This is a genomic window from Rhodococcus sp. IC4_135 (assembly GCF_011602025.1).
Taxonomy (GTDB): Bacteria; Actinomycetota; Actinomycetes; order Mycobacteriales; family Mycobacteriaceae; genus Rhodococcus_F; species Rhodococcus_F baikonurensis.
The window spans coordinates 1-56,866 of sequence record NZ_JAAOLG010000024.1 but is presented as its reverse complement, the minus strand read 5'-3'; the positions used below and the strand labels follow the sequence as shown (position 1 = coordinate 56,866).

Sequence of the window (56,866 nt, the reverse complement as noted above, 5' to 3'; positions counted from 1 at the left end):
GCGGCAGATAGTCAGCCTCGCCCGGATCGAAATCGTCCTCCGGTGGTGGCTCGAACGGCGCGTTCACAGCGACACCGCCTCACGCGCAGCTCCCGCGTGGTCTGGCTTGAGCCATTCGGACAGGCCTTCTTCTGCTTCCGCCAACGTCGCCGGGGCTGCCGGGTCGTGGGCTTCGATTGACGCTCTGATCCGGTCGGCGTGCGGGCCGGCCATCCACGGCGCCGTCCGTACGATCACAGGCCGGTTACCGGAGGAACGTACGATCGCCCGGCCACGTGGCAGTGCTTCGAGTTCGGATTCGGTGAACGTACGAACTTTGGTGCGCTGCTTGGAAGTGGATCGGCCTTGCGAGGAGGCTGTGACCGACCCGGTGATCTCCCAATGGTCACCGATCGCGGTGGACATGTCCCGAAGGAACACCCCGTCATCGACGGCGACACCACCGCCGTAGACCTTGACGTTCGCCGCCGACCACAGTTTCTTCATCCCGCGTTCGCCCCACACCTCCACACCCTGTGACCAGGACTGCAAGATCGCCATGATGATGATTCCGCGTGAACCGTAGTGGCTGTAGAGGCTAGGCAGCTTGGACCAGCGCACGACGTTGGCCACCTCGTCGAGAGGAGCGACGAGAGGAACAGGCAGACGTCCCTTCGGCGAGGTGGTCGCGATTTCTTCGGCTGCGTCGATCACGGCGACGGTCAACGCCGTAACCAGTGGGCCGGCCGAACCGTTGCCCTCGCGGGAAAGGCTGTAGAGCGTGCCTCCGGAACGAACGAATTCACGAGGATCGAAATGCGGCCGCGGATCGGACAAACCGTCCGACGTCACCCAGGGATGAATCGTCCTGATCTTGAGCGAGCGGATCATCTTCTTGGCAGTACCGAACACACCGCCGCGTTGTTTGTCGGGTGCGTTGTACTGCCCGGCCAGGCCGTCCGCCTGCAATCCGTACCCATGTTGGCGAAGGATCTTCACCGCTTCCTGGTTCTGCACGTCCGTGACCCACGTATATGCCTGTGTGATCGGGCGGCGATCGAGTGCCGCAGCCAGGAAGAGTGCCGCCAACAGATCCTTTCCTTCCGGATCGAAGAATGCGTCCGTCTTCGCTTCGAGTCCGTCGTCACCGGAGGCGAAATGATCGGCCAGGTCGGCAGCCCTGACTTCGTCGGTCACCCACGTGAGCGGATTCCACCACCAGCTCGGTTCCTCATTGGCGACCCTCTGCGGATCGAACACCCAGACTTGCGAGCCCATTGCCGCTCGAACGTCGCGGGTCGCGTCGACGACATCGCGCTTGTTCGAGGTGGTCAGGACTGCGCCGGGAGCATCGAGAACTGCGGGGATGACGCGACTGGTCGACTTACCGGTGCGAGGACCCCAAATATCGACGTGCAGGTCCTCCCAGCTGCCGCGCAACATCGGGGCGGACCCGAACACCGGCTTGCTCGGCAGCAACAGGTACCCGAGCTGGATGCCGACAACGTCGTCGGGACGGAGCCGCACCTGCAAGGATTCGGCTTTTGCCCGGCATGCTTGTTCCGTCAACGAAGCGATGTCGCGACCGCGGCCCATGTACTTGGCCAGCTCGTCGACGCGGGTGCTGTCCCGCTTGCGCAGGATCAACAACCACATGCCCACTGCGACCAGCACGATCAACGCCAAGGCGAAGGCAATCGCCACTACGCTCGCGCCGGACTCCCACACGAGATCGCCCTTGATCAAGCCCGCGACCATCGCCATCGGATTGACCGGAACATCCTGCTCGGTGCCGAACTGCATCGCGACGGAGGCGCCGACGACGCCGGCAACCGCGATCCCGGCGCACACACCGAGCACCTCGAACGCCACGTCACCTTGACTGGGATCACGCACAGAACCCTTACTCATGACTGATCTCCGTTACTGTCGACGGCGGCACTGACGGGGGAAGTGAGTATTCGTCGAAACATGGTGGTTACTACCAACTTTCGGATTTACGTGTTGTCCGTCGGTATCTCGACGACGGTGGTCAATGTGACGGCGTAACCGGGCCGCGGCCTGCTTGTCAACGATGTTCCCGTTACTCGAGCGGGGATGACGGTGTGTGAATGGCCTTGTACTGCAACGAAACGGTGTTTCGTTTCGAGGTCGGCGACCAGGTCGTGCATCTTCTGTACCGCACTCTGCAATGCGGCCGACGGCTCACCGACTTCGGTGGCGGTGCTGTAAAGGAAGATATGCGTCATCTACAGGCCTCTGTTCGCGGCGATCAGTCCACGGTTCACTTCGCGTAGCGCTTCGAGTTCGACGCGGAGGGAATGTATTTCGGAATCCGGGGCGCACGGTTGCGGTTTCACGGCGTCCGCGCCTTCCCGCTGCCGCCACCATGCCCGCACGGTGGAGGTGTGGATCCCGGTATCGGCGGAGACACGCTCGATAGTCGCCCACAGAGACGGATACTGAGGGCGCAGCTTGTCGACCAAAATTACTGTGGCACCGCGCACCTCTGCTCCGTAGCGGTTGCCGCGGGTGCTGCGTTTGCCGCTCATGCCGCATTGTCCTTCGCTGTCTGTGCCGCGTATCCGGCATCGGTGGCGTCGACGAACCGACTGTCGGTGTCGTGCCACTGGTATTTCAGTTCCGTGGGGGTCAGGACGGTCTCGAAACGGTGCCCCGGAATGCGTTCGGTGCCCTGTTTGAGCAGGAAAAACCCTCGGCCAGGGGGTGGTCCAGGCTTTTCGAGTTGGGCGTCGTAGCCGGCTGGGGACGACAGCGCGGAGACCCATGCCTTGTCTGCGCGGGTGAACGGAATGATGGAGTCGAGTTTGTCCATCTCGTCCGAGGTCAGGGCTCCCACGATCAACGCTCCAGCGCGTTCGATGAAGCCCTTGGCCTTCATGATGTCGAAGTCCATTTCGAGCGATTCGAGGTCCTTGACGGTGTGGGTGATCATCACCAGCGCCGTTCCGACGGTGCGGGTCAGGCGGGTGAGGGCGTCGACGCGGCTGACCATTCCAGGGCCGGCGAGGACTCGCCAGAATTCGTCGAGCACCGCCAGGAAGAGCAACCGGTCGCGAAGTCCGCAATCGGCGAGGACGTGTGCGGCTTCGATGGCGCCGAATCCGTCCTCCCAGCATGCGGCCATCACCGCAGCTTCGAGCTTGGTGTCACCGTGGCTGAGCGCTGAAATGTCCACGCACACACCGGTCGGTCGATCCTCGCCGGTGAAGTCGATCGGGGTGGTCGTCTGCTGGGAGAACACCTCACCGAGATCGCCGTCGAGCAGCGCGGACAATGTCTCGAGGAGGGATTCGACCTTGGCGAGGTACTTGTCCTTGTCGCGGGTGTACGCCTTGCGCATCAACTCTTCCGGCGGGTTCTCGATCAACGTGAGCAGATCCGAGATCAGCGGCGGGTTGTCGTATCCGAAACGGGGGTCCTTTTCGAGTAGGCGCAGCGCCGCGGTGATGATGTTGCGTTCGGCCTGTGTCAGCGCTGTTCCGCGCTCGATTTCGCACAGCGACTGCATCACTCGCTTGCGGCGTTGGTGAACCTGTTTGATCACTTTCTTCTGCAAGTCGGGGAAGTCCGCGAGCAGCGGAATCACCGACCCGAGAGCTCCGATCGCGAGCGGGTTGAGGTACCCCTCGCCGTGTCCCAGGCGCACGATCTTGCCGCGATCGCCGCAGATGATTTCGATTTCCTTGGTGAAGTCGGGTTTGGTGTCGGCGAACACGAACGGGATGTGACCTTGGGCGATGCCGCCGCTGACGAGTTTGCGGCCCACCGTGGACTTGCCGTTACTTGGGAGGGCGAGCATGAACACGCTGGGGGTGTTCTGTCGGCGTGAACGGTAGGTGGCGGTGATCGGGTCGTAGTGGAACGAGATGCCGTCGGGATCTTTCCCGAGCGGGGTTCCGACCATTGGATAGGTGCTGCCTACCACCCACGGGGAGAGCCCACATGCCTGCACACTGGTGCCGCGGAACTCCGGCGGCTTGGGTACGACGCCCATCTTGCCGCCGCCGTGGCCGGCGAAACCACGGTCGGTGAGTTTGGGGGCGCGGCGCCATTTCGGTTCGGTTCGGGAAGGGTCGCGTGCGAGTTCGGCGGCTTTCGCTGCTGCCTTCTCGTCTGCGATGCGTTGTTTTTCCTCTGCCTGGCGGCGTTTGCGTGCCGCTGCCATCGGATCGCGTAGGGAAGCATTCTGCTTCTTGCGTCCGGGTTCGTACGTGCCGGTCAGGTCTGCGATCCGGCGGCGCAACATCAAACTCATCGTTTTCTCCTGTCGGTGGTGGTCGGCCGGTTCAGGCCTGCAAGGTTTTCGCCGTCGTTGCGTGGTCTTGGAGATAGACCCCGACTCCGACGCCCGAGAGAAATGCCGCTGCCTGGTATCGCCATGAGGGCCGTACTTTCGTCGAGCACCCGGCGACCAGGGATTCGATCGTGTCGGCCTGAATGTCGAGCTGGGCTTCGGTACTTGCCGACGCGGTGACGATCAGCGAGACCGCTGTCGCGCCGGCACCGTTGCCGACCTCGACGCGAGTACGGTCTGCTGCCTTGACCTTGAGGTCTGCGCGGACCGACCCGATACCGCGTTGGGCATTGCGTTCACCGACTGCGTAGACGTAGCCGCTCTCGACTGCGTTCACGGCGTCGGCCGGGGACATCGGCCGGTGAATCAGTGTCACGCGCTTGCGCGGGACGTCGCCGTGACCTTCGAGAAGTGCTTTGAGAATCCGTTCGTTGCGGGCACCGGACGGGGGTGCGTTCATCACCCAGGTCCGCGAGGCCGCGCCTTCGTGGAAGTAGGTGTTTTTGGTTTCCTCGGCCGTCATCGGGCCGGCATCGAGCCAGTCGACGTACATCTCTCCGCTGCGCAGTGACGATTCCACCTCGGCTTCGACAACCGGGCGGGGATCGTATGCGCGGCGCACGACTGCGGAGATTTCGTGATCGGACATCGGGACAGCGGTCACGCGGAATGTGCCGAGGTTCGCGCAGATCGACGGAAGACGTTCTGCTAGATCGGCAATCATCGCCATCGGATCCTTGCGTTTGGCTTCCGTGTTCGCGGTGAAGGTGAGCGCCATGTGGGTGTGCAACTGGATTCCGTGACGTACGCCGGTGCCCGATTCGCGGACCACCGCTTGTGCGAGTTCAGAGGTGCCGGGTTTGCACAGTCGCGTGATTTCCGCGTCTTGCCGCGCGCCTGTCTCTGGGAGGGTTTCGATGATGGTGGCGATCGCTTCGATGTCCGGCGTCTGTCCGCTGAGGTTGATGAACTCGCCCCAGTTGGCGACGTCGAGGTCGACCTGACCCTGTTCGACACCCTTGTATCCGGGCACAGAGCAGCGCAGCCTGATCGTGTACTGATGCAGTTTCGGTAGATGACTCATTCCGAATCGTCGGCCCAGTTTGTCGATTCCCCACCACATTTCGATCGGAGCGCCGATTCCCGGGACTCGGGTTCGGCCTCCGGGCGCGTTCGAGAGAGAACCAGCGCGCAGGATGTGCTGGCCGCGCCGACGCTGCTTGCTCCACCCGGTGAGTTCAGTGGCGAATTCGTACCCTGACTTGCCGCCGATGCGTGCAGCGAGCGGCGCCCAGGTCAGCACCACTACGCCGAGGATCACCGCTCCGGAGATGAAGAACCCGGCGAGCAGTGCAACGATGCCGGCCACGATGCCCGACGCGAAGACGTAGAACATTTTCTTCGACACACCGAACAGGTACGTCGAAGGGGCTTCGTGAAGACCGCCGTAGGTGTTGGGGCGGGCCGGTGCTTCGGTGCTCATAGCTGCTCCTTGAGGATGGAATCAATGAGGTCGAACGGTGCGGTGCGGTGCGCGCTCATCCGGACCGCCCACCTTGCGGCTCGTCCGGAACGTCCGCTCCCCCACTTGCTCCGGAGGCGCTGTCGCCGATCGTCGATGCGACGGCGCCCATAGCGCTGCCGATCCGGTCGGAGACTTCCTGCCCGACGGCGACGGCCGCGCCGACCGGACCAGCGGCCGCGGCCGCGCCGGAAGCTGCACCGCCGGATGCTGCTGCTCCAGATGCGCCACCGGATGCTGCTCCGGACGAACCGCTCGCGGTCGCTGCCCCGGAGGGACCGCTCGATGCAGCTTCCGTGCCGCCGCCCGAGGGCGCCGGTGAGCTCGACCCGGAGGAGGGCGTGCTGGAGCCGGTCGGTTCCGTACTCGGGCCGCCTTGAACGCTCGACGACGAGGAGGACCCGGAATCCTGTTCAGCCGAGGAGGACATCGACTGGATCATCGAAGCGCCCATACTCGCGCCGGTCGCGGCGAGCATGCCGCCCAGCACCGCGCCGCCGTTGCCGCCGGCCATCGAACCCATCGCCGGAACGATCAGTCTCGCCAACGCCGGCATCGTCAGGCACGAGAGTGTCAGCAGGATCATTCCGGCGAAGACACCTTGTGCGTCGGTAGCACCGGCGGCCGAGAGGAAAGCGATCCCGTACACGCTGGAAGCGACGAACGGGAACAGTGCGAACACCACCGCCCAATTCCGTAGCTTCGTCCAGGTCTGCATTCCGGCGCTGCCGATTCCTGATGCGGCGGCCGCGATCGGTGCCCATCCGAGGACGAGGCGCAGCATCGCGATCTGCATCATGATGAACACCGCTTGCACGGCGGTTCCGACGATGCCCAAGATTGCGAAGACGAAAATCAAGCCCGGACCCAGGAGAGGGCCGACTTCGGCGACGGCGAGGAGTTTGTTCGCTGCTTCGTCGATGTTCTCTCCGACCATGGCTTGAACCAGCCACACACCCGCTGCTCGGGAGAGTTCGTCACCGGCGAGGATGAGCGGAACCAGAGTCCAGGACGCGAACACTGTGCGGGTCAACATCATTGCCGTTTCTTCGGCATGTTGCTGTGCCAGACGCGATTTGGCCCAGGCGAGTTTGAGTGCGGAGATCCCGACCGAGATCATGAACGCCGCTATCTGGAATATTCGCAAGAATTGGTGCACTTGCCAGACTGTGTTCTCGGTGTCACTGTTTCCGACCGCGCCGGTGACCGAGTTGGTCATCCACCACGTCAGCATGAAGGTGATGCCCTTTTTCCAGCCGTCGAGGAACACTTCGGCGGCCTTGCCGACGCCCGATTTCCACATCCCGTCGGCGAACTCGCCGGCCGCGTCCTGTGGATTGGCAACAGCAGTGCCCAAGTCGCAGAACCGCTCGAGGAACCCACCGACGACCGGTACGGAATCACCGACGTCGCGGCAACCGGCATACATGTCGTCGTCAGCCGGCGGTTGTCCGGTTTCCGAAGTGCCCGGATCATCTGCCGGGGGCTGGGCATGCCCGAGCGCGACCGGCCCGAAGACCAGCACGGCCAGGAGCAGAGCCGCGATCGCAGACAGACGCTTCACCATTGGGTCCACCCCGTCAGCGAAGTGATCGTCTGCGGCGGAAGCTGGGTGGAAGGGCGACGGATCTTCCAATCACCGTCCTGCCAGACGACCTCGAAGCGAGTGGTGAACCAGGAGCCCGGAGTCTTGTCGCGGGCCGCGACCTCCACGACTGCGAACGAGTTGTCAGCGCTCCAACCGGAAATCTTGAATGCCGCTGGGATGTACTGAGGGGGAAGCTGGCTCCAGTCGATCCACTTCTTCGGCGCCCACGACGCCTTGTTCCCCCGTGTCGAGGGTTCGATCTGGTTGTCGAAGACCGCATCGAGTGATTCCTGGTCGATGACCGTCCGCATGCTGATCTGCCAGGCAGCGAGCGCAGCGCCCTGAGGGGTGCGAGCGAAACCCGTGGCCAATGGGCCATCTACTCGAGTGGGACCGTCGGAGGTCGAGAACGGCAGGATGAACGGACCGACTTGCTGCCACATCAACCCCTCCGGAGCGGGGACCGGGTCACCTTCCTTGAACGAGGGGCGATCTGCCGGCGACTGCGGCAACGCCTGACCACGCGGGTTGACGGGGTTGGCGATCACGCGGCCGAACAGATCCGCCGACGGAACGCCGAATGCAGTGCCGCTGTCGGGTTTTGCTGGTGCCGTCGCGGGCGGCTGGGTGGCAGTGGGGGCGCCGGCGCCGGCGGAATCGTCGTCGCGGGTGACGGCGATGAACACGGCGACGGCCACGACCACCGCGAGAAGCGCGCAGAACACGGCAGCGGCGATCCCGGTCGTGCGGCTGGTCGCCAACCACTCGCCGGTGCGGCGAAGGCGCGATCCTTCTGTGGTCTCGCGGGGTTCGGTGCGGTTACTCACGGGTGGCTCCTGAAAAGTCGGGGGAAGATCAGTCGGCGTAGGAGAAGGCGGTGTATCCGTCGAGCGAGGTCAACGGCACTGGATCGGTGGGCGCAGCTTCGGAGGTCTCGGGCTGCGGATCAGGGAGAGTGATCTTCCAATCGCCGTTTTGCCAGATCAGCGAGGTCGGCGACGCAGACAGTGCAGCGTCCGGCATCCGTGTGGCCAGCCACACCACGGCTTGGTCTGGGCTGTAGTCCTCGATGCGGAATCCGGCGAACTGGGCTGTCTGAGCAGGATCGGCTTCGGTGGTGATGGAGGTCATCACCCGCGCCACGGCGTACGCGTCACGGCCCCGGCCAGGGGCGGTCAGCAGTTGTGCGGTCTGCGCCCAGGTCTCGTCTGGTGCGAGTGCGAGACGGCTCTGGCCCTGAATGGCGGCCATCACCACCCCTTGGGGTGTTCGGCTGTATCCGAACGGGATCTTCGCCGAAACGCTCGTCGGTCCGTCGACTGCGGAGACAGGGACAGCGACACCGCGGTAGCTCTCCCACTGCACCTGCTGCGGCGCTGCGCTGGTGTCGACCGCCGCGGTGCCGGTTCCGGGGTCCTCCTGCGACGATCCGCACGCGGTGGCCACCGACAGCGCGAGAGCTGCGGCGACGAGGGCGCCGACGAGGCGGTAACGGTGAATTGCCATGATTTCCTTCTTTTTCGCAAAGTGAGTAGTGGAATCGAGACGGGCTAGATGAGGAGCCATCCCGCCCACGTGATTGCGGAGGCGGTGACGATGGCGCCGATGGCGATCGCGATCAACCGCCGGATTCCGGGGCCGGTGACTTCGCCGTCGTCGAAGCGGTGCGCGACTTCGACACCGGCGCGCATCGCGGCGACGATCAGACCGGCTGCGACGAACCAGAGGAACACGCCGAGCATCTGCCCGAGCGGGACCAGGACGTCTTCGCCGGGCATCTTGATGCCGCCGCCTGCGGCCAGTATCGAAGTACTCACTCCATGAACCAGGTGACGTACGAGGCGGCGGAGGACGTGATGATCGCGCCGACGGCGACACCGACCACCATCATCTTTTCGCCGCGTCCGGCGGTGCCGTCGGCGAACGACTGGGCGAACTTGACGCCGGCCATCATTCCCAGTCCGATCAGGAAAGCTGTCGCCGCCCACAGGCCGACGCCGAGCAGGACCTGAAACTTGTCGCCTGACGGCGGAGTGGTCATCTGAACGTCGATCACGTCCCCGCCCTGTCCAGGCGAGGGGAAGGGCGCGGGCTGCTGAGCGAGGATGTAGGTGTTGAGGGTGTGGAGTGCGTTCATGAGAAAGTGCCTTTCGAGTTATGTTGCGGAAGAACTGATTTCCTTCACCCGAGCTGCTGCTGCGACTCGGATCTGGTCGTGCAGAGCGATCACCGGGGCGACGGGGTATCTCGTCGGGTCACGCGCCGCTTTCTTGTCGGCCGGCAACGTCGAGGACGGAGACCACTCGGGAAGTTCGCGAGGAGGCATGACCCGCCAGGGCTCGAGCCACGGCACGTCCCAGCAGTGACCGGCCAGCGAGCGCGCCAGCGACTCGACGACGGCCAGACGGTTCCGGACCGGCTTGGACAGTGGGCGATCACTGTCGGCGACGGACACGACGCCGAGGATGTGTGTTCCTTCCGGCGTGCCACCGGCGGCGTGTTGCAGAAGCAGTGAATGAGCACGCTCTACGCCGTGCATCGTCGTGCGAAAAACGAGCACCACCAGCGGTGAGTCCGCGTCCGGTAGGTCACCGATGTATCCGGGCCAGCCGCGCTGGCAGTCCCCCGCGTACGCGAGGGAACGCGTCAGCGAGGAGACTCCGGCACCTCCGGTAGCTCCGAGAAGCCAGACAAGCGGCCGGGCGGGGGTCAGAGCCTCACGTTCGATTGGGCCTTCCCAGATCGGAGCGGATTCATCGGTCCCGGGCATCACAGCCCCCGCGATGCGTGGACCGCTCGGCATCGGAGCACCGCGGCGCGGAACATCGGCATATGCGCTGGTCATCGGACCATCACCGCGCTCACGCGCCACACACCGAGCTTGGTGGCGGTCATGTACGCAGCGAACGGAACCCGATCAATCTCCCGGCCGCCGGCATCGACGGCGGTCACCGTCACTGCCACGACTCGTGAGACCTTTGCGGGCTTGTCCTCGGGGTGATTGTCGGCGGTCACCGTCGCCGTGGCCGTGGCCACCGCGTTCTGCTCACGCCAGGACTCCCATTGGCGACCGGTGATCGGTGCCAAAGCAATGAAGGACGACGCGTTGTCGGTGTAGTACCGCTCGTCGAGCAACGGTGCTGCCCGGTTCGCGGCGTCGATCTGGTTGGTGTCCGCCCCGGGGGTGTACGAGAACAGAGCTTGCGCGGCCGCGACCATCACGGCTTCCGGATCGCTTTGATCGACCGAGGAAAACGGTTCCGGCAGAGTGGGATCGGCGGGAACAGTCAATGATTGGGTGGGGCCGCCCTCATCCATCGGGTGGTCGTGGTCATCGCTGCGCCCGCATCCGACAAGTGCGAGAACAGCGAAGGTCATGGCTGCGAATGCGGTCAACCTCATCGGTCTGCGGTCAGTCCGGTTTGTCATCGTGCCTCCTGCGGTTGCGGTTGTGATGCGCCGAAGCGGCGGACGTGCATTTGTTCTCCCGACATCCCTGACAGCGGAGCGATGGTGACGGTCTGGCCTTCGGTCGGAGCGTGAAGCAACATTTCTTCGCCGTTCTCGAGGCCGTAGTAGATGCCGACGTGGTGCGTGTTCGAGGCGGGGCCGAAGAAGATCAGGTCGCCGGGTTGTTTCTGGTCGATGGGGACTTCTGCGCCGCGTGAGTCGTAGAGCTGTCCGGGATCTGCGGTCGATCCGGTGAAGTGCGGCAGGCTGGTTCGTCCGCCGGATGCCTGGTAGACCGCGTACAGCGTCAGACCTGAGCAGTCGAATCCGCCGCCGGTGGGGCCGTTCGTGTCGCCACCGCCCCAGACGTACGGGGTACCGATCCAGCGCGAGGCAGCCAGGATGATGGCTCGTCCGAACTCGCTGGCCGGACCCTCGCCGCCGCCGCTACCGGGTGCGGGCTGCTGATCGTTGCAGGCAGCGCTGCCGCCGTCGGCGACGGCGATGGCTCCACCAGCTGCGATGGATGCGAGGTCGGCTTCGGACATGTTCGCCCCGGCGCCCTTGAACTTGGCCGCCAACGTGGTGGCGATCGGCTCGTCGTCGGCGTACGCGTCCGGGTACAGCGATCCCTGAACGTTCTGTGCTGCGACGGTAATCGGTAGCGATTCCCACCCGCTCTGCTTGGCCAACGCTTCGTAGAATTTGCGTGATGCAGTGGCAGAGTTCATCAGTTCTTCGAGCGTTCCCCACCACGGGTACTGCTGCTGAAACTGATTGACGGAGCCGTGATCTCGTCCGACAGCATCGTGTGGGAAGTCCAGGGATCGGCCCACGTCCTTCTGATCGGCTTCGAGGCGAGGATCGGTGCCGTCATTGGCGTACATGCGAAAGCCGGATTCCTGGCTTGCGGTTGCGAGCGCGACGACGACGCCGCGATCTGGAATGCCCATGACTTCACCGACCGCGACGATCTGCTTCGCGATCGCCAACTGTCGGCCGTCCAAACCTCCGAACCCGGAACCTTCATCACCCGCATCGCCCGAGCCCGGGGAAGTCGGTGCCGGCGCAGCGGGAGCCTCGCCGGGCTCGGCGGCCTTGTCGATCCATGGCTGCGGATCCACCGCGGTACCGGCGCCGTCGGGTAGACGACCCCCGTCCCACACCTCGAAATGAAGGTGCGGCCCAGTCGAGCCGCCGGCATTGCCGATCGCCCCGATCTGCTGACCGCCGCGGACCTGCTCTCCGGCGCGGACCATCACACCGTCGTCGAACATGTGCCCGTAAACCGAGCTGTATACGTGGCCCTCGATTTCGTGATCGACGATGATCCAGTTCCCGAAGCCGTCAGCGGGACCGGCTTCACGAACGCGGCCGTCGGTGAACGCGTAGATCGGGGTACCGACAGGACCCGCACGGTCGAGTCCCTTGTGTTCGGCGCCCCATCGCGGACCGAACGGAGAGGTGTCCGTTGTTTCGGACGACTTGGTGGGCTTGACCAGCGAACCAGCAGCGGCAACCTGCCCGCCCCCGTTTTCGACGGGAGCGCACTCTTCGTCCTCGGAAACGAGAACGACCACCACGGCCATGATCATCAGAAGGAACGCGACGGCTGCGGCACCGACAACGACGATGGCACCGCCGACGCCTCCGCTGCTGCTGTCATCTGACACGAGATGGTCCCTTCGGTTGGAGTGGGACGTCAGTGCGTCCCGGGGTTTGCTGGGCGGCGGCGCAGCAGAGGAGTTCCGTGCGCCGCCGACCGATCACTGCGCGGGCGGTGCGGCGGCAGGCGCCTGGGTGGGAGTCGGGATCTGGGCAGGCGCGAACGCGCCGCCCGGCCCGACGATTTCAGGAGAAACCGCCGAGGTCGTGGCGAACACCGAGCTGGTCAGCGGCGTCGACGACGAGGGGGCCGCAGAGGGCGTCCCGCTCGGACGAGTCGTCGGCGAGGCTGTTTTCGTGGTGCTCGCCCCGGCCGACGTGGATCCGGACGAGAGTTCTTTCGCGAGGGTGGAGAACCACTCGACGGTGAACTTCGCCGGGGTCTGCCCCTGTCCTCCCACGGGAATCGAGTCGTAGGTGCCGTGGTTGCGGGCCGTGTCCCAGTACTTGACCTGCGTTGCCATCTTCAGCAGGTCCTTGTTGTCGGAAATGCCGCGCTGGACTTCGTTGTAGATGTACTTCTGGATCTGAGTGCCGGTGGACGGTGGGAACAAACTCATTGCCGCGTCCCCGACTTTCGCTGCCAAGATGCCCAGTGCAGCAGGGGGATTGGCCATGCCGACGGTGGCGAGGGTGCCGATCGTGTCCAGTGTGAGGACTTTCTTCGCGACCGCGATGCCCGCTTGCAATCCCATGACACCGGTTTTGATGACTGCCCGGATGACATCGGCGTCCGCGTCCGGAGTGGCGGAGCGCGGATCGGAATTCGTGGACAGGCGCCCGAGGATGGTCTTTCCGGACGACTGCACGGTGAACCGGCCGTTGGAGAAGTTGATGTCGTCGTTGACGACGTCGGCGGCGGTACGAATTGTCGCCCCACCCAATGCGCCCGCGAGGTCGACCAGAGTTTTCTGCGGATCCTGCTGCTCGAGGTGCAGCTGCCCAGCGATATTGGTGACCGTGCGGGCCAGCGTCGCATCTTGTGGTGTCGCGCATGCGAGGTCGCCGTCGGTGCAGAACGAAGCGACACGGCCGGCAACAGAGCCGTACCCGGACGAGGCGGCGTAGTTCGGGGCTATGCCGCCGCCGTCAGCAGGGGTCGGGGTGGTCACCGTCAGATCCGACAAGGCAGAGGTGGCAACGCCCTTGGGTGGTGTCGGTGAACTCTGCCCGGACGAGCCGCCGGGGAAGGTACTGGCACCTTGCGGGCGATTCGGGGACGAGAACAATGCACCGGCGGCGAGCTTGTCCGCTGTGATCGGGCCTTTGCCGCTGCCGATATTGCGGATGACGGTGTCCGCTATCTGCGCGCCTTGCGAATATCCGGTCACGGCGATCATCGACGAGGGGCACCGATCGGCGTAGTCGGAGATCGCTTGGCTGGTCTTGTCGACCCCCTCGGTCATCGACTGTTCGTACGTCGCTCCCCGCCAACCGAAGTCGGCGGCGTACGGGACGAGCATCCGTGAGACCTCACCGGCAGCGGACTGGAGCAAGGGCACCATCACCGACATGCCGAGGAAGCCGCTGTCGGCGGTGGGGTCGGCATCCGGCGCGGACTGGTTGGTCCCCTGAACACCGAAGACTCCCAGAGCGGTGCAGGGCATCGGTGCGGAGTCGCCTGAGGTGGGTGCGGCGTTCGCCAGACTGGTTCCTGCCAGTGCGAGGACGACCGTGGCCGTCACCGCTGTGGTGATCCCTCTCGCATATCTCATGCGGATTTCCCTTCGGATGTGTTTGTTCACTGCGTCGGCGCGGCTGCACCGAGGTTTCGTACGTCGGCGGCGAGAGCGGTGAAGTCCTGCTCGACACCGCTGCCCATCGCCGAGGTCGCGATCGGTCCTCCTGCGGCCAACGACCGGTCGTGACCGATCAGGCGCACCGCTCCGATCCGGCCCGCCATATGGGCACTGAGGTGATCGGCCACCGGCGTCGAACCGGGACGGACCTCGACGACGGCCACGACGACCGATGCCAACGTGTGTGCGCCGAGGGTGCTCTCGATCCATTCCAGGACGGAGGGAAGACGGTTCACGGAGTCGCCGCGACTGGACACCACCAGGACGATCACGACCGACGCATCGGCCAGGAGCGGAGCGAGATGCTGTGCACGCAAAGGGTTTCCGGCGTCGTAGATCGGAAAATGACCGGACGCGGTCAGGAGTGAGTGAACGGAAGCGAGTGCCGCAGCGTCGCCGCTCAGTTCCCCGAGCGTGCGGCGACCCCACAGCACCCCGTGCTCGGAGACCCATTGGCCGGGGTTCAGCTCGCGCCCGCAGCCACGCTCGGACAGGTCACCGCCGGCGGGGGTCGTATCCACGGCGGCAGCAGTGACGAGTTCGGTGTGCAATGCACTCGCCAGGCCGACCGCTGTCGTGGTGGCTCCGACTCCACCGGCAACCCCGGCGATCAGCACAGCAGAAGGCGGTGCCAGCGGAATCAGTGCATCTTCTGGCTCGGGCACTTCATCGACCGGGGCTTCTGCCTCGGACCCGGGCACGAGCGGCGGTGCGGTGTCGTCGACCGGTGCCGACGGCTTCTCGTCGGATTCGTTGTCTTCTGTCGGCTCGCCCTCGAGCCAGCCCCCTGCCCACGTCACGGCGTGCCTACGCTCTCGTTGATGGCCGCGATCAGCGTCTTTCCGTCACGCACGGTCGTGCTGATGGTTTGCGCGTATCGCACGATCGCGCCGTCCGCGGCTTTTTGGACCATCTCTACGGCGAAGACACCCGGCTGACCGGACGGGCGGATCAGAACGCAATGCTCGGTGCCGACCGGGACGCCGTCGTCGATGCCGGCTTGCAAGGTCGCCAGTTGGGTGGCCGCAGCTTCCGGAGTGGCGAAGCCTCGCGCTTTGTCCGCATTGCGATCGACGTAGAAGGCGTGCTGAAATCCGAGGATCGCATCAGGGCCAGATCCGGTACCGCCAGGGCCATTCCCGCTGATGACGTCACCCTTGACGCTGCTCGGGCACCAGGACGAGGCGGCCTGCGCCCCGGCGACAGACGTCCCCGCCGCTGGCGGGGCCGTAGTGGTTCCAGGTACTTCGAGGGAGGCTGGAGCGTCCGGTTCGTCGGAACCGGAGGCCAGCGCGATTGCGGTACCGCCGACGAGGACAGCCAGCACGGCCGCAGCGGCTCCCCCGACAGCGGCTTTCGTGCGGCGGCTCCGGCCACGCGCCCGGTCGGATCCAGGGAGAGGTTCGGGGATACCGATCCGCTCCCCCGCATCCGGGGTGGTCGGTGTCTGTTCCGGATCGGTGGCCGGCAGCTCCCATTCCGATGCCCAATCCGGTTGTGTATTCAGATCACTGACAGCGAGAGTGACGACCGGGAGCGTGCGGACAACACCGACGGACCCGGCGATCGGATCGGTCGCCGGTCCGGTCTCGTCCTCATCTACGAGTTCGAATGTGGGAGTGAGGTGTTGGGTGGGTCGGCTCACCGCAGCGACAACGGTCTCCTCTGCCGAGGGAGCGTTGCCGGTGGAAACCGGTTCGCTCTCAACAGTTTCGGCATGGTCGAGTAGGGGGTCGGGTTCTGATTCCTCATCGGGGTTTTCGGACTCGGGCTCGGAATGTACGTCGGTGTCTGGGGTTTGCTCTCCCGTGTCCACTTCGTCGGCGAACTCGGTCGGGTCCAACGGTGGAAACCAGTTCTGACCTGACATGTCGATATTTCCTCTCGTGCAAAGAAAAAGAACTTCGACTAACACCGCCGGGGCCGAAGCCCCGACCCCGGCGGCGGTAGTGATTACGCGGGGGTCGCTCCAGCGGCAGCAGCGCCGAGGGCCTGGCCGATCAGATCGGCGGTAGGTCCGAAGGCGTAATTCGCTTCGACGGCCGCGTTGTCGAGTGCGGCGATGACCTGATCGCCACCGGGCTGAGCGAGGACACCTTCACGTGCGGCAGTGAGCTGCGCGTTGACGTTCTCGGTGATCTGCGGAACGGACGCCACAGCATCGGTGACGACCTGCGCGATCTGCGGGGCTTGCGCCGCCAGCGCGTCACTGGTCTGGGAGGTGATCGCAGGTGCGTCCGGCTCGGGGAGATTCGGCACGTCGATGTGGCGAGGCTCGGCATCGGTGTCACCGGCACCGATTGCTCCCGCCGTCAGACCGCCCACCACAGCGCCGCCCACGGCACTGGGAATCCCGAGAAGCAATCCACCTGCACCGGCACCGATCGCGGTGCCGACGACGCCTGTCGTCGCTTCCGGCAGTGGCGCCGGGAGCGGAACCAGACCGCCCATACCGGCCCCGATCAAACCGCCCACTGTGCCGCCACCCAATGCGCCCACTGTGAACCCTGCGGTTCCGGCAGCCAAGGCACCTGCTGCGGCTCCGCCGAAGGTTGCAGCCGAGACACGCTGTGAACGATCGACGTCGACGCCGACACTGGACCAGAATGTCGCGAACTGTGAAACACCGACAGATGCAGTGTTATTGGTGCGTTCGAGATACTCGTCGGACAACCAATTGGGCTTCGGCCCGACGTAATCACCCAGCTGCAACATTTCGGGCGGTGCTTCGATCGGAGCGATGATCTCGACTTCGGTCGGCAGATGGAGTGTCCCCACGTCGATCGGGTCACCGTAATACTCCGGCGCTACATAGTTCCCGCTGCTATCCCCTGCATTGTTCGGGGACGACTGCCGCGTCGACGGCGAGGGCTTCCACTGAATGTTGTCGTACTCAGCCGGAGGCGGAGTCCAGTACGAGCGATCGGACGTCGGCGCAGGAACCTCAGGGGCAGTAGTAATACCCGGCTGCTCCGACGCAGGCGGAGGCGTCGTAATGCCCGGCTGCGACGGAGCGGTAATGCCCGGCTGGGTCGGCGCTGCGATCGCAACTCCGGCATTGACGAAGGCGGCTCCGACCATCGCCGCCAACGTCACGGCTGCGACCGCACCCGTTGACGGTGACCGATGACGACCACCGGACCGTGGTTTCTTGAACTGCTTCATGACATCCCTTCAATCGTGTTGTTTTGCAAACACTTAGGTGGATTCGTGGACGGGCCGGCCGCGAGAGTTGTGATCTCGGGGCCATTAATCCCGGTAGGACGTACCGGGAAGCTGATGCGCGGCAGAGATCACGCCGCGGCCGCGAAGCGTTTGAAGAAGCTGGACGCGGTCGGGAGTTGGGTGTGTCCGAGTGGGCACCGGCGGAAGAAGCCGGGAATCGGAACGCTCATACAAACGCTGCCCGGACTGCGCCCCATGCAGTGGACGACGTTGGCGAATAGAGGAAGGCAGCGTGCACGAAAAGGTGCACCCACCCGCTTCCCGGGCAGGAGAAGCGGGGTGGGTGCGTTACGGTCCACGTCGCCGGACAGCGCATGGTGGGGCGCTGGGCGAATGGCCGAGTTTGGTTTCGTAGCAAGGCATTCGGAAGCTCTGCGGTCACCCAGAGCTAAACCAGGAGACTCGGGAGTCGCTGGGGTTAACCCAGGGCGGTAGCTGATTTGCGCAGGACTGATACCCACGGCGGCCTCCAGGCGCTGGTTGCGGTTTCAACCAGATCGCCTAGGCTTGGTGCCCTGCGGTCTGGACGCCCATGTGCGTGCTGCACCGTGGGCTGAAAGGGACCCCGGAGGCGGAGAGCGACGCCAATCACAAATCCGTCTCTGGGGCTTTTTGCATGACAAGGACCGGCCCGATTCGTATCTGGCCGGTATTCGTCGTTCAGTCGAGTGTCACGAGCAGGTCGAATGCCGCTCTGTGTGAGAAAAATAGTCAAGATGCCTGCCCCTGCCCGGGAGAAAGTGGGCACGCCTGAATAAGGCTGTGCCACTTGCGTGGTGCTGCATCTGGAACCGACCTCGACAAGATCCAGGAAACCCCCGGGTGGGAGCGCACTCGAAGCGTATTGCAAACCGGCTGGTTTGTGCAACTTATACACGCGCCTTCACCTCGATCCTCGCTACGCTCACTGACGCTCCGCGCTAGCATTGCTGTCAACAATAACACGCAACGATGACGCGGGCTAGTGGCGGGTACCACTCCAGGGAGGCGCAAGAATGAGCGAGCGAGCAGGCGATCTGACCCCAGGAGTTGATGAAGTGCCACGGAGTGGAGTGCGCGGCTTTCGGGCCGACAGGCTCCGTGAGTTGCGTGTCAAAGCGGGGCTGACGCCAGACGATTTGTCTGTGCGAATAGGGTCCAGCCGTCAGTCCGTTTCCCATTGGGAGACGGGGCGTTCCACGCCAGCTCCCCCGGTGCTCAAGCAGATTGCACAGGAGCTCGACGTGTCGATCAGTGTGTTGGTTCCGATTCCGGACAACAGATTGCGCATGGGTGACCTTCGGGTGCGTGCCGGCCTAACTCAAATCCAAGCTGCCGAACGTCTTGGAATCTCGCCCACCTCTCTTGCCGAGATCGAAAAGGGCATGAAACCGGTTAATGACCAGCGTGTCTCCGCGATTGCGGAGCTTTACAACGTCGAGACGGCGCAGGTGGTCGAAGTTTGGGAACGTGGCCGTGAGACACGCGAGACACGCGCAAGATCTAAGTAATAAATCACGCAACAAAATCACGCTCCCGCGGCATTATTTCGGTGATCTAACATTCAGTGCGGCGTGTCACGCGAACGAAACCGCCAACTTGGCGCAAGATGGCGGTGAACCTGGCGCACGTTCAGGCGCAGGATCGAAAGGAGAGGCATATGCCTAACCCAAGTAAAGGCAATCGCACTCGCGTGTCGACACGCCTTCCTGTGGACGTGGCCCAGGCGCTCGAAGAGCTTCGGGCCAAGACGGGTGTCAGTTCGGAGAGCCAACTCGTAGCCGATGTCTTGGCACTGGTAACTGGTCACTCTGAACTCGTGGTCGAGCTTGACCAGGGAATCCTGTTCGATCTTGGACTCGATCAGAAGCTGCACCGTGAGGAGGTTCTGCCGCTGACTGCGTAGCGAAACCCCTTCTCCGGCAGGAGAATACGTGACAATTTCACACGCTTTGCAGTAGCACGAACCCCCTAGAAATCGAAAATCCCCCGGCGGGCAGGCCGAGGGTTTCGAAGTGGGTGAGAGGTTGAGCTGGTAACTCGCGCTCTCGGTGGTACTGCGCTTCCCCGAAGGGACAGTCTTGGAGGACTGGTCTCAGGGTACATCGCGCCCTGTTGCAGATTCAATAACTGATTTTTCGCGTGTCTTGGTGATGAAGCACGCGCCCACATCCGAACAACGCCCGTACTGCGGGAGCAGCCCCACGCGTCGCCGGTACGGCACAGCCCGCGCACCCCGCACAGTCCGCGGGCACGTACGCGGGCATCAGTGCCAATCGCTCACACCGATGTTCATCAAGGCCCTTGGCGGGCCGAAAGAAGCGTGCCGGCGGTACTGCCAGATGCGGCTCGACCTCGGCGACGGCGCATACAACGGCATCCCCATCTGGCAGGGCGCTCAGCACTGGGTGGAAATCGCTGTCCGCGAGGCATATACGGCCGAATACAAAAACATTCGCCCCGCCCTGGTCAAAACGACAGGCGGCGGAATCAGCCTCAAGACTCTCCTAGCTGTCGCCACAGTCATGGCGTCAGTCGCTGAGTTCGACACTGGCCGTGAATCACGTTTGTCTCTCGATAAGACCATCGAACGCACGGGCAAGGGTGAGAGAACCGTGCAGCGTGCCCGTCATGCCCTGAAACTGCTTCGAGTGGCCACCGAGGTCTTCCGTGGACGGCTTCGTAGGAAGAAGGGTGAACGACAGGGTTCATACCGGGTGGGCGACAAGGGCCGAGGATGGGCCTCAGTCTGGGCACTTCACCCGCGCAAGCCTGTGGATAAAACCCGTGTCTACGTGGACGGATCTATAAAGATGGCACCCCATCCCCGTAGGGGTCATCTTTTATCTCTTCCCTCTCGTAGAGAGGTTCTTAATACAAAACGATCTGTGAATAAACGAGCCGCTCCGCGGCGCAAGGAGTCCAAAGCTGAGGTCGAGAAGGTCGAAGCCATCCGGAAGGGCCTGTTGCTTGCATCCAAGTGGCTCAGCAATTCGCGAACGCCGGTCTGGGCGCGGCGGCACACCCCCCGAGGGTGGGCATCGGCACTGACCGAACTAGCCGCGCACGGTTGGACGGCAGCGGATCTGAACGACACGATCGACGCCTGGGCGAACGCCCAGAACATGGTTCCGACCCCGAAACACCCCATCGCATTCATCCGTTGGCTCATGAAGCAGCAGGATCTGGCCTTCGCGCCGCATGTTCTCGCTCAGATCGCCGCTGACCAGGAGAAAGCTGAACGTGAACGCCAGTCTGCGGCGTTCGAGATGGAGCGAGAACGCTACGCATGGGCCGCGCCCGAGGACTCCCCCGGCCGCCAAGCAGCGCGTTTCGTTGCTCGCCGAGCAGCCGACACGGCTCGCCGCCGCAAAGTGGATACCTCAGCTCGTGAGAACGCCGCGCAGCCTGTGTGGATCACGCATTTGCGCGACCTCGGACCACAGTGAGCAGCCGCGATCAGCTTTCAGTGAGCGGAGAAATCTGCACGATCGCCAACCGCTCGGTCAAAGGTCCTGGGTACGGGCTGATCCGCAAAGTCGACGGACGCCAATCATCATTTTCAGTACGAAGACGTGCCACGACGTGGACCGGATCGGTCGAACCCAGATTGAACTTGTCCTGGGCCGAAGACAACAGATGTCGATCGTCAGCGTGGATGACCTGGTTCGCGCCAGGTATGTCGCGCCACTTCACCCACGGCGCTGGTTCGGGCAACCACAACGCCAACACGGCGGTCTGTGTGCAGAACACGGCCGTGTAGATGCCCGAATCCTTCACACTCTCCTGCAACCCCAACTCAGCGAGTGTCGGCCGGCGCGGCGGCGTCGTATCGGTCACGTCGTGCCAGAGCAACCGCAACCCGCGCTCGCCTTCCTCCACACACCCCCGCACCCACATATGCCAACGCATCACGCGGCCGTCGGCGTGCAGGACACTCATATCGGCGTCGAAGGTCTGATCGTCGACCGGATTGAGGCCGGCCGCGAGCATGGCCTCCGAATCGTCGAATTTGATCGCCTTCGCGTAATACTCCGCAGGCGTGCGCTCCGGAACGTGATCCTCGGGCTTAACTCCCGACATCAGCGCAGCTTCGAGGGTTTGCGCGATGACGAAGCGATCGAGCAGCCAGGAGAACCCGGAAACGATTCGCGGCGGTGTCGGCGTGACGTCGGGGTCGCCGATCCACAGCTGAACAGCGTGAACCTTGCCTGTCGGGCCGAGAACAGGCAGGCATTCGATCCGGTAGCTCCGCTTGTCTCGGGCGCTGTCGAGGGCCGGCAGGACGATCTTGGTTCCGCTGCTTCGAACCTGGTCGATGATCGGGTCGAGCCGAACGTCCACGCTCGGTGAGAGCCGTTTGGTGGTTGCCCAGTTCTTGACGTTGCCACCGACGCTGACGACGGTTGGACTCTTGCCAAGCGTTTCGATCAAATGCCACTCGTTCACAGACACCTCGCTTACCGCTGCCCCCCGCCCCCGCGGGAGCTGCCCCACCCGGGAAGACCCGGACAATTACGGCAACTCGGCAGACTACCGGCCAGTAGCGTACTCGGCGTTACAGACGTTGCAAGGAGAGCTCAAGCCCGACCGGCTTGAGCGTCAGCGCTTCTCGGACGTCCAACTTGTATTCCGGATCCGACTGAAAGCTGTAGCGCTGCAATATCGTTGCCAGCGACAGGACCGCTTCGTGCAAAGCGAACTGCCGACCGATGCAGGACCTTGGTCCTGTTCCGAAAGGTCGGTAGGCGTGAGCTGGGCGTTTCTTCACATTCTCAGGTTTGAAGCGGTCCGGATCGAAGGATTCTGGATCCTCACCCCACACCGGGTCGCGGTGCAGCTGCGGGAGGAGCACGAATACCCACGATCCCTTCGGCATCGCGTAGCGACCACCCAGAGTCGTGTCGGTTCGGACCTTGCGGAAGTATCCCGGAGCGCTCGGCCACAAGCGCAGCGTCTCGTCGACGACTCGGCGTAGGTACCGCATTTTGGCGACGTCTTCGAAGGCCGGTGTTTCACCACCAGTGATGTCTGCGACCTCCGCACGAGCAGCGTCAGCGATCTCGGGATGCCGAGCCAGGAAGTACAGCGCGAAGGCGATAGTGCCGGCGGTTGTCTCGTTGCCAGCGACCAAAAACGTCAGGACCTGGTTCCGAATGTTCACCGGGTCCAGCTTCTCCCCCGTCTCTTCGTCGGTGTTGTTGAGCATCAGGTCGAGCAAATCGTCCTGATGCTCCCCCGGCTTGGCCTGACGCTCGGCAATCACATCGTCGACGACCGTCCGAACAAACGCGATGTCCTTCTCGTATTGCAGGTCAGCGCCGTTTCCGCGCAATTTACGCAGGAACGGAATGTCGTTGGAGGTGCGGTTCACGTGCTCGAGAACCCTCGACATAGCACCGACGAACGGGTGCTCATCGCCATCGAACGACGCGAAGTCATAGCCGAAGCCAGCCAGTCCGATCACGTCCAAGGCGAGCTTGTTCGCATCAGTGGTGGCATCGATCTTTCCGCCGGCGGCCGCGGCCGCATCCCACGAGGACGTGAGTCCGTCCAATGCTCTCAGCATCGACGGGTGGTACTTGCGCAACGCTGCCTGGCTGAACCCGGCGTTGAGGATGTTGTGAGCTTTCTGCCAGTTGGGTTCGGAGTTGAAAGCGGTGAAAAGGCCGTCTTCCGCGACTGCACGCAGCTTGCGGATCGGCAGACCCACCGATTTCGCCCACAAAGCCTCGTTGTTGACCTCTGCGACCAGCTCCACACCCGAGACCACGGTCAGTCGGTGATTGATGATTTTGCGCTCGAAGATCGGCCCCAGCCTCGAAGCCATGACCATTTCCTTCTGGACCGGCTTCACCGAGTCGACGCTGAGCAAGTCCCCCAATCCAGGCAGCCTCCAGGCCGGCGAGGGGATCGACTCAAACTCGAGGGCAGGCTTCACCGCGACCTCATCGGTCGGTGTCTCACTGCTCGGGTACGGGCACTTGTCGGAAGACATGGTGGACAGTCTTGCATCAGTTTCCGAGCGGAGGCCGCCACGGCGCAAAATGCGCGATGAACGCAAAGGTCGACTGGAGACTGGTTTCTCGAACTTTGCACTCTCAAAGTTCGTCCCCAAGAGAAGCTGAATTGCCCTTGTCCTCTGCGCGAAGTCTGTAGCTTTCCTGACAATCCGCACTGCCCCGATCAATCTGAAAAACTCCTTTGAACAGGCATTTTGCAGACGTATATACGGAGTTCCGTATATACGGGTATGTGCTTGCCCGTGGCGATCGAAACTTGCTTCGACCCGCGTATTCGCCCCGGCAGTTGGGCCGCAAAGGGCCAGGCGCGATCTAGGGTTCCGAGATACCTTTCAATGATTTTGCGCGGACATACGCAAATACGGAAATCCGTAAATGCGATTATGCGGAAAGTCGTGTACGCTGAAATCCGCAGCTCCGCAGCTCCGCATCTACGGAATTGCGGATACACGCATCTCCGTATATCAGCGTTTCCGCAGCAATGTGTCGCACCGCCAGTCTTCGATTTCGACAACTTGAACGCAGCGCCCCGTGAAACGGTTCGGGGTTCTGCTGCAACCACTCGGAAGGAGTGCAAATGCTTGTATTTACGGTTACGAACCTCAAAGGAGGTTCAACCAAGACCACTACGGCGGCCTACCTGTTGCACGCATTGCACGAGGCCGGCCTGAACGTACTGGGCGTGGATGCGGACGGGGAGAACGAATCGCTGCTGAGCTGGCAAACGCTGGGGGATTGGCCCTTCCCCGTAATCGGTATGCCGGTGAACAATCTGCACAAGCAGCTACCCGGCATCGCCAACAACAAATACGACGCCGTCGTGATCGACACGCCACCCATGAAGGAACAGCGGGGAATCGTGCTCTCATCGATGCGGATTGCAACTCATGTCATCTGCCCGCTCGCGCCCACCACCATGGAATTCGCCAGACTGCCCGCGGTGCGCGAACTACTCGAAGAGGCAAATGATCTGCGAGGCGATGGGACAGCAGATCCGATCTTCGCGGTGCTCCTCACTCGCACCATCCCGAACGCCAGTTCCACTGATGTGTTCCGCGAAATGATCACGGAGGCCGGCGATCACGTACTCAGGGCGACAGTCGGCCGGCGCGAACAGTTCGCTCAGGCATTCGGCCTCCCGATCGACAACGCAGCAAACACCGCCTACGGCGATGCAGTAGAAGAGCTTTTGGAAATCGGAAACGAGGATGCGGCATGAGCAACGCCAAGGATCGGATACGCGCAAGCGCCGAGAGGGCACAAAGTGCAGCGAAGAGGGTTCCAGAACCAACGCCTGACGTGATCCCTGAACGGGAACAGTCCGTTGCGATGGAAAGCCCTCAGACTGCAACGAAGAAACGCGAGCAAAACGTCGTTCCACCCTTGCAGCGAAGTGTGCGCAAGAACGTGGACTTGTCACCGGACCAGAACGACAGGCTCGGAGATTGGCAACGCGCAGCAGCCAGAGACTTGGGAGTTGCTCGAGTGACTGCCCAGGAGATTCTTGTCGTCTTGGTTGAACGTCTGTTGGCCGACGAAACCCTCAGTAACCGGGTGAAACGTGACGTTCTCGCTCGACGTTGACTCTATTTCTTATTTACGTATATCCGTAGATGCGGATATACGTGAAAGCTGAAAGGAGCCCCACCGGGAGGCAACCCGGCGAGGCCCCAGACCGGGAACCCTTGGAAGGAAAAAACCCGATCATGAACGACTTTAGCCTCCGGGCTGCCCGCATCCAGCTAGGCGCATTGCTTGCCGCACTCGCACTCGCGATCGTCATCGCACTCGGCATCACTAGGGGGTCGGGGAGCAGATTGACGAAATCCGGCGCTAAGGGGCAATCGCCGAGCGACCTTGCGCTGTAGGTGATTTCATGTCGTCGTGACTGATGAGGGCGGCTATGGCCGGTTCGGTGCGTTGTCTCGGCAGGAGCTGGAGCGTTACTGCTACTTGGATGACGAGGACCGGCGGCTGATCGCTGCGCGGCGGCGCGACTACAACCGTCTGGGGTTCGCGGTGCAGGTGGTGACGGTGCGTCACCTGGGAATGTTCCTGGCTGATCCGCTGGATGTCCCGCCCGCGTTGATCGAGTATCTGGCCGAGCAGTTGGAGATCTCCGATCCGTCGATGGTGAAGCGGTACACCGATCGGGAGAAGACCAAGCTCGAACACGCCTGGGAAATCCAGCAGGTGTACGGACTCAAGCCGTTCGGCGAGATGGAGTCGGAGCTCACGTCGTGGATCGTCGACCAGGCGTGGATGACCGGCGACGGACCGAAGGCGATCTTCGGCGACGCAGTGACATGGCTGCGGAAGCGTCAGGCGCTGCTGCCGGGGATCACCACGTTGGAGCGGCTGATCGGCGACGGCCGCAACGCGGCGGACGCCCGGTTGTGGCGCCAGCTCGGCGAGCAGCTGACCTCGGAGTCCGCGTCTGCCTTGTTGCGGCTGCTGGAGGTTCCTGCGGAGGGCGGGCAGAAGGTCAGCGAGCTGGAGCGGCTGCGCAAGGGCGTGTTCAAGGCGTCGTCGAAGGGGATGCTCGCGGCGCTGCGCAGGGTTGTCGACCTGCAAGCGGTCGGGGTGGACAGCATCGACGTGAGGGCGATCCCGCCGCGTCGGTTGACGGGGTTGGCGACCTACGGGTTGGCGAGCAAGGCCGCCGCGCTGCGGCGGCTGCCCACGCGTGAGCAGCGCTTGGCGGTGCTGGCCGCGACGGTCGTTGTGTTGAGCGCGCGGGCGGTCGACGACGTGTTGGAGACCTTCGACATGTTGATGACGACGAAGCTTCTGTCCAAGGCCGAGCGGGAGTCTCGCGAGGAGAAGCTGCGTCGCTATCCGAGGGTGTCACGCAACGCAGGCAAGCTCGCGGCAGCGGTGAAGGTGCTGCTGGAGATGGTCGAGGTCAACCAGGACGTCGGGCTGGGCGTGGTGTTGGACATGATCGAGAAGACCGTCACCCGGGCCGAGTTGCGGCACGCGGTCCAGGCGGTCGACGAGCTGGTGCCCGCCGACGACGCGGAGCTGGATGGGCAGCGGTTGATCGAGTTGGCCGGCAAGTTCGCCACGGTCCGCCCGTTCCTGTCGATGCTGATGGACACGATCGAGTTCGGCGCGACCAGTGACGGCGCCGCCGTCCTGGCGGCAATGAAGACCCTCGCCGAGCTGCTGACATCCAGGTCGTCGGGCAAGATCCCGGCAAACCTGCTGGACGCCCGCAAGGTCGACCACGACTTGATCGTCGGCGCGTGGAAGCGCTTGATCTACACGCCGGGCCGACCGGAGGGCACCGTCGACCGGAACTCCTACACGATCTGCGTGTTGGAACAGTTCCACCGACACCTCAAGCACCGCAGCATCTTCGCGGTGCGTTCGTCGCGGTGGCGCGACCCGCGGGCGCACCTGCTGGCAGGCGAAGCCTGGGAGGCTGCGCGTGACGCCGGCATGAACGCGCTGGGCCTGCCCGCCGCGCCGACGCAGCTGCTGACCGATCACGCGACGGCGTTGGAGACCGCTTATCGGGAGTTGGCCGCACGGCTGGGCGAGGACACCCCAGCCAGCATCGACGCCGACGGCAAACTGCACGTCGCCGCGCTGGACGCCAAGGCCGAGCCCGCGTCGCTGGTCGACCTGCGCCGCCGGGTGGAGGCGATGATCCCGCGTGTGGACCTGCCGGAACTGGTCACGGAGGTGATGAGCTGGCATCCCGGTTTCACCGAGGCGTTCACCCACACCTCGGGCAACGAGGCCCGCGTCGCCGACCTCGGCTTGTCGGTGGCGGCCGTGCTCTGTTCCTATGCGATGAACGTCGGGTTCAAACCGGTGACAACGCCTGGTGTCGACGCCCTGACCAGGGATCGGCTGCTGCACGTCGACCAGTGCTACGTGCGGGCCGAGACCATCGAGGCGGCCAACGCCGTGCTGGTCGACGCCCAGGCCGACATCCCCCTGGCCCAAGCGTGGGGCGGCGGGCTGGTCGCCTCGGTGGACGGGATGCGGTTCGTGGTGCCCGTGCGCACCCATAACGCCCGCCCGAACCCGAAGTACTTCGGCCGGAAACTGGGCATCACCTGGTTGAACATGCTCAACGACCAGTCCGCCGGGCTGGCAGGCAAGGTGCTGCGCGGAACACCTCGCGATTCGCTGCACACCATCGACGTGATCGTGTCCCAGCACGGCGGGCGGATTCCGGAGGTCATCATCACCGACACCGGGTCGTATTCCGACATCGTGTTCGGACTGCTGCATCTGATCGGCCGCCAGTACCGGCCGCAGCTGGCGAACCTGCCCGATCAGCGGTTGTGGCGCATCGACGCCCGAGCCGACTACGGGCCGCTGGACAAGGCGGCGCGCGGGGTGATCGACACCGCCAAGATCGCCGCGCACTGGGAGGACATGTGCCGGATCGCGGTGTCGATCCACTCCGGTGAGGTGTCGGCGCACGAGGTCACCAGGATGATCTCCCGCGACGGGCAGCCGACCGCGTTGGGCCAGGCCATCGCCCATTTCGGGCGGATCTTCAAGACCCTGCACATCCTGCGCCTGGCCGACGACGAACCTTACCGGCGCGAGGGCAAGGCCCAGTCCAATCTCGTCGAGGGTCGTCACGACCTGGCGCGCACGATCTATCACGGCCGCAAGGGCGAGATGACCCGCGCCTACTACGAGGGCATGGAAGACCAGCTCTCGGCGCTGGGATTGGTGCTCAATTGCGTCGTCGTGTGGAACACCGTCTACGAGAACCGCGCCCTCGCCGCGCTGCGAGCCGGCGGATACCCGGTGCTCGACACCGATGTCGAGCGATTGTCGGCGTTCGTGCGCGCCCACATCGGCATCGACGGGCACTACAGCTTCCACCTGCCCGACCCCAACGGAGTTCACCGACCGCTGCGCGACCCGGACGCCGACGACGACGAGTAGCGCGAGTCGAAGGGTGGCGGATGACCGCTCAGGACCTGACGACGCATGTCGGCGGAAGTCTCTCCTGAGCCGCGAAACAGGCCACGGCCTGCACCTCTACCTCCGACCTGACCCAACAAACTACCGCTAGATTACGGTCACGGAGAGCGTCAGTTTGTCGCTGTGCGGCACGCCCGTCCGGTCGAGGAAGTCACACATGTCATCGATCATCGGCTGCATGAGCAGCTGCCCCAGCTGACGAACCATCAGCCCGATGACCTGTGAGGACTCGGATCGCCGTGTCGAGGTCTTGCCCGAATAGCGGAGTTTGGAGATCTCTCTGCGACTCAGGTCGGTCAGCCGCTCGAGTAACTCGCTCTTTCCCTGCGGATCGAGCACAGCGCGCCGGATGTAGTTCACCACCGTCGGATGCGTCGCGAGCATGTGCCGCACCGCCTCGTCTCGAGCGGCGGCGACCTGCGCTGGGGCGCCCTCGTCCGGCACAGAGGCGATCGCCAGAGCGTAATAGTCGACGACCAGTTGCTCGACGGCGACGCGTAGCCCGTCCTTGGTCTTGAAGTGGTGCTGCACCAATCCCACGGCGACCCCGGCGGCGGCGGCGACGGCGCGCATCGAGACGCGATCCTCGCCGCGCTCGGCGTAGAGGTCGAGCGCGGCGTTGCGAATGCGGGCCTTCGCGGTGAGGTCCTCGTCACTGGCGCGGGGGTCGGTCACAGAAATTGCCTCCTATCAGAGAAAAAAGCATACACCCTTGACATTAGACAGTACATGCGCATTAATGGCTATACATCAGTATAGTCAAAAAGGGGTTGATGATGTCGCAGTCGAGTTCGCTGCAGGGCGTGCAGGTGGTGTCGCTCGCGATCAATCTGCCGGGCCCGCTCGCCGCCGCGCGGCTACGGGCGCTGGGCGCCACCGTCACCAAGATCGAACCGCCGGCCGGCGACCCGCTGCGGGCCGTGGCGCCGACGTGGTACGACGAGCTCACTGTGGGCCAGCGGGTCGTGACCCTCGACCTCAAGGACCCCGCTGATCGGGCGGTGGCGGCGCGCGAGCTGTCGCGTGCCGACCTGATGCTCACCGCCATGCGCCCCTCGGCGCTGGTCAAGCTCGGCCTGGACGAGTTGACCGCGGCGAATCCGCACCTGTCGCATATCGAGATCGTCGGGCACGACGGGATCGCGGCGGAGCAGCCCGGCCATGACCTGACGTACCAGGCCCTGCACGGCACTCTCCAGCCGCCGACGATGCCGACCGTCCCGGTGGCCGACCTGCTCGGCGCCGAGCGCGCCGTGTCCGCGGCCCTGCTCGCCCTGCGCGTGGCCGCGGAGTCCGGCGTGGGACACCGCGAGCGGGTCGTCCTCGAACAGGCGGCCGCCGACGCCGGCGCCGCAGTTCGGCACGGTCTGATGGGAGCGGGCGCGCCGCTCGGCGGGGCGCATCCCGGTTACCGGATCTACTCCAGCTCCGACGGCCACGTCGCGCTGGCCGCGCTCGAGCCGCACTTCTGGGAGCGCGCCCGCGCCGGTCTCGGTGTCGAGGGCACCCAGGAGGAGCTCGAGCAGACGTTTCTTTCCAAGCCGACGCGCGAATGGGAGGAGGTCGCGAAGCGCCTCGACATTCCCCTGATCGGAATCCGCGATTCGGCACCCCGTAATTCAGCACAAGGAGCTTTGTCATGAGTGTTCGCGAGGCCGTTATCGTCGGCGCGGTCCGGACCCCGGTCGGCCGTCGCGGAGGGATCCTCAGCGCATGGCATCCGGTGGACCTGCTCGGGCAGACGCTGCGGGAGCTTGTGGCCCGCGCCGGCGTCGACCCCGCCGCGATCGAGGACGTCATCACCGGCTGCGTCATCCAGCACGATGTCCAGTCGGGCAATCTCGGCCGCCACGCGGTGCTCGCCGCCGGGCTGCCCGAGTCGGTCCCCGCGGTGACGATCGACCGCCAGTGCGGTTCAGGGCAGCAGGCGGTCAGCTTCGCCGCCCAGGCGGTGATGGCGGGTTCCCACGACCTGGTGATCGCCTGCGGCGTCGAGTCGATGTCACGGGTGCCGATGCCTCCGGCGTTCCTGCCCGGCGCGCCGCTCGGCCCGCAGTACAGCCCGCGCGAACTCGACCGCTACGACGGTGGGCTGATGGCGCAGGGCCCGTCGTCGGAGCTGATGAACGAGAGGTTCGACCTGAGCCGAGCGGCGTTGGACGCGTTCAGCGCTCGCAGCCACGAGCGGGCGCACGCCGCGACGCGGGCCGGGAAGTTCCGCGACCAGATGGTGCCGATCACCGCCGACCCCGACGACCCGACCGGTCCGGTCATCGACTCGGACGAGGGCATCCGCGAGCACATCGACCCCGCCAAGATGGCGAGCCTGAAAGCCGTGTTCGGCGCCGACGGGCGGACCACGGCGGCCAACTCCTCGCAGATCAGCGACGGCGCGGCCGCGCTGCTGATCGCCGACCGCGAGTACGCCGAGCGCAACGGCCTCATCCCACGCGCCCGGTTCCGCGCGCTGTCGGTCGCCGCCGCCGACCCGATCATCCAGTTCACCGCGATCCTCGACGCCGCCCACAAGGCGCTCGGCCGAAGCGGGTTGGCCGTCGAGGAGATCGACCTGTTCGAGGTCAACGAGGCCTTCGCCGGTGTGCCGCTGATCTTCCAACGGGAATTCGGCGTCCCGGACGACAAGCTGAACGTCAACGGCGGCTCCGTCGCCCTCGGCCACCCGCTGGGCTCGACCGGAGCCCGGATGCTCACCGACCTGCTCTGCGAACTCGAACGCTCCGGCAAGAGGTTCGGCTTGCAGACCGTCTGCGAGGCCACCGGCACCGCGAACGCCACCATCATCGAACGCATCTGAGGACGTCATGAGCCACGAGATCGTGAGGGGCCTGCCCTCCACCCACGGCGACCACTATCAACTCAACACCACCACCATCATCCGGCACGCCGCGCGCACCTATCCCGAGCAGGAGATCGTGTACCGCACCGCGGACGGCGGCTGGGACCGGTACACCTACGCCGATGCCTACGCGCGAATCCAACGAAGTGCCAATGCACTTCGCTCGATCGGCGTCGGGCCGGGCGATGTGGTCGGGATCCTCGACTGGAACAGCAAGCGGCACTACGAGCTGTACTGGGCGATTCCCGGCCTCGCTGCCGTGATGTTGCAGATGAACCTGCGTTTGGCGCCAGAGGATCTCGCTTACGTCACCGGACACAGTGATGCATCGGTGGTCCTCATCGACGAGTCGCTGCTTCCGGTTGCCGAGGCGCTGGCACCGCATACGCCGAACGTGAAGACGTGGGTGGTGATGACCGATAAGCCGCTGGCCGACATCACCACCACGCTCCCGCACGCGGTGCACTGGGAGGACCTGCTCGCGGACGCCGGCCCGGAGATCGACTGGCCGGTCATCGACGAAACCTCCTCCTACAGCGCGTGTTACACCACCGGCACCACCGGCAGGCCCAAGGGCATCTACTACTCGCATCGCGGCATCTACCTGCACACCCTCGCCGAGGTCGCCGGACTCGGGATGAGCAGCGACGATGCCGTCATGCTCATCACGCCGATGTTCCACGGCCAGGGCTGGGGCCTACCCCAGGCGGCCGCCTACAGTGCCGCAAAAATCGTGCTGCCCGGTCGCTACATCGCCGAGGACACATCCGTCCTCGTGGACGCGATGATCGCGGAGCAAGTCACCGTCGCAAACGGTGCGCCGGCGATCTTCCAGCCCATGATGAACTACATCAAGACGCTTGCGGTCGCACCGGACTTCTCCCGCGCGCGGCTGCTGTCCGGTGCCACCGAGCCGCCGCTGTCGCTGATGCGCGACTTCCACGACATCACTGGAGCCGACGTCATCCACGCCTACGGCGCCACCGAGACCACCCCTCTGGTCGCGGTGAACCGGGGACTGAAGCCCTCGCTGCGCGGTGTGATCTCGGACGAGGAGAAGTGGGATCTCAAGCGTAAGCAGGGTTTGCCGGTCAACGGCATCGACATCCGGATCGTCGACGCGGAAGGCAACGATCTCCCGCACGACGGCACGAGTCAGGGTGAAGTGCTGCTGCGCGGACCGTGGATCATCGAGCGCTATCACAAGCTCGACGACGACGCCGACAAGTTCCTCGACGGGTATTGGCGTAGCGGCGATGTCGGGACCATCGACCCGAATGGTTACTTGAAGATCACCGACCGGATCAAGGACGTGGTCAAGTCGGGTGGCGAATGGATTTCCTCCATCGACATGGAGAACGCACTCGTTGCCCATCCGAAGATCGCCGAGGCGGCCGTCATCGGCGTCCCGCACCCGAAGTGGCAGGAGCGTCCAGTAGCACTCGTCGTGACGACCGACGGGCAGGAACTTCCACTGTCGGAGATCCACGAATTGCTCGCCGATGCATTCGCCAAATGGCAATTGCCCGAGACCGTCCTGTATCTGGACCAGCTGCCCCGCACCAGCGTCGGCAAGCTCGACAAGAAGGCCATGCGCGCCGCGCACACCAACGTCTACGAGGACGTCCGATGAACCCCGACAACGCCCCGCTACGCACGGCCCGCGACAGCCACCTCCTGATCCTGGAGATCAACCGGCCCAAGGCTCGCAACAGTCTGAACGAGGCGGTGCTCACCGCCTTGAACACCGAGCTCGTCGCGGCTCGGCACGACGACGAGATCCGTGCCATCGTGCTCACCGGCGCCGGCGGGATCTTCTGCGCCGGAGCCGACATCACCAATTTCGACGCCATTCGCGACCAGTCGCTGCTCGGCGATCGAGCCGCGCTGGGCGGCACCATCTGGGCCGACCTGGGCCGATTCCCGAAGCCGGTCCTCGCTGCGGTCGAGGGCCTCGCACTCGGCGGCGGCTGCGAGTTGGCGCTTGCCTGCGACATCGTCATCGCCGGCGAATCCGCCAAGTTCGGTGTCCCGGAGGTGAAGCTCGGCGTGATCCCGGGCGGCGGCGGAACCCAGCGCCTGATTCAGGCCGTCGGCAAGTCCAAGGCGATGGCCCTACTGCTCACCGGCGACTTCCTGTCCGCACAGCGGGCGTGCGCGGCCGGCATCGTCGCCGAGACCGTCCCGGACGGCACCGCCCTCGAAGCGGCGGTCGCCATGGCGCAGCGGATCGCCGCCAACTCACCGCTCGCGGTGGCGCTGGCCAAGGATGCCGCCCTCCAGGCCCTGGAAACCTCTCTGGCGCAAGGACTCGAGCACGAGAAGCGCAACTTTCACGTTGCCATCCATTCCGCCGACAGCCGCGAGGGCCAGGCCGCGTTCCTCGCCAAGCGCGCCCCCGAATTCACCGGAAAGTAGGACCGATCATGAGCGAGCTGTTCCCCGATTACCGCTCCCCGTGGGAGACCGACGATCAGGCGCTGCTGCGTAAGCACGCCGCCGAGTTCTTCCGCAAGGAAGCCACCCCGAACCAGGACCGTTGGGCCGCGCAGCACCAGGTCGACCGCGAGTTCTGGACCAAGGCCGGCGCCGCGGGACTGCTGTGCCTCGACATCGCCGAAGAATACGGCGGCGGGGGCGGCAACTTCGGCCACGAGGCGATCGTGCAGCAGGAGATCGCCTACGCCCACGACACCGCGTTCGGCTTCGCCGTGCACTCGACGATCGTCGCGCACTACATCGCCGCCTATGCCACCGAGGACCAGAAGAAGCGCTGGCTATCGAAATGTGCGAGCGGTGAGAGCGTCCTCGCCATTGCGATGACCGAACCCGGCACCGGCTCGGACCTGCAGGCCGTACGGACCACCGCGGTTCGCGACGGCGGCCACTACGTGATCAACGGCTCGAAGACGTTCATCTCGAACGCGTCGCACTGCGACCTGCTCGTCATCGTCGCCAAAACGGACCCGAGCCAAGGTTCCAAGGGTATCTCGCTGCTCGTCGCGGAGACGGAGAATCTTCCGGGGTTCGAGCGTGGGCGGGTGCTGGACAAGATCGGCCAGCACGGCCAGGACACCCGCGAGTTGTCGTTCACCGACATGCGGGTGCCGGCAGCGAATCTGCTCGGCGGCGTCGAGGGGCAGGGCTTCTACCAGCTGATGGGTCAGCTGCAGCGTGAGCGGCTGATCCTCGGTGTCGGCGGTGTCGCGGTGGCCGAGGCCGCGGTGGCGGAGAGCATCAGGTACGCCAAGGAACGTCACGCCTTCGGCAAGCCGATCCTGAACTTCCAGAACACGAAGTTCGTACTCGCCGAGTGCAAGACCGACGTGCTGGCCGGCAAGACCCTGATGGACCACTGCATCCAGCGTCACCTCGACGGCACCCTCGACGCGGCGACCGCGTCGATGGCCAAGCTGTGGGGCAGCGACAAGCAGTGCGAGATCGTCGACCGCTGCCTGCAGGTCTTCGGTGGCTACGGCTACATGATGGAGTACCCGATCGCGCAGATGTACGCCGCTTCCCGCGTGCAGAAGATCTACGGCGGCACCAACGAGATCATGAAGGAACTCATCGGCCGCGCCTTATGAGGTTGACCTTCGCGCAGTGACACCACTGCGTCAGTCACACCTCACTTTGTCAAAAACCCGATGTTCTCAACCTATTTCGTCAGGAGTATTCATGCATATCACCGGAACCAACGCACTCGTCACCGGCGGAGCCTCGGGCCTCGGACTGGCCACCGTCACCGCCCTCGCCAAGTCGGGCGCCCGGGTAATCGCCGTCGACCTGCCCACCGCGAACACGGATGCGCTGGCTGCTCTCGGCGACACCGTGGAATTCGCTCCGGCGGATGTCACCGACGAGGCCGCGGTCACCGAGGCGGTCGAGCGCGCCAACGCGGAGTCCTCACTGCGAATCACCGTGAACTGCGCCGGCATCGGCAACGCCGTCAAGACCGTCGGTAAGAACGGACCGTTCCCGCTGGCCGAATTCGAGAAGATCGTCAAGGTCAACCTGACCGGAACCTTCAACGTCATCCGCCTCGCCGCGCACGCGATGTCGCAGAACGAGCCCGTCGACGGCGAGCGCGGCGTGATCGTCAACACCGCCTCGGTCGCGGCCTTCGACGGGCAGATCGGACAGGCCGCGTACTCGGCATCGAAGGGCGGGATCGTCGGCGCCACCCTGCCGATCGCCCGCGACCTGGCGTCGCTGCTGATCCGGGTGAACACCATCGCGCCCGGCCTGTTCAAGACCCCGCTGCTGGGCACGCTGCCCGAGGCGGCTCAGATTTCGCTGGGACAGCAGGTGCCGCACCCGAACCGGCTCGGCGACCCCGCCGAGTACGCGCAGCTGGTCGAGGCGATCGTGACCAACCCGATGCTCAACGGCGAAACCATCCGCCTCGACGGCGCGATCCGCATGGCGCCGCGGTGAAACCCGTCGGCGTGCAGGTGGGATCGCACCATGAGCACACACGCCTTGTATACGCCGAGGACCTGGGCATCGGCCAGCGTTTCGACTTGGGCTCACACACGGTGACCGAGGCCGAACTCGTCGACTTCGCCACCCACTGGGATCCCCAGTGGTTTCACATCGACCGGGCGGCGGCGCAGGACGGCCAGTTCGGTGGCCTGATCGCCAGTGGAATCCACACGTTGGCGATCCTGCAACGGCTGACATTCGACGCAGTGGGGCACAGCTGGGCGGCCATTGCCGGGCGCGGCATCCGAGATCTGCGGTTCCGCCGTCCCGTGCGTCCAGGAGACGTGCTGACCGGCACCGTCGTCATCGACGACATCCAGTTCGACGACCGGGCACGCGCCCTCGTCACCACCGAGAGCACCGTGGTCGACAGCGAAGGCCGCGTCGTGCTGACCGTCCTGCTCGACGCCTACCTGCACTCGCGCACACGTCAACCATCGACCACCTGAGACGACGATTCGGAGACATCAATGCCAGAGGCATACATCATCGACGCGGCACGCACCCCGGTAGGCCGCCGCCGCGGCGCACTGGCCGCCGCACACCCGGTCGACCTCGCGGCCCATGTGATCGGCGCACTCGTCGAACGCAACGGTGTCGACCCCGCGTCGGTCGACGACGTGATCCTCGGCTGCCTGGACAACATCGGTCCGCAGGCGGGCGATATCGCCCGCACCGCGGCCCTCGCTGCGGGCCTGCCCGAGACAGTGCCCGGCGTGACCATCGACCGCCAGTGCGGATCCTCGCAACAGGCTGTACATTTCGCCGCGCAGGCCGTGATGAGCGGCACCGCCGACCTCATCGTCGCGGGCGGGGTGCAGAACATGAGCCAGATCCCACTGATGTCGTCGGTCACCGCGGGCGAGGCGTTCGGCGTGCGCGACCCCTACTCGGGCTCGACGAGGTGGCGGGCCCGCTACGGGGACGAGACGATCTCGCAGTTCCGCGGCGCCGAGATGATCGCCGAAAAGTGGGGAATCGACCGGGAGGCGATGGAGCAGTACGCCCTGGAAAGCCACCGCCGGGCGCTGCAGGCGATCGCCGGCGGACGCTTCGCCGCCGAGATCCTCCCCTACCAGCAGATGACGACCGACGAAGGACCGCGCGCCGACACCACACCGGAGAAGATGGCCGCCCTGCCGAGCCTCACGCCGGGGGGGCGCTTGAGCGCCGCGGTCGCCAGCCAGATCTCCGACGGCGCCTCGGGCATGCTCATCGCCTCCGCCGAGGCGGTACGCCGCCACGACCTGGCTCCGCGGGCCCGGATCCATCACCTGACCGTGCTCGGCGCCGATCCGGTCATGATGCTCGCCGCACCGATCCCCGCCACCGAACGGGCACTCGAGCGGACCGGCATGCGCATCGACGACTTCGACGTGTTCGAGGTCAACGAGGCGTTCGCCCCGGTCGTGATGGCGTGGTTGCAGGAGACCGGCGCCGACCCGGAGCGGGTGAACCCCAACGGCGGCGCCATCGCTCTCGGCCACCCGATCGGCGCCACCGGCACCCGGCTGATGACCACCATGCTGCACGAACTCGAACGCTCCGGCGGACGCTACGGGTTGCAGACCATGTGCGAGGGCGGCGGACAAGCCAACGTCACCATCATCGAGCGGCTCGGCTGATCCGATGACCCCGACCGCTATCCGGACCGTCCGCACCGGCCGCCTGCTTCACATCACGATCGACCGGCCCGGCCGCATGAACGCCCTCGGCGTCGACGACCTGGTCGCACTCGACACCGCGATCAGCGGGGCGGAAGCGACCGGTGCCCGCGCGATCGTGCTCACCGGCGCGGGAAGAGCCTTCTGCACGGGAGCGGATCTGACCGCGGTGACGGGCGAGGAACCCGAGGTGGTGATGGACGCCGCGAACCGGGTGATCCGCGGCATCGTCTCCGCGCCGGTCCCCGTCATCGCCGCCGTCAACGGCCCCGCGGTCGGGTACGGAGTGGCGCTCGCCTGCGCCGCAGACCTCACCTACGCCGCCGAAAGCGCGTATTTCCTGTTGTCGTTCACCAGCATCGGGCTGATGCCCGACGGCGGCGCGACCGCGCTCGTCGCCGCGGCGATCGGCCGGGCGCGGGCTACAGAATTAGCGCTGCTCGGGCAGCGGCTTTCCGCCACCGACGCCGCCCAGACCGGCTTGGTGGCCCGGATCCTGCCGGATGACCAGCTCGCGGCCCATGTCGAGGCCGTCGCCGGCACGCTGGGAGCCGGGCCGCGGCGCGCCCTCGAACTGACCAGACGGGCGCTCGCCGCGTCCACCCTGGGCCACCTCGACCACGCCCTCGAGCGTGAACGAGCCGGACAGATCGAACTCATCGGCACACCGGATTTCGCCGAGGGCGCCGACGCCGTCCTCACCAAACGTCCCCCCACATTTGCTTAGCAGACCACCCGCCGATCATAGGAGAATCATGGCAACCCTTGGTGGACAACTGACATTGAACGCACGCCGCCACCCGGACCGGCCCGCGCTGATCTTCGAGGGCGTCGAGCGCAGCTACGGGCAGCTCGACCGGGAAATCAACCAGTACGCCAACGCGCTGCTGTCCCTCGGCGTGCAGAAGGGCGACCGCGTGGCGGTGCTGTCGCCGAACTCCGACCGCTTCCTCCTCGCGCTGTACGGCGCGTTCAAGGTCGGCGCGATCGTCTCCCCGTTCAACCCGCGGTCCACGGCCCGGGAGCTGGCGTATCTGCTCGAGGACTCCGGCGCGTCGGTGCTGCTGTTCGGTGGGGACACCGTCGCGGCGGTGCGGGACCTGGCCAAGCTGGAGCAGGCGCCCGCTGCCCCGGCGCTTTCGCTGGACGGCGCGGACGGCTTCGACGATTTCGTCCAGCTGGCGTCCTCCATGCCGGACAGCGACCCACAGGTCGAGGTGCGCGAGGACGACGACTGCATGATCATCTACACCTCCGGCACCACCGGGAAACCGAAGGGTGCGCTGTTCGATCACCACCGGCTGCTGTGGGTCGGCCACGCGGTGTCCTCGCTCGGCGTCAACTCCTTCGACCGGAACCTGCACGTGGCACCGATGTACCACTGCGCCGAACTGGTGCTGTTCGTGCTCAGCGGCTTCTCGATGGGCACCACCCACGTCGTGTTGCCGGCATTCGAGCCCGCCGCCGTCCTCGACGCCCTCGAGCGATACCGGATCACCGTCTTCCTCGGTGTTCCCACCATGTATCAGATGATGTTGACGGTCCCCGACCTCGAGCGGCGCGACCTCTCGCACTGGCGGCTCGGCTTCTTCGGGGCGGCACCGATGCCGCCGACTGCGGTCGCGAAACTCGTGACGACCTTCCCGGACGTCGGCTTCTTCCAGCTGTGCGGGCCGACCGAGGGTGGCCCCACCGGCATCTACTCCACGCCTGACGAGGTCGCCGTCCGTCCCGATGCGACGGGACGCTGGCCGATCACGAATGCCGAGTTCCGGCTGGTCGATCCGGATGGCAACGATGTCCCGACGGGGATGACCGGCGAGATCATCCTGCGCGGCGAGACCATCATGAAGGGCTACTGGAACAAGCCCGAGGCCACCGCCGAGACCATCCGAGACGGGTGGCTGCACACCGGGGACCTCGCCGTCCGCGACGCCGACGGTTTCATCACGATCGTCGACCGGCTCAAGGACATGATCATCACCGGCGGCCGCAACGTCTACTCGATCGAGGTCGAGAACGCCCTCGCGGGGCACCCCGACGTCCAGGACGTTGCCGTCGTCGGCCTGGACCACGCCACATTCGGGGAGACCATCGTCGCGATCGTGACCCCGGTTCCCGGTCGCGAGGTGACCCTCGAGGAGCTGCGGACGTACGCCGCCGAATACGTCGCGGACTACAAACTGCCGCGCGATCTGATCGTCCGTGACATCCCGCGCAACCCTTCCGGCAAGATCCTCAAACACGTTCTCCGCAGTGAGATTCGGGACGACTCCGCGCAACGCACGTAGACCGACGGACGACTCCGGCACATTCGAGTTCCCGGGAACCACGACGCCGTCCATATCCGATACGGCCTGACCGAAGCCGCGCTCCCGCGCGCTCATCTCCCACGGCTGTTCCAACCCCGGCGAGGTCTCGCGCGACCTCACGGCCCTACTCTCGGCCGTGCCCCCGCCGGATCCGACAAACACCACGACCACGCACGCCCGGCAGCGGCTATGAGTTCCCGGACGCGGAAGACCACACCCATCGACGGTGCCGCACTTGATTGGTCTCTTTCGGCCCCCCTCGAGCAGATGCGCTCGGGCCGAACAGTCAAGGTGCTGAACAAGATACGCAGACACGCGCCGGAACTCGTCACCGTCAGCTACTGAGAGATTCAGCGGGAGCGCCGCCGCGCAGCGGGATCGGTCTCGGCCTGCCAGCGCCCCAGCGCCTCGGCGGAGACCTTCGCGTATTTGACCAGGCTGCGCACCGAGGTGTGTCCGCTCAACGCCATCAGCATCGGCGTGGAAGCGCCCTTCTCTGCGGCGTGGGTCAGTCGCGAGTGCCGCAGCTGGTGCAGCGTGAACGGTCCGCGTCGCATCCCTTCGGTGTGCTCCTCGAGGAGCGTCGCGGCGCGGCGGTAGGAAAGTCGGGCGCGGCCGGTCGAGTTGTCGGTGTCGGTCTTGGCGACCGACGGCTTGGCTTTGCGGTCGGTCAGGAACAGCGGCCCGGACTTCCGTCCGGCGATCAGCCGGGGCAGCGGCCGTGCGGTGCCGGTCTGCCAATAGATCACCTCGCGGGCGCCGCCCTTGCGGGTGACCGTGGCGCATCGGTTCACGGTGTCCAGGTCCTCGATGTCGAGATTCAGGATCTCCTCCGCCCGCGCGGCGGACTCATACAGCATCGACCAGAACACCCGCTCGCGCAGGGCCGCGTCCATGCCCAGCAGCTCCGCAACCTCGGCGGCGGTCATCGCCTTGCTGTTGTCCGGCGCACTCGGCCGCGCCCGCAGGCGCGACACCGGATCGCCGGTCAGCCACTGTTGATCGCGTCAGTAGGCGCACGCCGCCGACACCGCGGTCAGCCGGAGGTTGTAGGTCTTGGGGGCCTTGTCGCCCCACACGTAGTCGAACCACCCCGACACCCGATCCGGGTTCAACAACCCGACATCGCCGTCCGCGCCGAAGTCGCGCACCATCCGATCCAACGCCGAGGCGTAGGCGCGGCGGGTGTTCACCGCCGCGATCGTGCCCAGAAAGGTCCGCGTCGCGTCCGCCAGCCGGATCCCGGCGGCCCGCGCCGGTAGCGAGCTCACCGATCCCACCCCGACCGCCCTTCAGCACTACGGCAGATAGTTTCCGGAGTCGCCCATCTCCGGAACGACCATCGCGGCAGGACGACTCACGAGTTACGGCAGATAGTACGCTACTATCTGCCGTAAATCCTTAGCGCCGGATTTCGAGAATCTGCTCCCCGACCCCCAAGGCCCGCGGCTGGGCTTCCGTGTGGGCATTGCACCCGAGCAAGCCTGTGGACAAAACCCGTGTCATGGTCTCCGGATCCATACAAATGGCACCCCACCCGCTCTGCGGTCACTTTAAGAGCTTTACCTCTCGTAGAGAGGTTCTTAATACAAAACGATCTGTGGATAAACGAGCCGCTTCGCGGCGCAAGGAGTCCAAGGTTGAGGTCGAGAAGACCGAAGCGACCAGGAAAGGCCTGTTGCTCGCATCCAGATGGCTCAGCAATCCACGAACTCCGGTCTGGGCGCGGCGGCACACCCCCCGCGGTTGGGCACCCGCACTGACCGACCCAGCTACACACGGTTGGACGGCCGCGGATCTCAACGACGCCATCGACGCCTGGAGCAAGGCCACGCGGATGGCACCGGCCCCGAAGCACCCCATCGCGTTCATCCGCTGGCTCATGAAGCAGCAGGACTTGGCCTTCGCGCCACACGTTCTCGTTCAGATAGCCGCTGACCAGGAAAAAGCCGAGCGCGATCGCCAGGCAGCAGCGTTCGAGGCGGAACGGGGCCGGTACGCAGCGGCCGCGGCCGAGGACTCCCCCGGCCGCCAAGCAGCACGTTTCGTCGCCCGCCGAGCGGCCGACAGCGCCCGCATCCGAAAGACCCAGGCATCCGCGCGCGAGAATGAAACCTCGCCCGTGTGGATCACCCATCTGTCCGATCGAGGTAAGCGATGAACGGAAAACGCCCGTCCGCAAAGCCGCCCGTCAGACGCCGGCCGCTCTCCCCTTGCCAGACCGTCCCCCAGATCCACGAACGGTTGCGCACCGGCGCAAAGACGATCGTCATCGACCACCGCAACGACGAACCCCTAGAACTCACCGACGCCGAGCTGCCCGACGGCATCACGATCCGCATCGTCGGCGTCTCACGGGTCATCATCACCCGACTGACACCCGAAACGAAGCGCAGTGCCCAGATCGTGGCCACCGACGCCGCACGATCCCAAATCTTCGGGCACGCAACTCTCTTCGCCTACGGGAACGCCCATACCGACGCATTCGACACCACACGCGTCCGCGCCACCAACCGCGCCACAAGCAACCTCGTCGACGACTCCTTCGGCGACGTCGGAGAAGACACCACCACCTATGCCTACGACAACGCGACCGTGCACTCCCACGACCAAGCCGCAGTGCACGCAACAGACCGGGTTTCTCTCGTTCACCAAAGCTCGACGCCGGCCGAGGTCGAACACGGAGTGACAGTCTTTGGCCCAGCACGAAACAACATCCGACTCCGGGCGAAGGAAACGTGAGCCGAAGGATTGGTCATTTTGCATCTGGCGCCGTACGTCCGGAGCAATGAGATGGCTCTGCGGAAGGACGCAAAGCCTGGCTGGCGTGGCTGGTGGCGCATGCAAAACTGGCAAACGCGATCCGAAGGTGAGGACCCAAGCCCGGCGAGCAACCGCAACAGCCCTCCCCTCCCCTATCTACTTTGAAGGTAGAGCGGGACATGCACCCACCGTGCGGCGCCTCGGCTCGGCCGCACAACCTGCAATTTTGCGCGATGACGGCGGCCCGAAACGGAAGTTGCGCCACCCCTAGCGCAAAATGCCAGCATTACTGTCAATAGCAGCAACTCGTGTTTGAGTGGGGGTTGAGCCCCGTGAGGCCTGTAATGGCAGGAATGACAGCAATACCAGCACTCCCCGCGTTCGATGGCCCGCCTGGGTGAGTTTAGCCGGCGACGAGGACCCTCTCGGCTCCAATGCTGTTAATGCTGCTATTAGCAACATGCATGTCAGTGGGGTTTTCGTGACATTTTGCGGACGTGTCAGTAATGCCAGTATTGCTGACATTAGGTCCGTCCCACCGCGGCCGTATATGAGATTTCCAATGGTTCGCAATAATGCTGGCATTACTGCTATTGCTTGCATTACTGGCTATCGCGTGGAATGCTGTCAATACCGTCAAACGCGCCAATGCTGTCGAAGGAGAGCAATGCAGACCGACTTTCGCGAAACACGTAAAAGGGTGATCGCCGTCATCAACGGCAAGGGCGGCGTCTTGAAGACGACCCTGACAGCCAACGTCGGCGGAGAATTGGCAGCCTCCGGTCAGAAGGTCCTCCTCGTCGACCTCGACCCTCAGGGAAACCTCGCCGAAGACCTCGGGTACACCAGTGAAACCGGGGATGATCAGGGGAGATCGCTTGCCAGCGCAATCGCATTCGGCGGCGACGCAAAACCCATCGAAAATGTCCGTGCAAATCTCGACGTCCTTCCCGGGGGAGTGCACCTCGAACAAGCGACAGCCGCTCTAACCGCTATGGCGTCCAAAGATCCAGATGGAGCAAAGCTCGCCCTTGCAAGGGTCCTTGCTCCAATGGCGGCCACCTACGACATGGTCCTCATCGATTGCCCGCCCGGCGACGAAACCTTGCAGACAGCAGCGTTAGCGGCCGCCAAATGGGCATTCGTGCCCGTCAAATCCGATGCATCCAGTCGAAAAGGAATGGCAGCCGTGGCGCACCGTATCGACGCCGTCGCTGCTATCAACCCCGACCTGGATCTACTGGGCGTCGTTCTCGTAGCCGTGGGTACATCAGCGAAAACCGTGCTCAAACAAGCAAGGTCTGCGATTGCAGAGGCGTTCGGCAACGACGACGTCGTTTTCACGGCCACCGTTCGTCACTCCGAGGCCACCGCCCAGGCAACACGAGAGCGGGGCATGCTCGCAGCCGAACTCGATGCAGTCGTCCGAAGCGGTCCGAAATGGTACGACGTCATCAAAGGCAACGCCGAGCCTCAGGCTCTCGCGCCGAAATCGTCCAAATCCGTTGCAGACGACCTCTTTGCAGTTGCGCAAGAAGTTGTCACCCGCGTTGCAACAGCGGAAAGAGAGGAAGCACGGGTATGAATGACCGGCCCGACCGAAAGCTCACGGCGCTACCTCCGCGGAACGTGACTGGTGACCTGTCTCGAATGCAGAGATCCAACCGCACTCCCACGCAAGTCCCCCCGCTTCCACAGCCCACGCCGTCAGTGGTGGAAAAGCCTAAGCCCAAACGTATTACGGTTTACGTCGACCAAGAGGTATTCAGTCGCGCCCGAGGTGCTTACCGAAACACAAGCCACCTCGAGGACGACAAATCCTGGTCGCAATTCGTGGAGAAAGCGCTGGCGGCAGAGGCGGAACGCCGGGAGACAGTGCACAACAGTGGCAACCAATACGAAGCAGAGACCGGCGCACTTCCCAGCGGCCGCCCCATCTCAGACGACTGACCTACACAACGAAGGAGCCCCGCCGGATGCAACCGGCGAGGCTCCAGACCGGGAAACCACTTGAAGGAAGAAACCCGATCATGACCGACTTTAGCCTCCGGGCTGCCCGTATTCAGCTAGGCGCATTGCTCGCCGCACTCGCACTCGCGATCGTCATCGCACTCGGCATCACCACCGGCGCATTCGTACTCTCCTTCGCCGTGCAACGAGACCTCGCCAGGCAAGCACTCATCCCGGAAAACCTGACCTGGATTTTCCCCGCGATCGTCGACAGCGCAATCCTCGGCTCCACCATCGCCATCGTCATCATCAGCAAGCTCAAGATGAACCGACGCGACCGTGGCTTCTACATCGCCCTTGCAGTCAGCGTCGTCGTAATCAGCATCCTGGGCAACGCCTTCCACGCCTACAACGCGGCCGTTGACGCCAGAGAGTTCACCGCAAGTGGGGGAGACCTCGGATTCATCCCTCTCGCACCTGCCATTGCAGCTGCCCTCGCAATCATCCCGCCGGCCCTGGTCCTGGCGTTCACCCACGGCATCACGGTCCTGGTGAAGGCTGTCGGAATCGCTTACGCCGCCTACCGGGAACTCGTCGATTCTCATACCGTGGGGACCCAGCCTGTAGCCCTCTCCGACGACACTGCACCCCCAGCTTCCGTTACAGGAAAACCCGAGAACAACGGTGCAAAGTCGCAGTTCGAACGCCGCAACTCCTTGTCTGTCCTCACATCCCCAGCAAGCCGAAATGCGATCGGCGGCGTAGGCGCACTTGCAACCCTCGCGCTCTTGACGTTCCAAGGACCCATTCAGGCCGCCGGTGCAGGCGCAGCCGGACTCACGGCATGGTTGCTCCTGCGACGTATTGCACGACCGGCAACGGCTGTTGCACCGATTGCGGCGACGCACGTGACCGTCGAAAACCCCGGCCACGGCTTTGCACCCACAACTGACACAGTCAGTCTCGAACCAGTCCCGCTGCCCGATATGAGCGCTACACCGGAAACCAGCGAGTTCGACGCGCTCAAGGAATTCCTCGCAAACTCGGAGCTGCCGGAATCAGTCAAGGAAACTGCACTACTCAGGCTCGAACGCCCGAACCTCACATGGGAAGCGATCGCCGAACAGTCGAACCCGCCTGTCGTGACATCGACCGCATGGCGGCGCTACCAGCAGTTCGATAAAGCTGCCCGCGAAGCAGGATTCGAGAGCCCGCCGCTACTGGACCTGCGAGCTGCGGAGAATCCGATGAGGAGCGAACTCACGGCCGTGTAAAGCCCACCCCGAAAGGTGGCCCCGACAGTGCTACGAACACCGTCAGGGCCGACGACCACAGAATGGAGTCTGTGACCATGCACGATCATAACGAGCCCGATGCGGAGATCGACCACGGCAAAACCGGTCGACCACCGATGCAACCGCGAGCGAAAGCCACCCGCGAGGGGATCCTCGAGGTGTCCGCGACCCTGTTCAGTAAAACGGGCTACGCGGGAACCAGCATCAACGACATTCTGGCGATCTCCCAGAGCACCAAAGGCGCGATGTACTTCCACTTCTCGAAGAAGGAATCCATCGCACGAGAGATGCTCCGTCGCTGGTCAGACGCAGTCACCGAGACAGTCGGGAAAGCGACCGCCACCGGTCAACCCGCCGACCGGCAAGTACTGATGATTTACCGCGAGCTCGCTCGCCGCACCGCAAACGAAGCGATCATCCGCGCCGGCCTCGTCCTGAGCGTCGACCAGTCACTCAACGACGCACACGCCACTTACGAAGCGTGGACAGAAGCCCTGACACCGATCGTCGTCGACGCGATCCGTTCCGGAACCCTCGACTGCGCCGAAAGTATGTCCAGGCTCGCAGACACCCTCTGCGCCGGATTCGTCGGCGCGGTAAAAGTTTCGGCGAGTCTAGGTGAGAACGACACCATCACCCGTCGCGTCGATGATCTGCTGATGATGTGGCGCGGAACCGACCCAGCCGCCGTCCGCATGATCGAAGGAGCGACCTTGTGAACACAACCGCATCGAACCCGGCGCCGCGACCATCCTCGTACACCGAACAAATCCATCGGAACTTGTTCTCCGACTTTCAGGAACCACCGATTGCCCTGACAGAATCGCGCCCGCGGCGCTGACCCTGCGATCCGTGCGGCACTCCGGCTCACTGGTAGCCGCTGAACCACAGGAACTTCCATGCATTGGAGAGGCCCCGCGCCTCAGCCGAACACCCGATCCATACACAGAGGTCCTGGCAGTGCTCGCAACACCACCAGGACCGAGCCACAGACAGGACCTGTAGCCATGACTGATCATATTCGCCCCCACATCGGCCGAACCCACGGCAGCAAGAACTCCGCAATGCAGGATCGCGCTATCCGAACGCGAGAAGCGGTCATCGCCGTCGCTGCCCAACAGTTCGACATCGAGGGGTACGGCAACGCCACCATCAACACAATCCTCGCCGCAGGAAAATTCGCGAGAGGCGCTGTCTACTACCACTTCCCATCCAAGGAAGCGATTGCACAACAGCTCATCGCGGACTGGAATCTCGCGATCGACGAGTCCACCCGCGACGCGTCAGAACATGCCGCTGGAGGTGCCGCGTTCGATCGTCTGACTGCGATTTTCTCCTCCTTGGCACACAAGATCGCTGATGACACTAATCTGCGCGCCGGGATGAAACTCACCCTCGAACCCACCATCGACAATGGCTCAGCCTTCGCGCACTGGGTCGATACTGTCAGCGCTATCGTCGACACCGCCATCACCGATGGCGAAATCACCGACACCCCGACCGCACACCGGCTCGCATGGAACCTGTGCGCCGGAACCATCGGCGCCACCCACGCCTCCGCCCTCCTACGCGAAGACATCGACCTCGCCACCCGCATCGGTGACACCGTCGCAGCCCACATCACGTCCGTGGGCGCGTGAGATGATCCACGACATCAGGGCTTCCGTCCGCAATATCGGTGATGGGTTTGGCAATCAACGGAATCCAGGCACGAAATATCATCGCGATCTTCGCCGCTGTCGTGATCCTTGGCGCAATCGCCGCCCGTGTTCGTGATTCCGAACACGAGCGAACGATCCTGATTTTGCGGGTGAGGTGCCCGACCTGGACCAGGTCGGGCACCCGTCATGGGAAACCGCTCACTGTCTGCGGCTAAGCGTCAAAAAGTGGGATCTGATCTTTATGGGGAATATACAGTGAGTAGTCGTAGTCATCCGGTGCGCCGACAGGTCTGAACGTAACCTCGCTGATCGACTGGCCATCTGGGTCGAACAGCACTGTAAAGCGTGCAATTATTTCGGCACCATCTTCAATGCTCTGCACCGACCCGATCGATGGCTTTGTTCGCCAACTACTGGTCAAGACTGCGCTAGGCCAAAGTTCGGCGTGATAGGAAACGATCAGACCTACGTCGAACGTAGAAATTGTCGTTCCAGCCGGTCCATTTTCCGAGCTTGTCTGCTCAAAAAAACCATTCCATTCGACGCCGTCTATTCCGACATTCGAGGCACCTGTCGGAACACCGAGAATCTCCAGAGGCGGGGTAAGGTCCTCTAAAATATCCGACGCCTGTAGATAGGAAAAGAACATATTTCGGTTAGCTTCGGCAACCGCCTCCGACACGTTCGTGGCCTTCCATGGAAGTTCGCTGACGAGCCAAGCGCTCAAATCTCTTACAAGCACTACATCACCTGGCAAACCTTCAATCTCAGTAGCGAGCGATGGAACTAACTGGCCGTCATCACCAGCGAATACCTTGTCCTTCGACGTGAATGCCACCCGATGTCCCTCAGCGGCCAATTTCTTCACGTTTTCCCACAACAGCGAATCTCGGTAACCACTGCCCTTCGCATCGAAGGGAGGTATTCGGTTTACTGCACGGTGAATTAACTCATCGTGGCAGACAGTCGGAACTGGCAGCTTCTCAAATCCGATGACCTTCTCTTCAAGTAACTCTTCAATGAATGCGAGATAGTCAAATGGCGCGACTGGCATCAGCGCGTCGGACAAACCCAACCGGCGTCGCTCATTAAGTAGCGACCGAGTGCGAATCTCAGCGTCATTGCAGAAGCGCCCATGTGTCGCCGCGGCCTCTGTCAGCGCCACCTGAGGAATTGCCACCTTCCACCAGTGCTCCTCTGTCATACGCCGCAACAGCACCGAGGATAGACTCGTAAGTTGCCAATCGCTCACCAGATAGTTGGCGTCTAAGACAATGTATCGAGACGTCACAGTTCCTGCTACAGCCATGAATGAACGCTACCTGACGACGCAGATTCTAGTTATCAGGCTCCGTCCAACAGAAACTTTTCACCTCACCCCTAGAACCGGCTGAGAGCCTTCCTGCGGGTTTGGGTGTGCGTTTTGACCATCGTCATACCGGACGATCGCAAACGGGCTTCTGCGTGGAGTTGACGTGGCGAAATTCTCGCGATTTCGTCCGATTTAGATGTCCGTTGAATTTGTCCGGTATGGCATAGTTCCTAACGGACAATTCGTCTGCAGGACGGCTGAACGGCGACAATCGGGAGCGGAATGAAGATCGGCTACGCACGCGTGAGTACGGCAGCTCAGGATTCGTCGATTCAAGTCGACCTTCTCGTCAAGGAAGGCATCGCCCGCAACCGTGTCTACGTCGATCACGGAATCAGCGGCCGGCAAACCCGCCGGCCCGGACTCGACAATGCAATCAACGCTGCCCGCGAAGGCGACATCTTCTGCGTCACCAAACTCGATCGACTCTCTCGCTCCGCGGGCGACCTCCACGAAACAGTGGGGAGGCTGGCAGACAAGGGCGTCGCGTTGTCGATCGACGGCAAAATCTACGACCCCACGGACCCGATGGGCAAAATGTTTATCGGTGTCCTCGGCTTGATGGCCGAATTCGAGTCCGACCTGATTCGGAGTCGGACCAGGGATGCTGTTGCGGCGGCCGCGGCGGCCGGCAAGATGAAAGGCCGCCAGCACAAGCTCACCCCGGAAGAGCGCGCATACCTGTTGCAAACGTATGAGACCGGGCAATTCAAAATTGAAACATTGTGCAGGAACACAGGTTTGAAGCGATCGGCGCTGTACGCCAATATCGAGTTGGCACGCACAGAACGGGCCGCAGAGACGCTCCCGGCCAGCTGAACCGCACCAACAGAGCGCGGCCTCTGGGAGTTACGCCCGCCAGAATCGCGGAGGTCTCAGGTCCAGGGGCTTCTCTGGTTTACCGAAAGCGGATCGGCGATGCAGCGCCCAGGCGAGACTGCTCGAGCTGAAGCTATTACGCGGGATAATCCTGCACGTCGCGCAAATCGCCGCATCTATGCGCGCGAACGACTCGTGCTCCGGGTGCCGCGGGGGCTCCCAGCCGTAACCGAACTGCTCGACCCCCTCTGGCAACCCGATTTCCTCCATGGTCACAGGTGACCGTGTTCCGTCGACCGAGATCCGTTCGACCCGAAAGGTGCCGCGATGATCCCAGTCCTCCGGGCGATCGCCACGATCGCTGAGCTTGGCGCCTTTGATCGAATCCAGGGAATAGACGATGATCTTCTCACCGGTGCGATGATTCACGAATTGTGCACCACTTGCATTGAGGTGAGCGGTGAAGGGGTGGGGTATGTGATGCAGGTGAACGATGCTCGCGCTTCCGGTCACATCAAGGTCATACTCGCGTGACCACTCCGAGGTGTAGACCGTAGCCGGCGTCCAGATGAGGTGGATCGCTTCGTCTATTTCCCTGCCACGGTCCAACCTACGCTTTTCCGCCGGATCGTTGCGGTCAACGGTCAACGGCCCGAACTTTTGACGCGTGAATCGCCTTTTGATTCGCCCGACGGCCCGTACCCTGTTGCGTTGCAACGATTCCTGAAGTGATTCACTCCATGTCACACCGGCTTTTCGGCGTGCTGACGTGAGGGTTTCGCCGTGACTGACCAAGGTCGCCACAGCCATATCCCTGATAGCGCGTTCGACCGCCACCGCCTGTTCGCTCTTCGCGCGAGCTTCGGCAACGACCTCGCGCATCGTGGTGACGAGAATGCGCGAATCGGTGTTCTCAGGGTGCACTGTTTCTCACGCTCTTTTCGTGCGGCAACTATCGGAGTGGGGCGGCGGGTACTGATTCAGCGGGACGTTGGGAGCGAAGTCAGTTTCGAGGCCAACTGCGAAGGTCGCGGCCAGGTGAATTCGCGGAATCCTGCTGTCTTGGCGAGCTTGTCCGGAGTCAGCCGCTGATACTCCTCGATCGTATGGGTACCTACGACATCGCTCAGCTTGTCACTCCGAACGGGCGGATTGGCATTGAGCCACGCATAGACAACAGGCTTGTTGTCCTGGTCGTAATTTCTTTCCCAGCCGATGATTTCGATCCAGGTGGGTCGTGCGTCGCTAGCATTCGTATTTGATCTCAGCTTTGCGTACCAGTGCTCTACGGGTTCGATACTGGGAATAGAGGTCATCGTCATCCTTCTCTGTGCGGTACGTCGACCGAGTGTCACCCGGACGCCCCAATGGTACTGAGTATCAGCGGTATTCGCCGCACTCGACAACCAATTCCGAGTCTGGCACGCGCTGACCCGCGCACCGGCCGTAGAGGATTCGTCTATTCGGAGGTGAGGTAGCCGATCGGGCCACCACTGGAAACCTCGATGCGACTCTTCATGATCTGTGCGACACCAGCTCGAAGATGCCCCGGTGTACTCTCTCGAACTTTGACCTCGCCCAGACCGGGATGCATGCGGGCCAGGAGCTTTCCGCCGTAGCGGTGGCGATTAAGGTCGCCGGCAGAGGGGTCCGTCTGGTCGAGATGATCGGTGATCTGGAATACGGCCACCGGAATCGTCGAGACCGTCACCGCCCACAGTTCGTTGTCGAGGATGCGGGCGGGCGAGGACCGCCACCACCGCAGGCATGCTTCCTCGATCTCAGCGTCGGTCTGTTCAGTGTGGAAACCGAGGAACTCCCTATCATCGTCCGGGTCCAGGGAAACTGTGCGGGCATCGGTGCGCAGGACAGTCAATTCCCCTTCGATGACGCGCAACTGCGGGCGCCGGCTCAATTCGTCGATGACGGCAGCCGAGATCGGGAGAGAGAGGATGTTGGCGCGGACCAGCTTGCTGACGCTGGTGATCGACATGTTCAATGCCGACGCCGCTGCGGCGCGGGTGAGGAACTCCCGGTCCGGGGTGGCTGCCGAGTCGACGACGAAAACTGGTGTGGGCATTGATGTTCCTTCGTTCAGGATGTAGCCGGGTGCCGCTACCTCAATAAAACGACGCTACAGGAGCTATTGCATATGCACAAGAACCAACGCACGTTCACGAGTCGTCGCTCTCGCCGCGCACTATCTACACAGGGGAGCGTGACCCGGCTCGCGCTTGCTCCCTAACCCTGATGGCGTCTAGCCGACTCATCGAACTTCAGAAGCGCACAGCGGGGATCTGGGTGAAAAATGTCAGAACCCCGACCTATCATCAACACCGCGACGAGCATCAGGTCGCCACACTGACCAGACCGAAGCGAAAGCCGAAGTCCTGACCTGCAACGACCCTTGCAGATCGGTCACACGTGGCGACCTGATCCTCATTCACGACCACAAACCAGAGCTACCGCGACACCACCCGTGGTCCAGTTCCGTCGCTCTCGCACAATCACCTCGCCAGCGCGCCGAGCGGGAGGTGCCCACCACCGCACACACCTACCGTCGGACGCACACCAAGAACCGAACGACACCTCCGGCGCCGTTGCCGCTACGCAGCCCCGAGTGGTCAAGAAAGTCGTCGTATAAGTCGCCCCAGAACACCATGCCGGGGACCCGACCCGTCAACCCACGCTTCGCTCTACGGGGTTGACAGCCCACCCTGGACATGGTGACAGGGGAGCGACTCTACCGACTCTCAGAAAGGCATCAACATGACCGAAACAGCCGCTCCCACACGCTTTGTCGCGATACCCCGCACCGAAGAACACGGCGGACACGAGAACAAGTGCTTCACCCACTACGTCCAAGACAACAGCGGCCGCTACTGCCTACGCGGACCGATGGTCCAGTCGGACGCGGAATGGCTCGCAAACAAGATGAACACACAGTTGGGCTAACCAACCAACAAGGCCCGCACCGGATTCGGTGCGGGCCTCACTGCTGCACTCCTACGTGGAGGCTTGGCGATCCGGCATCTTCATCATGATCAGCTCCGCACCGTCCTTATACCGATACGCCCACTGACCATCCTTCGTAAGCACCGTGCCGGCCTGGCCCTCGTCCGGGGCCGGACTCCAACTCTGAGTCTCTTCCGGCTTTGCAATCTCACTCATCGAAATCCCACGTTCCAGGCCTCGCGATCTTCGGCGGCTCGTCGTTGCTCATACGAATTCCAGCCTTGAGGCCGCCATCCGGGCGCTGGATCGTCCCAGTCAGACGCGGGGGGAGTCCGCACGCGATCGCGAACTCCGCCAGGTTTAGGTCCGGGTCCGAATATTTCAGTACCTGTGCGGTGACGAGCACGGCATTCCAGCGAACCCGGTCTGTCTCCTCCGCGCTCAGAACGGTAGCTCCGGCCTTAGTATCCGTTTTGCGGTCGTGCCCCGCGCGGTCGATACGCCACGGTGCGTCCGACCAATCATGCTGCTTGATCTCTGCCGCAAATTCTCGTGCGAGTCTGCTGAGTGTCATCTTTTTTCTCATCCTTCCGACAAGGAAACCCGTCCGATTTCTCAGGACCGGGGCCTAAGCGCCTCCCCGATGGAGGCGCCGACAATGACGGTACGCCGCGCCGCCGACACGTTCGGCGACCGTCGTTTGAGCCGAGACATATGACATCGAACGTCTGTTCGACTATCGTAAGTGAAGGGAAGTGCGCGGTAGGAGGACAGATCGTCATGACAGAGCTGTCCGACCAGGTCACACCCGTATCGGCTGTCCTCAGCAAAGCGGAAAAGCTCGAACAGCTCCGCCGCAAAATGGCGTCGATACCCGCACGCTCCGACGGCACTGAACCAGCCACACCCTCCGTCATGCTCCACCCAGTCGACGAGCGCGAGCCGACTCCGATTGTCGCCACCGCGCAATCAACCCTCAGGATGCTGCCCGTCCCCAAGCCGATCGGCGACCTACTCCCGCGCGGGGGACTGGCTCGCGGAACTGTCCTCAGTGTCGACGGCGCAGCATCGGTCCTGATCGGACTCCTCGCCACCGTCACCGCTGCCGGTGGGCACGTGGCGGTGATCGGAATGCCCGGACTCGGACTCCTCGCCCTCCACGAGCAAGGCGGAGATTTAGCGAAGGTCGCGCTGGTGCCGCAGCCAAAGGACGCTGCAATCGACTGCGCCGCAATTTTGCTGGAAGGATTCGACGTGGTTGTCCTGGGACTCTCTGGTGGCGCTGTAACGCCCTCCCGCGGACGAGCTGTGGCCGCTCGCGCCAGGAGTAAGGGATCGCTGTTGATTGTCACAGAAGGGCAATGGGACGGCCCGGATCTGCGAATTTCGTCGCGAGTGGCCGGATATACCGGACTGACAGCGGGGAGAGGGCGTGTGACCGGCGTTCGGCTCGACGTCGCGGCCGCCGGCAAAGGATTCCAACAACGCACAGGCAGCCTGGAGATCCGCGACGACACCGGACAGCTCCGCTGGGCGACCGTCGACGACAACACCCTCACAGCTACGCCATCATTGAGAGCGGCGCAATGATCAACACCGACCACTGGACTGAACGCTGGCCCGATCACCCTGTGATCAGGACATTCGACGAACCGAGAGCGGTGAAAGTCGACATCGGTCGGGCGCTGCCACTCGGACGAGGGGGAGCATCACGCGCCGATCACGTGAGCATGCGCGTGAAAACATCCGCGCTCTACATGTCCGGATACCTGGACGGAGCCTTGAAATTTTGGGCGAAAATGCACGACGGCCAATGGCTGGCCGGAGTAACCGTGCGAGTCACCGACGCCGGCGGAACCAACCTCGTAGAGATAGACATGCTCGTCACCGCCGACGCCATCACCGAAGTGCCGGCCACCACTTGAGCCGGGCAATTACGGACACACGGAAAGGGCCGGTGAGCAATGCGCCCACCGGCCCTACTCGTACAAACTCGACCTAGGTCACCATTCCTGGACGATGTCGACGGTGCTGCGCCAGATCGCGGGGTTGTTCACGCTGAACGAGACCTGGCCTTGGTGGTTTGCGGTCTCGTCAACCAACTGGCCGATGGTGGCGCGGACGATGGTCCCGTTGTTGTAGACCGATCCTTCGCCGGAATACACGCCCCAGTATTCGCCGGGGATGGCGTTGAGGAAATCGGCGGTGTTGGTGTCGGCGAGGAAACGCGTCTCGTTCTGATCGAATCGAACACCGACATAACCGTCTCCGGAATACGGCGTAGCGGCAGAAGCGGCACCGGCCCCGAGCAGGGCGACAGCACCGGCTGCGACCGGGATCAACAGCGCAGCTACGGCCATACGTGAACGGGACATGGAAACCTCCTGTGACGCGAAGGCTGCATCGACCGCAACCCACTTGATGTAACTGACGGTATCGCAAAATTGAGTAGCCGAACATTTGCGACAAGATGACCTCGGTCACGTGGTCGAGGGACTGGAAGTCCGGCATTCGTGCCGCTCGTACTTTATGACTAGGAGAAACGGTGGTTACAGGCCGGGAATGTGCACACGGAAACGGACCGCCTGCCGTTTTCGTTCCCTGTGAGTGAATGCCTGGCACTCAACCCGGTCGGTCGGATCATCTACTGCATCCGCCTGCCCGGCGGCCCGGCCACCTGCGGTGTCCCCCGAAGAGAACTCCGCTTCGCTCCGTCTGGAAAAGCGGTCTATTTGTTTCTCCTTCTGGCCTTCCGATTTTGACCGGCGGTGACCTGCGCGCAACCGCTGACTCCGCTTCGCTCCGGCCTTCGGCTCGAAAGACTTTTTCAACCCGCGCTCGCAGGCTCGCAGAAAAACTCTTTCGCTCACCAGTTGCACTCCGGCCCCCTAATGCCGGTCCAACTCTCCTATGCCAGAAGGCGAAAAAAATTGGCGGGGCACAGGATTGGTCCCCAGCCACGAACGAAAGGTCACCGATGAGCGACGACTACAGCGCAGCAACCATCCACTATGCCGGACTGACGTGCGGGTGCGGTGACTACTCCTGCCCTCGCATGCGCGACGACGCCGCACAGTGCGTCAACGCCGAGTAGCGACAACCACCCCCACTCTGAGCAAAGGAAAGCCGATGAGCAACGACACGAACTGTGATTGCGGCCAAACCTCTTGCCCCGCAATGACAGACGAGACGCAGATGTGCATCTACCCGGACCCCGGCGACTATGCCTGCACCGCGCAAAGAGCTGGCGACGAGGACTGCATCTGCGGTTGAGCGACCAGCCCACCACCACAAAGGAGAGCCACATGAGCACCGAAACCAACACCCTCGCACCCGCGCTCGTCGCCGTTGCCTCGGCGACCGCAGCGCTCGATGCAGCGATGTTCGACCGCAGCCGCGAAGGGTTCATCGACGTCACCGCACTGGTCGACGCCTTCGCAGCCGCCCGCGCCGCAGCCCGCGACGCCGGACACACCGAGGAGGACATCGACGCCGCCGCCACCCCCGCCAACTAACCACCCACCCATCCGTCACCAGCAAGGACGCGCAGCATGACCGACCACAACCGCACGACCGAAGGAGAAAACGATGTACGGATACGACCTGCACAACATCTGCGAGAAAGCAGATGCCTGGGCGAAGTTGTTCGAGACAGCCGAGTATCTCGCCAGCGTCGTCGAGCACAACTGCTGCTCGGAAATCGACGTGTTCGTGGAGCTGCTCATCGCACTCGACTACCACGGCCACGCCTCCGAGCTGATGGACGCACACATCGAGGCCGATAACTGCCGAGACCGCCACCCCACGGCCGACCAAGTGATCTTGGAACCGGCCACCGCTTGAGACGAAAACCCCACGGAAACAACACAACACCGGGCGGCTGGTATCCGCCCGGTGTCGTGTCCGAAAGTCTACGAGAGGCAACACCATGACCGCAACACACACCGAACCCGCCGCAGCACTCGAGGTCGCGCAGCTGCACCCCGACGCCCTCGACATCGGCGAGAACGTCCGCGACAGCGTCGATCTGGCGCAGACCCCCGACTTCGTCGAATCCATCCGTGAAAACGGAGTACTCGAAGCGATCAGCGCCGTCCGAACCGCAGACGGAACGATCGTCGTCCGCGACGGCCAGCGCCGCACCTTCCCCAGAAAGTGGCTGTGTTGTGTCAGCGTTTGTCGGCTTGTCGCAATCGAATCGGTGCGGGCCGGATTTCGTGGTGGGG

At 63.7% G+C, this 56,866-nt stretch carries 59 protein-coding genes and 1 pseudogene (1 of these 60 cut by a window edge); 30 read left to right on the top strand and 30 right to left on the bottom strand.

Annotation, left to right across the window (positions count from 1 at the left end; all coding sequences use genetic code 11):
- The 18 genes from G8767_RS28125 to G8767_RS28040 form a co-directional block, all read right to left on the bottom strand.
- A protein-coding gene (locus tag G8767_RS28125) for a DUF4913 domain-containing protein (protein WP_166813061.1) crosses the window boundary here: on the bottom strand, window positions 1–67 show its beginning. It extends 698 nt beyond the left edge of the window; 67 of the gene's 765 nt are visible here — the first part of the coding sequence; the start codon lies at window positions 65–67; its stop codon lies beyond the left edge, outside the window.
- Complete coding sequence (locus G8767_RS28120) at window positions 64–1,890, bottom strand: type IV secretory system conjugative DNA transfer family protein (protein ID WP_166813059.1); 1,827 nt, start codon at window positions 1,888–1,890, stop codon at window positions 64–66. The genes G8767_RS28125 and G8767_RS28120 overlap by 4 nt, the downstream gene beginning before the upstream one ends.
- 86 nt (window positions 1,891–1,976) lie before the next feature.
- Window positions 1,977–2,228 carry a hypothetical protein gene (locus G8767_RS28115; RefSeq protein WP_020971509.1) on the bottom strand — a complete coding sequence of 84 codons (252 nt, stop codon included), beginning with the start codon at window positions 2,226–2,228 and terminating at the stop codon, window positions 1,977–1,979.
- Entirely contained in the window at window positions 2,229–2,531 is a 303-nt protein-coding gene (locus G8767_RS28110) for a hypothetical protein (RefSeq protein ID WP_042953658.1), read from the bottom strand.
- Window positions 2,528–4,258, bottom strand: a complete 1,731-nt coding sequence (locus G8767_RS28105) for a hypothetical protein (RefSeq protein ID WP_019750039.1) — start codon at window positions 4,256–4,258, stop codon at window positions 2,528–2,530. The genes G8767_RS28110 and G8767_RS28105 overlap by 4 nt, the downstream gene beginning before the upstream one ends.
- Window positions 4,259–4,289: 31 nt before the next feature.
- Window positions 4,290–5,780 (bottom strand): SCO6880 family protein, encoded by a 1,491-nt coding sequence (locus G8767_RS28100; protein WP_166813057.1) that lies wholly within the window; start codon window positions 5,778–5,780, stop codon window positions 4,290–4,292.
- Between the two features lie 55 nt (window positions 5,781–5,835).
- Entirely contained in the window at window positions 5,836–7,386 is a 1,551-nt protein-coding gene (locus G8767_RS28095) for a hypothetical protein (protein WP_166813055.1), read from the bottom strand.
- Window positions 7,380–8,234 carry a hypothetical protein gene (locus G8767_RS28090; protein ID WP_166813053.1) on the bottom strand — a complete coding sequence of 285 codons (855 nt, stop codon included), beginning with the start codon at window positions 8,232–8,234 and terminating at the stop codon, window positions 7,380–7,382. Before G8767_RS28090 ends, G8767_RS28095 begins: the two co-directional genes overlap by 7 nt.
- Window positions 8,235–8,262: 28 nt before the next feature.
- Window positions 8,263–8,913, bottom strand: coding sequence for a hypothetical protein (locus G8767_RS28085; RefSeq protein ID WP_166813051.1), 651 nt, complete (start codon window positions 8,911–8,913; stop codon window positions 8,263–8,265).
- Window positions 8,914–8,957: 44 nt separating this feature from the next.
- On the bottom strand, window positions 8,958–9,224 hold the full coding sequence (locus G8767_RS28080) for a hypothetical protein (RefSeq protein WP_064075286.1): 267 nt from the start codon (window positions 9,222–9,224) through the stop codon (window positions 8,958–8,960).
- Window positions 9,221–9,544 carry a hypothetical protein gene (locus G8767_RS28075; RefSeq protein ID WP_042925324.1) on the bottom strand — a complete coding sequence of 108 codons (324 nt, stop codon included), beginning with the start codon at window positions 9,542–9,544 and terminating at the stop codon, window positions 9,221–9,223. Before G8767_RS28075 ends, G8767_RS28080 begins: the two co-directional genes overlap by 4 nt.
- A gap of 18 nt (window positions 9,545–9,562) precedes the next feature.
- A complete protein-coding gene (locus G8767_RS28070; protein WP_166813049.1) occupies window positions 9,563–10,252 on the bottom strand; it encodes a hypothetical protein in 690 nt (229 codons plus the stop codon).
- On the bottom strand, window positions 10,249–10,836 hold the full coding sequence (locus G8767_RS28065) for a hypothetical protein (protein ID WP_240952879.1): 588 nt from the start codon (window positions 10,834–10,836) through the stop codon (window positions 10,249–10,251). Before G8767_RS28065 ends, G8767_RS28070 begins: the two co-directional genes overlap by 4 nt.
- On the bottom strand, window positions 10,833–12,530 hold the full coding sequence (locus tag G8767_RS28060; RefSeq protein ID WP_298775540.1) for a peptidoglycan DD-metalloendopeptidase family protein: 1,698 nt from the start codon (window positions 12,528–12,530) through the stop codon (window positions 10,833–10,835). The genes G8767_RS28065 and G8767_RS28060 overlap by 4 nt, the downstream gene beginning before the upstream one ends.
- Window positions 12,531–12,623: 93 nt before the next feature.
- Complete coding sequence (locus G8767_RS28055; RefSeq protein WP_166813047.1) at window positions 12,624–14,237, bottom strand: cutinase family protein; 1,614 nt, start codon at window positions 14,235–14,237, stop codon at window positions 12,624–12,626.
- A gap of 26 nt (window positions 14,238–14,263) precedes the next feature.
- Window positions 14,264–15,121, bottom strand: a complete 858-nt coding sequence (locus tag G8767_RS28050) for a hypothetical protein (protein WP_166813045.1) — start codon at window positions 15,119–15,121, stop codon at window positions 14,264–14,266.
- On the bottom strand, window positions 15,118–16,191 hold the full coding sequence (locus G8767_RS28045) for a hypothetical protein (RefSeq protein ID WP_166813043.1): 1,074 nt from the start codon (window positions 16,189–16,191) through the stop codon (window positions 15,118–15,120). The genes G8767_RS28050 and G8767_RS28045 overlap by 4 nt, the downstream gene beginning before the upstream one ends.
- Window positions 16,192–16,274: 83 nt before the next feature.
- Window positions 16,275–17,486, bottom strand: coding sequence for an insoluble domain protein (locus G8767_RS28040; RefSeq protein WP_166813041.1), 1,212 nt, complete (start codon window positions 17,484–17,486; stop codon window positions 16,275–16,277).
- Between the two features lie 1,055 nt (window positions 17,487–18,541).
- On the opposite strand from G8767_RS28040, the gene G8767_RS28035 reads away from it, so the two are divergent.
- The 3 genes from G8767_RS28035 (at window position 18,542) to G8767_RS36005 (ending at window position 20,974) form a co-directional block, all read left to right on the top strand.
- On the top strand, window positions 18,542–19,036 hold the full coding sequence (locus tag G8767_RS28035; RefSeq protein WP_074447145.1) for a helix-turn-helix transcriptional regulator: 495 nt from the start codon (window positions 18,542–18,544) through the stop codon (window positions 19,034–19,036).
- Window positions 19,037–19,185: 149 nt separating this feature from the next.
- On the top strand, window positions 19,186–19,431 hold the full coding sequence (locus tag G8767_RS28030) for a hypothetical protein (protein ID WP_206029854.1): 246 nt from the start codon (window positions 19,186–19,188) through the stop codon (window positions 19,429–19,431).
- Window positions 19,432–20,413: 982 nt separating this feature from the next.
- Window positions 20,414–20,974 carry a hypothetical protein gene (locus G8767_RS36005; protein ID WP_240952877.1) on the top strand — a complete coding sequence of 187 codons (561 nt, stop codon included), beginning with the start codon at window positions 20,414–20,416 and terminating at the stop codon, window positions 20,972–20,974.
- 10 nt (window positions 20,975–20,984) lie between these two features.
- On the opposite strand, the gene G8767_RS28020 is transcribed toward G8767_RS36005, so the two are convergent.
- Window positions 20,985–21,974 (bottom strand): GAF domain-containing protein, encoded by a 990-nt coding sequence (locus G8767_RS28020; RefSeq protein ID WP_166813039.1) that lies wholly within the window; start codon window positions 21,972–21,974, stop codon window positions 20,985–20,987.
- Between the two features lie 109 nt (window positions 21,975–22,083).
- A complete protein-coding gene (locus G8767_RS28015) occupies window positions 22,084–23,523 on the bottom strand; it encodes a cytochrome P450 (protein ID WP_206029853.1) in 1,440 nt (479 codons plus the stop codon).
- Between the two features lie 602 nt (window positions 23,524–24,125).
- Between G8767_RS28015 and G8767_RS28010 the strand changes: the two genes are divergently transcribed.
- From G8767_RS28010 to G8767_RS27995, 4 genes are all read left to right on the top strand, one after another.
- The gene (locus G8767_RS28010; protein WP_058228272.1) at window positions 24,126–24,767 is read left to right on the top strand and encodes a ParA family protein; all 642 of its coding nucleotides are present in this window, start codon (window positions 24,126–24,128) and stop codon (window positions 24,765–24,767) included.
- Window positions 24,764–25,132: a hypothetical protein gene (locus tag G8767_RS28005; RefSeq protein WP_235808513.1), complete on the top strand. Its 369-nt coding sequence runs from the start codon at window positions 24,764–24,766 to the stop codon at window positions 25,130–25,132. Before G8767_RS28010 ends, G8767_RS28005 begins: the two co-directional genes overlap by 4 nt.
- A 122-nt stretch (window positions 25,133–25,254) precedes the next feature.
- Window positions 25,255–25,416 carry a hypothetical protein gene (locus tag G8767_RS28000; RefSeq protein ID WP_166813003.1) on the top strand — a complete coding sequence of 54 codons (162 nt, stop codon included), beginning with the start codon at window positions 25,255–25,257 and terminating at the stop codon, window positions 25,414–25,416.
- Window positions 25,417–25,432: 16 nt separating this feature from the next.
- A complete protein-coding gene (locus G8767_RS27995) occupies window positions 25,433–28,468 on the top strand; it encodes a Tn3 family transposase (RefSeq protein ID WP_166813037.1) in 3,036 nt (1,011 codons plus the stop codon).
- A gap of 126 nt (window positions 28,469–28,594) precedes the next feature.
- Here the strand turns inward: G8767_RS27995 and G8767_RS27990 are convergent, their stop codons facing one another.
- Entirely contained in the window at window positions 28,595–29,188 is a 594-nt protein-coding gene (locus tag G8767_RS27990) for a TetR/AcrR family transcriptional regulator (RefSeq protein WP_025997155.1), read from the bottom strand.
- 95 nt (window positions 29,189–29,283) lie between these two features.
- Here G8767_RS27990 and G8767_RS27985 point away from each other — a divergent pair, with 95 nt between their 5' ends.
- From G8767_RS27985 to G8767_RS27940, 10 genes are all read left to right on the top strand, one after another.
- Window positions 29,284–30,150 (top strand): CoA transferase, encoded by an 867-nt coding sequence (locus tag G8767_RS27985; RefSeq protein ID WP_011331218.1) that lies wholly within the window; start codon window positions 29,284–29,286, stop codon window positions 30,148–30,150.
- Window positions 30,147–31,322, top strand: a complete 1,176-nt coding sequence (locus G8767_RS27980) for a thiolase family protein (RefSeq protein ID WP_011331217.1) — start codon at window positions 30,147–30,149, stop codon at window positions 31,320–31,322. Before G8767_RS27985 ends, G8767_RS27980 begins: the two co-directional genes overlap by 4 nt.
- 7 nt (window positions 31,323–31,329) lie before the next feature.
- Window positions 31,330–32,997: a long-chain-fatty-acid--CoA ligase gene (locus tag G8767_RS27975; RefSeq protein WP_011331216.1), complete on the top strand. Its 1,668-nt coding sequence runs from the start codon at window positions 31,330–31,332 to the stop codon at window positions 32,995–32,997.
- Window positions 32,994–33,782, top strand: a complete 789-nt coding sequence (locus G8767_RS27970) for an enoyl-CoA hydratase-related protein (protein WP_011331215.1) — start codon at window positions 32,994–32,996, stop codon at window positions 33,780–33,782. Before G8767_RS27975 ends, G8767_RS27970 begins: the two co-directional genes overlap by 4 nt.
- A gap of 8 nt (window positions 33,783–33,790) precedes the next feature.
- Window positions 33,791–34,951 carry an acyl-CoA dehydrogenase family protein gene (locus G8767_RS27965; protein ID WP_011331214.1) on the top strand — a complete coding sequence of 387 codons (1,161 nt, stop codon included), beginning with the start codon at window positions 33,791–33,793 and terminating at the stop codon, window positions 34,949–34,951.
- Between the two features lie 91 nt (window positions 34,952–35,042).
- Entirely contained in the window at window positions 35,043–35,801 is a 759-nt protein-coding gene (locus G8767_RS27960) for a 3-hydroxyacyl-CoA dehydrogenase (RefSeq protein ID WP_011331213.1), read from the top strand.
- Window positions 35,798–36,298 carry a MaoC family dehydratase gene (locus G8767_RS27955; RefSeq protein WP_011331212.1) on the top strand — a complete coding sequence of 167 codons (501 nt, stop codon included), beginning with the start codon at window positions 35,798–35,800 and terminating at the stop codon, window positions 36,296–36,298. Before G8767_RS27960 ends, G8767_RS27955 begins: the two co-directional genes overlap by 4 nt.
- Before the next feature lie 21 nt (window positions 36,299–36,319).
- Window positions 36,320–37,474, top strand: coding sequence for an acetyl-CoA C-acetyltransferase (locus tag G8767_RS27950; protein WP_011331211.1), 1,155 nt, complete (start codon window positions 36,320–36,322; stop codon window positions 37,472–37,474).
- A 4-nt stretch (window positions 37,475–37,478) separates the two neighbouring features.
- Window positions 37,479–38,240 (top strand): enoyl-CoA hydratase, encoded by a 762-nt coding sequence (locus G8767_RS27945; RefSeq protein ID WP_011331210.1) that lies wholly within the window; start codon window positions 37,479–37,481, stop codon window positions 38,238–38,240.
- Between the two features lie 28 nt (window positions 38,241–38,268).
- Window positions 38,269–39,804, top strand: a complete 1,536-nt coding sequence (locus G8767_RS27940; RefSeq protein WP_011331209.1) for a long-chain-fatty-acid--CoA ligase — start codon at window positions 38,269–38,271, stop codon at window positions 39,802–39,804.
- A gap of 371 nt (window positions 39,805–40,175) precedes the next feature.
- Here G8767_RS27940 and G8767_RS27935 read toward each other — a convergent pair whose 3' ends face one another.
- Both G8767_RS27935 and G8767_RS27930 read right to left on the bottom strand, forming a co-directional pair.
- Complete coding sequence (locus G8767_RS27935; RefSeq protein WP_202916944.1) at window positions 40,176–40,754, bottom strand: site-specific integrase; 579 nt, start codon at window positions 40,752–40,754, stop codon at window positions 40,176–40,178.
- Between the two features lie 78 nt (window positions 40,755–40,832).
- On the bottom strand, window positions 40,833–41,096 hold the full coding sequence (locus tag G8767_RS27930) for a hypothetical protein (RefSeq protein ID WP_225330463.1): 264 nt from the start codon (window positions 41,094–41,096) through the stop codon (window positions 40,833–40,835).
- 329 nt (window positions 41,097–41,425) lie between these two features.
- Here G8767_RS27930 and G8767_RS27925 point away from each other — a divergent pair, with 329 nt between their 5' ends.
- The 6 genes from G8767_RS27925 (at window position 41,426) to G8767_RS27890 (ending at window position 47,473) form a co-directional block, all read left to right on the top strand.
- Entirely contained in the window at window positions 41,426–41,986 is a 561-nt protein-coding gene (locus G8767_RS27925; protein WP_240952876.1) for a hypothetical protein, read from the top strand.
- Window positions 41,983–42,567 (top strand): hypothetical protein, encoded by a 585-nt coding sequence (locus G8767_RS27920; protein ID WP_166813035.1) that lies wholly within the window; start codon window positions 41,983–41,985, stop codon window positions 42,565–42,567. Before G8767_RS27925 ends, G8767_RS27920 begins: the two co-directional genes overlap by 4 nt.
- Before the next feature lie 688 nt (window positions 42,568–43,255).
- Window positions 43,256–44,173 (top strand): ParA family protein, encoded by a 918-nt coding sequence (locus G8767_RS27915; RefSeq protein ID WP_083197736.1) that lies wholly within the window; start codon window positions 43,256–43,258, stop codon window positions 44,171–44,173.
- A 445-nt stretch (window positions 44,174–44,618) separates the two neighbouring features.
- Entirely contained in the window at window positions 44,619–45,812 is a 1,194-nt protein-coding gene (locus G8767_RS36000; RefSeq protein ID WP_240952874.1) for a DUF2637 domain-containing protein, read from the top strand.
- A gap of 77 nt (window positions 45,813–45,889) precedes the next feature.
- On the top strand, window positions 45,890–46,552 hold the full coding sequence (locus G8767_RS27895; protein WP_166813031.1) for a TetR/AcrR family transcriptional regulator: 663 nt from the start codon (window positions 45,890–45,892) through the stop codon (window positions 46,550–46,552).
- A gap of 288 nt (window positions 46,553–46,840) precedes the next feature.
- A complete protein-coding gene (locus G8767_RS27890) occupies window positions 46,841–47,473 on the top strand; it encodes a TetR/AcrR family transcriptional regulator (RefSeq protein WP_240952873.1) in 633 nt (210 codons plus the stop codon).
- Window positions 47,474–47,705: 232 nt separating this feature from the next.
- Here G8767_RS27890 and G8767_RS27885 read toward each other — a convergent pair whose 3' ends face one another.
- The gene (locus G8767_RS27885; protein WP_166813029.1) at window positions 47,706–48,803 is read right to left on the bottom strand and encodes a PIN domain-containing protein; all 1,098 of its coding nucleotides are present in this window, start codon (window positions 48,801–48,803) and stop codon (window positions 47,706–47,708) included.
- Between the two features lie 285 nt (window positions 48,804–49,088).
- On the opposite strand from G8767_RS27885, the gene G8767_RS27880 reads away from it, so the two are divergent.
- Window positions 49,089–49,685 (top strand): recombinase family protein, encoded by a 597-nt coding sequence (locus tag G8767_RS27880; RefSeq protein WP_166813027.1) that lies wholly within the window; start codon window positions 49,089–49,091, stop codon window positions 49,683–49,685.
- Between the two features lie 30 nt (window positions 49,686–49,715).
- Here G8767_RS27880 and G8767_RS27875 read toward each other — a convergent pair whose 3' ends face one another.
- From G8767_RS27875 to G8767_RS27865, 3 genes are all read right to left on the bottom strand, one after another.
- On the bottom strand, window positions 49,716–50,609 hold the full coding sequence (locus tag G8767_RS27875; protein WP_166813025.1) for a hypothetical protein: 894 nt from the start codon (window positions 50,607–50,609) through the stop codon (window positions 49,716–49,718).
- Window positions 50,610–50,665: 56 nt separating this feature from the next.
- A complete protein-coding gene (locus G8767_RS27870; RefSeq protein WP_166813023.1) occupies window positions 50,666–51,001 on the bottom strand; it encodes a hypothetical protein in 336 nt (111 codons plus the stop codon).
- 143 nt (window positions 51,002–51,144) lie between these two features.
- Complete coding sequence (locus G8767_RS27865; protein ID WP_166813021.1) at window positions 51,145–51,765, bottom strand: hypothetical protein; 621 nt, start codon at window positions 51,763–51,765, stop codon at window positions 51,145–51,147.
- 689 nt (window positions 51,766–52,454) lie between these two features.
- Here G8767_RS27865 and G8767_RS27860 point away from each other — a divergent pair.
- Window positions 52,455–52,640 carry a hypothetical protein gene (locus tag G8767_RS27860; RefSeq protein WP_166813019.1) on the top strand — a complete coding sequence of 62 codons (186 nt, stop codon included), beginning with the start codon at window positions 52,455–52,457 and terminating at the stop codon, window positions 52,638–52,640.
- A gap of 51 nt (window positions 52,641–52,691) precedes the next feature.
- Here G8767_RS27860 and G8767_RS27855 read toward each other — a convergent pair whose 3' ends face one another.
- Both G8767_RS27855 and G8767_RS27850 read right to left on the bottom strand, forming a co-directional pair.
- A complete protein-coding gene (locus tag G8767_RS27855) occupies window positions 52,692–52,856 on the bottom strand; it encodes a hypothetical protein (protein ID WP_166813017.1) in 165 nt (54 codons plus the stop codon).
- Window positions 52,849–53,214: a hypothetical protein gene (locus tag G8767_RS27850; RefSeq protein ID WP_166813015.1), complete on the bottom strand. Its 366-nt coding sequence runs from the start codon at window positions 53,212–53,214 to the stop codon at window positions 52,849–52,851. The genes G8767_RS27855 and G8767_RS27850 overlap by 8 nt, the downstream gene beginning before the upstream one ends.
- Window positions 53,215–53,420: 206 nt before the next feature.
- On the opposite strand from G8767_RS27850, the gene G8767_RS27845 reads away from it, so the two are divergent.
- Entirely contained in the window at window positions 53,421–54,230 is an 810-nt protein-coding gene (locus G8767_RS27845) for a hypothetical protein (RefSeq protein ID WP_166813013.1), read from the top strand.
- A complete protein-coding gene (locus tag G8767_RS27840; RefSeq protein ID WP_166813011.1) occupies window positions 54,227–54,565 on the top strand; it encodes a hypothetical protein in 339 nt (112 codons plus the stop codon). The genes G8767_RS27845 and G8767_RS27840 overlap by 4 nt, the downstream gene beginning before the upstream one ends.
- 78 nt (window positions 54,566–54,643) lie before the next feature.
- On the opposite strand, the gene G8767_RS27835 is transcribed toward G8767_RS27840, so the two are convergent.
- Entirely contained in the window at window positions 54,644–55,015 is a 372-nt protein-coding gene (locus G8767_RS27835) for a hypothetical protein (protein ID WP_166813009.1), read from the bottom strand.
- Between the two features lie 930 nt (window positions 55,016–55,945).
- Here G8767_RS27835 and G8767_RS27830 point away from each other — a divergent pair.
- The 3 genes and pseudogenes from G8767_RS27830 to G8767_RS27820 all read left to right on the top strand — a co-directional run.
- The gene (locus G8767_RS27830) at window positions 55,946–56,155 is read left to right on the top strand and encodes a hypothetical protein (protein WP_166813007.1); all 210 of its coding nucleotides are present in this window, start codon (window positions 55,946–55,948) and stop codon (window positions 56,153–56,155) included.
- Window positions 56,156–56,228: 73 nt separating this feature from the next.
- Window positions 56,229–56,483: a hypothetical protein gene (locus G8767_RS27825; protein WP_166813005.1), complete on the top strand. Its 255-nt coding sequence runs from the start codon at window positions 56,229–56,231 to the stop codon at window positions 56,481–56,483.
- A gap of 85 nt (window positions 56,484–56,568) precedes the next feature.
- Window positions 56,569–56,866 (top strand): annotated as a pseudogene (locus G8767_RS27820) (ParB/Srx family N-terminal domain-containing protein); the annotation flags it as partial.

Bases quoted from the DNA above. Each gene is read 5' to 3' on its own strand.
- G8767_RS28120 (WP_166813059.1), bottom strand. From the start codon at position 1,890: ATGAGTAAGGGTTCTGTGCGTGATCCCAGTCAAGGTGACGTGGCGTTC.
- G8767_RS28115 (WP_020971509.1), bottom strand. From the start codon at position 2,228: ATGACGCATATCTTCCTTTACAGCACCGCCACCGAAGTCGGTGAGCCG.
- G8767_RS28110 (WP_042953658.1), bottom strand. From the start codon at position 2,531: ATGAGCGGCAAACGCAGCACCCGCGGCAACCGCTACGGAGCAGAGGTG.
- G8767_RS28105 (WP_019750039.1), bottom strand. From the start codon at position 4,258: ATGAGTTTGATGTTGCGCCGCCGGATCGCAGACCTGACCGGCACGTAC.
- G8767_RS28100 (WP_166813057.1), bottom strand. From the start codon at position 5,780: ATGAGCACCGAAGCACCGGCCCGCCCCAACACCTACGGCGGTCTTCAC.
- G8767_RS28095 (WP_166813055.1), bottom strand. From the start codon at position 7,386: ATGGTGAAGCGTCTGTCTGCGATCGCGGCTCTGCTCCTGGCCGTGCTG.
- G8767_RS28085 (WP_166813051.1), bottom strand. From the start codon at position 8,913: ATGGCAATTCACCGTTACCGCCTCGTCGGCGCCCTCGTCGCCGCAGCT.
- G8767_RS28075 (WP_042925324.1), bottom strand. From the start codon at position 9,544: ATGAACGCACTCCACACCCTCAACACCTACATCCTCGCTCAGCAGCCC.
- G8767_RS28070 (WP_166813049.1), bottom strand. From the start codon at position 10,252: ATGACCAGCGCATATGCCGATGTTCCGCGCCGCGGTGCTCCGATGCCG.
- G8767_RS28065 (WP_240952879.1), bottom strand. From the start codon at position 10,836: ATGACAAACCGGACTGACCGCAGACCGATGAGGTTGACCGCATTCGCA.
- G8767_RS28055 (WP_166813047.1), bottom strand. From the start codon at position 14,237: ATGAGATATGCGAGAGGGATCACCACAGCGGTGACGGCCACGGTCGTC.
- G8767_RS28045 (WP_166813043.1), bottom strand. From the start codon at position 16,191: ATGTCAGGTCAGAACTGGTTTCCACCGTTGGACCCGACCGAGTTCGCC.
- G8767_RS28040 (WP_166813041.1), bottom strand. From the start codon at position 17,486: ATGAAGCAGTTCAAGAAACCACGGTCCGGTGGTCGTCATCGGTCACCG.
- G8767_RS28035 (WP_074447145.1), top strand. From the start codon at position 18,542: ATGAGCGAGCGAGCAGGCGATCTGACCCCAGGAGTTGATGAAGTGCCA.
- G8767_RS28030 (WP_206029854.1), top strand. From the start codon at position 19,186: ATGCCTAACCCAAGTAAAGGCAATCGCACTCGCGTGTCGACACGCCTT.
- G8767_RS28015 (WP_206029853.1), bottom strand. From the start codon at position 23,523: ATGTCTTCCGACAAGTGCCCGTACCCGAGCAGTGAGACACCGACCGAT.
- G8767_RS28010 (WP_058228272.1), top strand. From the start codon at position 24,126: ATGCTTGTATTTACGGTTACGAACCTCAAAGGAGGTTCAACCAAGACC.
- G8767_RS28005 (WP_235808513.1), top strand. From the start codon at position 24,764: ATGAGCAACGCCAAGGATCGGATACGCGCAAGCGCCGAGAGGGCACAA.
- G8767_RS28000 (WP_166813003.1), top strand. From the start codon at position 25,255: ATGAACGACTTTAGCCTCCGGGCTGCCCGCATCCAGCTAGGCGCATTG.
- G8767_RS27985 (WP_011331218.1), top strand. From the start codon at position 29,284: ATGTCGCAGTCGAGTTCGCTGCAGGGCGTGCAGGTGGTGTCGCTCGCG.
- G8767_RS27980 (WP_011331217.1), top strand. From the start codon at position 30,147: ATGAGTGTTCGCGAGGCCGTTATCGTCGGCGCGGTCCGGACCCCGGTC.
- G8767_RS27975 (WP_011331216.1), top strand. From the start codon at position 31,330: ATGAGCCACGAGATCGTGAGGGGCCTGCCCTCCACCCACGGCGACCAC.
- G8767_RS27970 (WP_011331215.1), top strand. From the start codon at position 32,994: ATGAACCCCGACAACGCCCCGCTACGCACGGCCCGCGACAGCCACCTC.
- G8767_RS27965 (WP_011331214.1), top strand. From the start codon at position 33,791: ATGAGCGAGCTGTTCCCCGATTACCGCTCCCCGTGGGAGACCGACGAT.
- G8767_RS27960 (WP_011331213.1), top strand. From the start codon at position 35,043: ATGCATATCACCGGAACCAACGCACTCGTCACCGGCGGAGCCTCGGGC.
- G8767_RS27950 (WP_011331211.1), top strand. From the start codon at position 36,320: ATGCCAGAGGCATACATCATCGACGCGGCACGCACCCCGGTAGGCCGC.
- G8767_RS27945 (WP_011331210.1), top strand. From the start codon at position 37,479: ATGACCCCGACCGCTATCCGGACCGTCCGCACCGGCCGCCTGCTTCAC.
- G8767_RS27940 (WP_011331209.1), top strand. From the start codon at position 38,269: ATGGCAACCCTTGGTGGACAACTGACATTGAACGCACGCCGCCACCCG.
- G8767_RS27935 (WP_202916944.1), bottom strand. From the start codon at position 40,754: ATGACCGCCGCCGAGGTTGCGGAGCTGCTGGGCATGGACGCGGCCCTG.
- G8767_RS27920 (WP_166813035.1), top strand. From the start codon at position 41,983: ATGAACGGAAAACGCCCGTCCGCAAAGCCGCCCGTCAGACGCCGGCCG.
- G8767_RS27915 (WP_083197736.1), top strand. From the start codon at position 43,256: ATGCAGACCGACTTTCGCGAAACACGTAAAAGGGTGATCGCCGTCATC.
- G8767_RS36000 (WP_240952874.1), top strand. From the start codon at position 44,619: ATGACCGACTTTAGCCTCCGGGCTGCCCGTATTCAGCTAGGCGCATTG.
- G8767_RS27895 (WP_166813031.1), top strand. From the start codon at position 45,890: ATGCACGATCATAACGAGCCCGATGCGGAGATCGACCACGGCAAAACC.
- G8767_RS27890 (WP_240952873.1), top strand. From the start codon at position 46,841: ATGACTGATCATATTCGCCCCCACATCGGCCGAACCCACGGCAGCAAG.
- G8767_RS27885 (WP_166813029.1), bottom strand. From the start codon at position 48,803: ATGGCTGTAGCAGGAACTGTGACGTCTCGATACATTGTCTTAGACGCC.
- G8767_RS27880 (WP_166813027.1), top strand. From the start codon at position 49,089: ATGAAGATCGGCTACGCACGCGTGAGTACGGCAGCTCAGGATTCGTCG.
- G8767_RS27870 (WP_166813023.1), bottom strand. From the start codon at position 51,001: ATGACCTCTATTCCCAGTATCGAACCCGTAGAGCACTGGTACGCAAAG.
- G8767_RS27865 (WP_166813021.1), bottom strand. From the start codon at position 51,765: ATGCCCACACCAGTTTTCGTCGTCGACTCGGCAGCCACCCCGGACCGG.
- G8767_RS27860 (WP_166813019.1), top strand. From the start codon at position 52,455: ATGACCGAAACAGCCGCTCCCACACGCTTTGTCGCGATACCCCGCACC.
- G8767_RS27855 (WP_166813017.1), bottom strand. From the start codon at position 52,856: ATGAGTGAGATTGCAAAGCCGGAAGAGACTCAGAGTTGGAGTCCGGCC.
- G8767_RS27850 (WP_166813015.1), bottom strand. From the start codon at position 53,214: ATGACACTCAGCAGACTCGCACGAGAATTTGCGGCAGAGATCAAGCAG.
- G8767_RS27845 (WP_166813013.1), top strand. From the start codon at position 53,421: ATGACAGAGCTGTCCGACCAGGTCACACCCGTATCGGCTGTCCTCAGC.
- G8767_RS27840 (WP_166813011.1), top strand. From the start codon at position 54,227: ATGATCAACACCGACCACTGGACTGAACGCTGGCCCGATCACCCTGTG.
- G8767_RS27835 (WP_166813009.1), bottom strand. From the start codon at position 55,015: ATGTCCCGTTCACGTATGGCCGTAGCTGCGCTGTTGATCCCGGTCGCA.
- G8767_RS27830 (WP_166813007.1), top strand. From the start codon at position 55,946: ATGAGCACCGAAACCAACACCCTCGCACCCGCGCTCGTCGCCGTTGCC.
- G8767_RS27825 (WP_166813005.1), top strand. From the start codon at position 56,229: ATGTACGGATACGACCTGCACAACATCTGCGAGAAAGCAGATGCCTGG.